55 protein-coding genes and 1 pseudogene (1 of these 56 running past the window's edge) are annotated in these 57,671 nt (G+C 31.8%); 9 read left to right on the forward strand and 47 right to left on the reverse strand.

What is annotated here, in order from left to right:
• Positions 1–148 precede the first annotated feature (148 nt).
• From BUB80_RS04835 to lptB, 4 genes and pseudogenes are all read right to left on the reverse strand, one after another.
• The gene (locus tag BUB80_RS04835) at positions 149–1,099 is read right to left on the reverse strand and encodes a helix-turn-helix transcriptional regulator (RefSeq protein ID WP_073291465.1); all 951 of its coding nucleotides are present in this window, start codon (positions 1,097–1,099) and stop codon (positions 149–151) included.
• Positions 1,100–1,264: 165 nt separating this feature from the next.
• The gene (locus tag BUB80_RS04840; protein WP_073291734.1) at positions 1,265–2,992 is read right to left on the reverse strand and encodes an ABC transporter ATP-binding protein; all 1,728 of its coding nucleotides are present in this window, start codon (positions 2,990–2,992) and stop codon (positions 1,265–1,267) included.
• A gap of 165 nt (positions 2,993–3,157) precedes the next feature.
• A complete protein-coding gene (locus tag BUB80_RS04845) occupies positions 3,158–3,415 on the reverse strand; it encodes a hypothetical protein (protein ID WP_073291467.1) in 258 nt (85 codons plus the stop codon).
• A gap of 336 nt (positions 3,416–3,751) precedes the next feature.
• A pseudogene (lptB, locus tag BUB80_RS04850) lies at positions 3,752–4,477 on the reverse strand (LPS export ABC transporter ATP-binding protein); the annotation flags it as partial.
• 169 nt (positions 4,478–4,646) lie between these two features.
• On the opposite strand from lptB, the gene BUB80_RS04855 reads away from it, so the two are divergent.
• Together BUB80_RS04855 and BUB80_RS04860 are read left to right on the forward strand one after the other, a co-directional pair.
• A complete protein-coding gene (locus BUB80_RS04855) occupies positions 4,647–5,147 on the forward strand; it encodes a hypothetical protein (protein WP_073291471.1) in 501 nt (166 codons plus the stop codon).
• 98 nt (positions 5,148–5,245) lie between these two features.
• Positions 5,246–5,974, forward strand: a complete 729-nt coding sequence (locus BUB80_RS04860; protein ID WP_073291473.1) for a hypothetical protein — start codon at positions 5,246–5,248, stop codon at positions 5,972–5,974.
• Positions 5,975–6,020: 46 nt separating this feature from the next.
• On the opposite strand, the gene hemB is transcribed toward BUB80_RS04860, so the two are convergent.
• Entirely contained in the window at positions 6,021–7,010 is a 990-nt protein-coding gene (hemB, locus tag BUB80_RS04865) for a porphobilinogen synthase (protein ID WP_073291475.1), read from the reverse strand.
• Positions 7,011–7,129: 119 nt separating this feature from the next.
• Here hemB and BUB80_RS04870 point away from each other — a divergent pair, with 119 nt between their 5' ends.
• The 3 genes from BUB80_RS04870 (at position 7,130) to BUB80_RS04880 (ending at position 9,812) form a co-directional block, all read left to right on the forward strand.
• Complete coding sequence (locus BUB80_RS04870; RefSeq protein ID WP_073291477.1) at positions 7,130–7,480, forward strand: T9SS type A sorting domain-containing protein; 351 nt, start codon at positions 7,130–7,132, stop codon at positions 7,478–7,480.
• Between the two features lie 105 nt (positions 7,481–7,585).
• The gene (locus BUB80_RS04875; RefSeq protein WP_073291478.1) at positions 7,586–8,497 is read left to right on the forward strand and encodes an ABC transporter ATP-binding protein; all 912 of its coding nucleotides are present in this window, start codon (positions 7,586–7,588) and stop codon (positions 8,495–8,497) included.
• A 4-nt stretch (positions 8,498–8,501) separates the two neighbouring features.
• Entirely contained in the window at positions 8,502–9,812 is a 1,311-nt protein-coding gene (locus BUB80_RS04880; RefSeq protein WP_054510280.1) for an ABC transporter permease, read from the forward strand.
• A 78-nt stretch (positions 9,813–9,890) separates the two neighbouring features.
• On the opposite strand, the gene BUB80_RS04885 is transcribed toward BUB80_RS04880, so the two are convergent.
• The 8 genes from BUB80_RS04885 to BUB80_RS04920 all read right to left on the reverse strand — a co-directional run bounded on the left by BUB80_RS04885 (position 9,891) and on the right by BUB80_RS04920 (position 17,774).
• A complete protein-coding gene (locus tag BUB80_RS04885; RefSeq protein ID WP_073291480.1) occupies positions 9,891–10,559 on the reverse strand; it encodes a porin family protein in 669 nt (222 codons plus the stop codon).
• Between the two features lie 16 nt (positions 10,560–10,575).
• Positions 10,576–11,448, reverse strand: a complete 873-nt coding sequence (gene sucD / locus BUB80_RS04890) for a succinate--CoA ligase subunit alpha (protein ID WP_034710058.1) — start codon at positions 11,446–11,448, stop codon at positions 10,576–10,578.
• Between the two features lie 92 nt (positions 11,449–11,540).
• On the reverse strand, positions 11,541–12,443 hold the full coding sequence (locus tag BUB80_RS04895; protein WP_073291481.1) for a UDP-3-O-(3-hydroxymyristoyl)glucosamine N-acyltransferase: 903 nt from the start codon (positions 12,441–12,443) through the stop codon (positions 11,541–11,543).
• Positions 12,444–12,664: 221 nt separating this feature from the next.
• Complete coding sequence (gene efp / locus BUB80_RS04900) at positions 12,665–13,231, reverse strand: elongation factor P (protein WP_073291483.1); 567 nt, start codon at positions 13,229–13,231, stop codon at positions 12,665–12,667.
• Positions 13,232–13,258: 27 nt separating this feature from the next.
• Positions 13,259–14,053, reverse strand: a complete 795-nt coding sequence (gene lpxA / locus BUB80_RS04905) for an acyl-ACP--UDP-N-acetylglucosamine O-acyltransferase (RefSeq protein WP_054510285.1) — start codon at positions 14,051–14,053, stop codon at positions 13,259–13,261.
• Positions 14,054–15,451 (reverse strand): bifunctional UDP-3-O-[3-hydroxymyristoyl] N-acetylglucosamine deacetylase/3-hydroxyacyl-ACP dehydratase, encoded by a 1,398-nt coding sequence (locus BUB80_RS04910; RefSeq protein WP_073291484.1) that lies wholly within the window; start codon positions 15,449–15,451, stop codon positions 14,054–14,056.
• Positions 15,444–16,475 carry a UDP-3-O-(3-hydroxymyristoyl)glucosamine N-acyltransferase gene (lpxD, locus tag BUB80_RS04915; protein ID WP_073291486.1) on the reverse strand — a complete coding sequence of 344 codons (1,032 nt, stop codon included), beginning with the start codon at positions 16,473–16,475 and terminating at the stop codon, positions 15,444–15,446. The genes BUB80_RS04910 and lpxD overlap by 8 nt, the downstream gene beginning before the upstream one ends.
• Before the next feature lie 72 nt (positions 16,476–16,547).
• Positions 16,548–17,774 (reverse strand): HD domain-containing protein, encoded by a 1,227-nt coding sequence (locus tag BUB80_RS04920; RefSeq protein ID WP_073291487.1) that lies wholly within the window; start codon positions 17,772–17,774, stop codon positions 16,548–16,550.
• A 215-nt stretch (positions 17,775–17,989) separates the two neighbouring features.
• On the opposite strand from BUB80_RS04920, the gene BUB80_RS04925 reads away from it, so the two are divergent.
• From BUB80_RS04925 to BUB80_RS04940, 4 genes are all read left to right on the forward strand, one after another.
• Complete coding sequence (locus tag BUB80_RS04925; protein WP_073291489.1) at positions 17,990–18,763, forward strand: NYN domain-containing protein; 774 nt, start codon at positions 17,990–17,992, stop codon at positions 18,761–18,763.
• Positions 18,764–18,796: 33 nt separating this feature from the next.
• Positions 18,797–20,452: a S41 family peptidase gene (locus BUB80_RS04930; protein WP_083547055.1), complete on the forward strand. Its 1,656-nt coding sequence runs from the start codon at positions 18,797–18,799 to the stop codon at positions 20,450–20,452.
• A 260-nt stretch (positions 20,453–20,712) separates the two neighbouring features.
• Positions 20,713–22,257, forward strand: a complete 1,545-nt coding sequence (gene porX / locus BUB80_RS04935; RefSeq protein ID WP_073291493.1) for a T9SS response regulator signal transducer PorX — start codon at positions 20,713–20,715, stop codon at positions 22,255–22,257.
• 79 nt (positions 22,258–22,336) lie between these two features.
• Positions 22,337–23,101, forward strand: coding sequence for an exodeoxyribonuclease III (locus BUB80_RS04940; protein ID WP_073291494.1), 765 nt, complete (start codon positions 22,337–22,339; stop codon positions 23,099–23,101).
• Between the two features lie 49 nt (positions 23,102–23,150).
• Here the strand turns inward: BUB80_RS04940 and BUB80_RS04945 are convergent, their stop codons facing one another.
• From BUB80_RS04945 to BUB80_RS05110, 34 genes are all read right to left on the reverse strand, one after another.
• Positions 23,151–23,522, reverse strand: coding sequence for a septal ring lytic transglycosylase RlpA family protein (locus BUB80_RS04945; protein ID WP_073291496.1), 372 nt, complete (start codon positions 23,520–23,522; stop codon positions 23,151–23,153).
• A gap of 563 nt (positions 23,523–24,085) precedes the next feature.
• A complete protein-coding gene (locus BUB80_RS04950) occupies positions 24,086–24,841 on the reverse strand; it encodes a hypothetical protein (protein WP_073291497.1) in 756 nt (251 codons plus the stop codon).
• An 18-nt stretch (positions 24,842–24,859) separates the two neighbouring features.
• Complete coding sequence (locus BUB80_RS04955; protein ID WP_073291499.1) at positions 24,860–25,516, reverse strand: hypothetical protein; 657 nt, start codon at positions 25,514–25,516, stop codon at positions 24,860–24,862.
• 417 nt (positions 25,517–25,933) lie between these two features.
• The gene (rimO, locus tag BUB80_RS04960) at positions 25,934–27,235 is read right to left on the reverse strand and encodes a 30S ribosomal protein S12 methylthiotransferase RimO (protein WP_073291501.1); all 1,302 of its coding nucleotides are present in this window, start codon (positions 27,233–27,235) and stop codon (positions 25,934–25,936) included.
• 95 nt (positions 27,236–27,330) lie between these two features.
• On the reverse strand, positions 27,331–27,876 hold the full coding sequence (gene rfbC / locus BUB80_RS04965; RefSeq protein WP_073291502.1) for a dTDP-4-dehydrorhamnose 3,5-epimerase: 546 nt from the start codon (positions 27,874–27,876) through the stop codon (positions 27,331–27,333).
• Positions 27,877–27,909: 33 nt separating this feature from the next.
• Complete coding sequence (locus BUB80_RS04970) at positions 27,910–28,479, reverse strand: sugar transferase (RefSeq protein ID WP_073291504.1); 570 nt, start codon at positions 28,477–28,479, stop codon at positions 27,910–27,912.
• Positions 28,480–28,493: 14 nt separating this feature from the next.
• A complete protein-coding gene (locus BUB80_RS04975; RefSeq protein ID WP_073291505.1) occupies positions 28,494–29,630 on the reverse strand; it encodes a DegT/DnrJ/EryC1/StrS family aminotransferase in 1,137 nt (378 codons plus the stop codon).
• Positions 29,631–29,668: 38 nt separating this feature from the next.
• On the reverse strand, positions 29,669–30,310 hold the full coding sequence (locus BUB80_RS04980; RefSeq protein ID WP_073291507.1) for an HAD family hydrolase: 642 nt from the start codon (positions 30,308–30,310) through the stop codon (positions 29,669–29,671).
• Positions 30,300–31,286 (reverse strand): ATP-grasp domain-containing protein, encoded by a 987-nt coding sequence (locus BUB80_RS04985; RefSeq protein WP_228433694.1) that lies wholly within the window; start codon positions 31,284–31,286, stop codon positions 30,300–30,302. Before BUB80_RS04985 ends, BUB80_RS04980 begins: the two co-directional genes overlap by 11 nt.
• Entirely contained in the window at positions 31,273–31,878 is a 606-nt protein-coding gene (locus tag BUB80_RS04990; protein ID WP_073291509.1) for a sugar transferase, read from the reverse strand. Before BUB80_RS04990 ends, BUB80_RS04985 begins: the two co-directional genes overlap by 14 nt.
• On the reverse strand, positions 31,878–33,074 hold the full coding sequence (locus BUB80_RS04995; RefSeq protein WP_073291510.1) for a glycosyltransferase family 4 protein: 1,197 nt from the start codon (positions 33,072–33,074) through the stop codon (positions 31,878–31,880). The genes BUB80_RS04990 and BUB80_RS04995 overlap by 1 nt, the downstream gene beginning before the upstream one ends.
• A gap of 5 nt (positions 33,075–33,079) precedes the next feature.
• Positions 33,080–34,219, reverse strand: coding sequence for a non-hydrolyzing UDP-N-acetylglucosamine 2-epimerase (gene wecB, locus BUB80_RS05000; RefSeq protein ID WP_073291512.1), 1,140 nt, complete (start codon positions 34,217–34,219; stop codon positions 33,080–33,082).
• Positions 34,220–34,234: 15 nt separating this feature from the next.
• A complete protein-coding gene (locus BUB80_RS05005) occupies positions 34,235–35,353 on the reverse strand; it encodes a polysaccharide biosynthesis C-terminal domain-containing protein (protein WP_073291514.1) in 1,119 nt (372 codons plus the stop codon).
• A 2-nt stretch (positions 35,354–35,355) separates the two neighbouring features.
• Positions 35,356–35,763 carry a WxcM-like domain-containing protein gene (locus tag BUB80_RS05010; protein ID WP_073291515.1) on the reverse strand — a complete coding sequence of 136 codons (408 nt, stop codon included), beginning with the start codon at positions 35,761–35,763 and terminating at the stop codon, positions 35,356–35,358.
• Positions 35,764–35,787: 24 nt separating this feature from the next.
• Positions 35,788–36,825 (reverse strand): polysaccharide biosynthesis protein, encoded by a 1,038-nt coding sequence (locus BUB80_RS05015; protein WP_073291517.1) that lies wholly within the window; start codon positions 36,823–36,825, stop codon positions 35,788–35,790.
• A 3-nt stretch (positions 36,826–36,828) separates the two neighbouring features.
• Positions 36,829–37,839, reverse strand: a complete 1,011-nt coding sequence (locus BUB80_RS05020) for a glycosyltransferase (RefSeq protein WP_073291519.1) — start codon at positions 37,837–37,839, stop codon at positions 36,829–36,831.
• Positions 37,826–39,097 carry a glycosyl hydrolase family 28-related protein gene (locus BUB80_RS05025; protein ID WP_073291521.1) on the reverse strand — a complete coding sequence of 424 codons (1,272 nt, stop codon included), beginning with the start codon at positions 39,095–39,097 and terminating at the stop codon, positions 37,826–37,828. The genes BUB80_RS05020 and BUB80_RS05025 overlap by 14 nt, the downstream gene beginning before the upstream one ends.
• 29 nt (positions 39,098–39,126) lie before the next feature.
• Positions 39,127–40,224, reverse strand: coding sequence for an EpsG family protein (locus tag BUB80_RS05030; RefSeq protein WP_083547057.1), 1,098 nt, complete (start codon positions 40,222–40,224; stop codon positions 39,127–39,129).
• A 17-nt stretch (positions 40,225–40,241) separates the two neighbouring features.
• Positions 40,242–41,387: a glycosyltransferase gene (locus tag BUB80_RS05035; protein WP_073291526.1), complete on the reverse strand. Its 1,146-nt coding sequence runs from the start codon at positions 41,385–41,387 to the stop codon at positions 40,242–40,244.
• Entirely contained in the window at positions 41,387–42,265 is an 879-nt protein-coding gene (locus BUB80_RS05040) for a glycosyltransferase family 2 protein (RefSeq protein ID WP_073291528.1), read from the reverse strand. The genes BUB80_RS05035 and BUB80_RS05040 overlap by 1 nt, the downstream gene beginning before the upstream one ends.
• 7 nt (positions 42,266–42,272) lie before the next feature.
• Positions 42,273–43,376 (reverse strand): glycosyltransferase, encoded by a 1,104-nt coding sequence (locus BUB80_RS05045; RefSeq protein ID WP_083547059.1) that lies wholly within the window; start codon positions 43,374–43,376, stop codon positions 42,273–42,275.
• Between the two features lie 130 nt (positions 43,377–43,506).
• Complete coding sequence (murJ, locus tag BUB80_RS05050) at positions 43,507–45,012, reverse strand: murein biosynthesis integral membrane protein MurJ (RefSeq protein WP_073291531.1); 1,506 nt, start codon at positions 45,010–45,012, stop codon at positions 43,507–43,509.
• A 33-nt stretch (positions 45,013–45,045) separates the two neighbouring features.
• Positions 45,046–46,035 carry a mannose-1-phosphate guanylyltransferase gene (locus tag BUB80_RS05055; protein ID WP_073291533.1) on the reverse strand — a complete coding sequence of 330 codons (990 nt, stop codon included), beginning with the start codon at positions 46,033–46,035 and terminating at the stop codon, positions 45,046–45,048.
• A gap of 6 nt (positions 46,036–46,041) precedes the next feature.
• On the reverse strand, positions 46,042–48,402 hold the full coding sequence (locus BUB80_RS05060; RefSeq protein ID WP_073291534.1) for a GumC family protein: 2,361 nt from the start codon (positions 48,400–48,402) through the stop codon (positions 46,042–46,044).
• 67 nt (positions 48,403–48,469) lie between these two features.
• Complete coding sequence (locus tag BUB80_RS05065) at positions 48,470–49,771, reverse strand: nucleotide sugar dehydrogenase (protein ID WP_073291536.1); 1,302 nt, start codon at positions 49,769–49,771, stop codon at positions 48,470–48,472.
• Between the two features lie 69 nt (positions 49,772–49,840).
• Positions 49,841–50,659 carry a polysaccharide biosynthesis/export family protein gene (locus BUB80_RS05070; RefSeq protein ID WP_073291538.1) on the reverse strand — a complete coding sequence of 273 codons (819 nt, stop codon included), beginning with the start codon at positions 50,657–50,659 and terminating at the stop codon, positions 49,841–49,843.
• Between the two features lie 36 nt (positions 50,660–50,695).
• Positions 50,696–52,624 carry a polysaccharide biosynthesis protein gene (locus BUB80_RS05075; protein ID WP_073291540.1) on the reverse strand — a complete coding sequence of 643 codons (1,929 nt, stop codon included), beginning with the start codon at positions 52,622–52,624 and terminating at the stop codon, positions 50,696–50,698.
• A 217-nt stretch (positions 52,625–52,841) separates the two neighbouring features.
• Complete coding sequence (locus tag BUB80_RS24055; RefSeq protein WP_394334053.1) at positions 52,842–53,144, reverse strand: DegT/DnrJ/EryC1/StrS family aminotransferase; 303 nt, start codon at positions 53,142–53,144, stop codon at positions 52,842–52,844.
• Positions 53,145–53,249: 105 nt separating this feature from the next.
• Positions 53,250–53,708: a regulatory protein RecX gene (locus BUB80_RS05085; RefSeq protein WP_083547061.1), complete on the reverse strand. Its 459-nt coding sequence runs from the start codon at positions 53,706–53,708 to the stop codon at positions 53,250–53,252.
• A gap of 57 nt (positions 53,709–53,765) precedes the next feature.
• A complete protein-coding gene (glyA, locus tag BUB80_RS05090; protein ID WP_073291545.1) occupies positions 53,766–55,031 on the reverse strand; it encodes a serine hydroxymethyltransferase in 1,266 nt (421 codons plus the stop codon).
• A 133-nt stretch (positions 55,032–55,164) separates the two neighbouring features.
• Positions 55,165–56,199, reverse strand: a complete 1,035-nt coding sequence (gene arsB, locus BUB80_RS05095) for an ACR3 family arsenite efflux transporter (protein ID WP_073291546.1) — start codon at positions 56,197–56,199, stop codon at positions 55,165–55,167.
• Positions 56,189–56,809 carry an arsenate-mycothiol transferase ArsC gene (locus tag BUB80_RS05100; protein WP_073291548.1) on the reverse strand — a complete coding sequence of 207 codons (621 nt, stop codon included), beginning with the start codon at positions 56,807–56,809 and terminating at the stop codon, positions 56,189–56,191. The genes arsB and BUB80_RS05100 overlap by 11 nt, the downstream gene beginning before the upstream one ends.
• 18 nt (positions 56,810–56,827) lie before the next feature.
• Positions 56,828–57,301: a DUF6428 family protein gene (locus tag BUB80_RS05105; protein WP_073291550.1), complete on the reverse strand. Its 474-nt coding sequence runs from the start codon at positions 57,299–57,301 to the stop codon at positions 56,828–56,830.
• Between the two features lie 58 nt (positions 57,302–57,359).
• Positions 57,360–57,671, reverse strand: partial view of an ArsR/SmtB family transcription factor gene (locus tag BUB80_RS05110; protein ID WP_073291552.1) — the 3' portion only. Its footprint extends 15 nt past the window's final position; only the last 312 of its 327 coding nucleotides appear in the window; its start codon lies off the right edge, out of view — the gene reads right to left on this strand; the stop codon is at positions 57,360–57,362.

The raw sequence follows: 57,671 nt of genomic DNA on the forward strand, positions 1-57,671 counted from the left end.
GCACCTGCCTACACAGGATGAATAAATATTCTCCTTAAATAGTTTATACAAATATCTAAAAATATTTGGAAATTAGCACAGTACCTTTTGTGGTTAAAATAAAAAGTTTAGACAGGTTATTAACAACCTCTTAATTTGATAAAACCTTCTATATTTTTTTTGAAATATCTGCCACTATTTTTTTGATACTGTCTTTCAAAGATTCAGGCTCCAGCACTTCTGCATAATCTGCAAAGGTAATCAGCCAGCGTGGAAAGCCGCCTTTGATCCAATCGGTTTCAAAGATTAATTCTATTCCATCTTCTCTTTCAATCTCTTCAATTAAGCCATAATATTTTTTGGAATTTACCAGATGTCCGATAATTTTTTTCTCTACTAAAAGTCTGACCTTTGTTTTATTTCCATTTGAATTCTGTCTGTAATCATTGATTTGTCCATATTCCTGTAAAAAAGGATTTTCAGTTTTAATAATCTGTAAAATTCGGTCAACCCTGAACTGTCTGAAATCATTTCTCAATGTACAAAAAGCCATAATGTACCAATAATTGAATTCAAAGAAAACACCCACGACCTCAACAGTTCGCATAGATACTTTGGAATCTACAGTGGTGTACTCCAACGTTATCTGTTTCTTTTCTGCTATACTTTCCAGAATAATCGGGATGATATTTCGAATGTTCTCTTCTGTTTTTGGATGATAATTATAAACATCAATCTGCTTTTCAATATTCTGAATTAAATTCCTGTCAGAATATTTCAGAACAGAACGAACTTTCTCCATCGCAGTCTGATAATGATTTCCTAAGCTTTGGTGTAAAAATTTCTGCATCAACTTTTCGGCCGTAATGAAACTCAAAACTTCTTCTTTCGTGAACATCACCGGCGGAAGTTTGTAACCATCCATCAAAGAATAACCGCTTCCTGCTTCACCAATAATCGGAATTCCGGCATTTTCGAGCGTTTTTACATCACGGTAAATCGTTCTGACACTTACATCAAATTTAGCAGCTAGATCTTGTGCTCTGACAATCGGTTTTGATTGTAATTGAGTGAGAATAGCAGTAACTCTATCGAGTTTTTTTAGGTAATGATCGTTCATTGAGGTGTTGAGCGTTTTAGCGTTTTAGCGTTTTAGCGTTTTAGCGTTTTAGCGTTTTAGCGTTTTAGCGTTTTAGCGTTTTAGCGTTTTAGCGTTTTAGCGTTTTAGCGTTTTAGCGTTTTAGCGTTTTAGCGTTTTAGCAAAAGTAATTCCTAATTCCTTAAATTAATTATCTTTAAAGGTATTCATCAATTTATCTAGATTCAAACTTCTTGCAGAAGCATCAAAAATCTCACGATAGGTACCGTTCATCTGAACCAATTCATCGTGACTTCCACTTTCTACAACTCGTCCTTTTTTCATTACATAAATCTTATCTGAATCTAATATTTGGGATAAAGAATGTGAAATAATAACGACTGTTCTTCCTTCTTTTATGGCATCTAAAGAATTTTTGATCTGCTCTGTTGCAATCGCATCTAAGCTGGCAGTAGGTTCATCAAGGAAAATAATAGGTGGATTTTTTAAGAATAACCTTGCAATCGCAATTCTCTGCTGCTGACCTCCGGAAAGTTGGGTTGCATCATGCTGGTATTGGTCGGGTAACTCTAAAATCTGATCGTGGAGATACGCTTTTTTAGCTGCTTTCTCAATCTCTTCAAAACTGGCATTCATATCACCATACCGAATATTATCTTCAATACTTCCCTGGAAAATGTGATTTCTTTGAAGCACTAAACCAATATCATTTCTCAAAAATGTGTTATCGAATTCACTTAAATTAACTCCATCTAGCAAAACCTCTCCTGAATTTGGCGGATAGAATTTACATAGTAGATTAATAATGGTCGACTTTCCGGCACCACTTAACCCTACTAAAGCTGTAGTTTTTCCGTTCTCAATTTTCATAGAAATGTCATGTAAGGCATGCGTTCCGTTTGGATAAGAAAAATTGATATTCTTTAATTCAAAATTCCCTTTGATTTCTTTTTCTACAAAAGTTCCGTTTTGTTCTGTTTCCTGATCTGCATTTAAAATATCAAAATAGCCTTCTGCATAAATCATCGCATCATTCATATCATCATAAATACGGTGCAACTGGCGAATCGGCGATGAAACATTATTAAACAGCATGATATGAAGCATGATCGCTCCAATGGTCATCTTCTGATCCAGCACAAGATATACTGTCAAAAGAATGATAAGCACTACACCAAATTGTTCTATGAAAGTTTTTAATCCATCATAAATGAAATTGGTTTTCCTTGTGAACATCTGACTCTCCATCAGCTGCATCTGAAGATCATATTGTTTTTTGCCCTCAAATTTTTCACGGACAAAACTTTTAATCACCATGATCGAGTTGATCAAATTCAACAATCCTGATGTTTTCTGCTCTCTCTGATTTCTCAATTGACGACGAACTCCACCCAATTTTTTCGCCTGAAGTGAACTGATATAAAAATAAATAGGCACAATGATCGTGGAAACCATCCCCACATACACATTCTGCATATACATAATGATCAGTGCAATGAAAGCATTAGAAAAAAGTGGGAGAATATCGATGAAAAAGTTTTGGACCAGTTTTGTTAAGCTTTCAATTCCTCTATCAATTCTTATCTGAAGTTTTCCGGACTCGTGATTTTCATCATTAAAATAAGCAACTCTATACGTCAAAATTTTATCAATGGCCGACTGTGCTAAAACAGAACTCACGTTAATTCTAATTTTTTCTCCATAAAATTTTTGCCCGAAATTGATGAAAATATTCAATAATTCCTTTCCCAATAAGATAATGGAAATAACGACCAATACATGAATTCCTTCAGACATTGGATGTGGTAACCCCGTTAATTTTGTAACCTCATCTACCGTATATTTTAAGACAAGCGGATTGACCTGTGCAGCCAATGCTCCTAAGAAAGTAAGGAATAATGTTCCATAGATCATTACCCTATATGGTCTGATAAACGGAATAAGTTGTTGATAAATTCCAAATAAAGTAACTGTTCTGTTAAAAGGTTTTGCCATAGGAATTATTTTAACTAAAAAACGTACCGTTTCAAAGAGAAAAGGTACGTTTTATTATATTTTTCAGCAAATGATTGCTTGATTTTAAATTTTATCTTTTAAACTTCCATCATCATTAATATACTTAAATTGATGATTTTTATTTATAATTTCCCCTCCCATATCAAAGAAAGTTCCCCACATTGAAAACCAATCTTCAAAATCATTCTCCTTTAGTGTATCCCAACGAATTACTGTTGAAAGTCCATGTTCTTTAAAATCAATTATAACTCCGTATTCATTATGAATAAAGACTTTTGTTCCTACTTTAAATTTTTCATCAAAATTAAAGAAATCAGTCATTTATCCTTCGTAAATATAAGTCGTTAAATAATGAAGTTCAGATTTACTGGCTGCTTTAGATTCTGCCTCTGCCTGTTCTAAAGGATATTGAGAATTAATCTCTTTTTTCTGAAACACAAAAGAATTATTGGCATTTTTATCTACAACATCATTGAAAATATGCTGAATTTCTGAATTCCCCATTGAAGAAAAACCGATATCTTCAATTCCGTACATTAATTTCAGATCATTAATCTTAGCAAAGTTTTCATCCACAAAACTTTGAAATTGAGTTTTAGATTCAAAATTTCCTGCCCAGATATTGTACGCATATCTTTTCTTTTTCGGTTTATCTAAAATACTCTGATAAACGAAATTCTCCCCTAGATAAGCTTCTCTTACCTGTGGATCATTTGCCAAATCTTCAGGAAGACCTTCTTTAAGAATTCTTCCTTCAAACATAATGTATGTTTTATTGGTAATTGCTAAGGTCTGCTGAACATTGTGATCTGTAATTAAGATCCCAATATTTTTATCAACTAAACTTCTCACGATTTTCTGAATATCTTCAACCGCAATCGGGTCAACACCTGCGAAAGGCTCATCCAAAAGAATAAAGTTCGGGCTGGTAGCCAAACAACGGGCAATTTCCGTTCTACGTCGTTCTCCTCCTGAAAGAAGATCTCCTCTGTTTTTACGAACGTGCTGTAATGAGAATTCTTCAACCAATTCATCACATTTCATCTGTTGCTCACGTTTTGAGAGTTTCGTCAACTGCAAAACGCCCATAATGTTTTCTTCAACGGAAAGTTTTCTAAAAACAGACGCTTCCTGAGCCAGATAACCGATTCCCTTTTGCGCTCGGCGATACATGGCATCAGTGGTAATTTCCTGGTTTTCTAAGAAAATTTTTCCTGAAGTGGGCTTAACCAAACCTACAATCATATAAAACGATGTAGTTTTTCCTGCTCCATTCGGACCAAGCAAACCAACAATTTCTCCCTGCTGAACCTGTACAGAAACGCCTTTTACAACTTTTTTAGGACCGTATTCCTTGATTAAGTTTTCTCCTCGTAAAATCATGAAGCAAATATATAAAAATGTAATCTGATTTTATTTATGTTTTACCATACTTATACAATTGAATAATGATAGATGATGTATCAAAGATATTCAAACGCTCTCCATAAAGGCAACTTGTTGAAAAGGTATGCTTTTTGATAAATGGAACGAGACATAATAAATATAAATAATGAAAAAAAAATTAATGAGCTTGATTGCTGCAGCAATTATTTCCACTACAATTATTTCTTGTAGCAATTCAAAGAAAGAATCCAACACTCCTGAACCTGCTCAACAGGAAATCCTTAACTATAGTAAGTTTTCAAAAGGAAACGGGATGATTGATTCTACTTTGGTAAATCTGGTTATTAAAGACAACAATGTAGAAGGAAAAATGCTCTGGCTTCCAGATGGCAAAGATGCTAAAGTTGGAATTTTACATGGAACCAAAAATGAAAATGGAGATTTAAATTTAATTTTTGAACATTTTCAAGAAGGCATTAAATCAAATGATTCTATGGTTATCAAACTCACACCCAATCAAATGATTATTAAAGATGTATGGGAAATTAATCCTGACACTAAAATAAAAACACCAGCCCTTGATGCTAGAGATACCCTTGAAAAAAGTACGACAGACGTAATCCCTAAACAATGGAATCAAAGATTAGAAAGAATTTTTAATAAATAGTTTACAAACATTGAGATTAGATTTTTATCTAATCTTTTTTTATTCCTTACAAATTGAATATTATTAACCTAAATTTATCTCCCAAAAAGAAATATTCCATGGAAAGCAATCAACAATTAACCGATCTATTAGCTTTAGACCTAGGCATTACTCTAATCAACCGAAGACCTTATGCCAAGGAAGTTTTCAAGTGGCAAGATATGGAGCTACTTCCTCACTCATCAGTAGATACTCTGCTTTGTGAGATTTTTGAATGGAACGGGAGAAATTGGAGAACAACAGAAAATAACTTAATCGGCTTTTTATTTTCTGGAGAAGATTTAGCAAAAGTAAAAGATCAGTTGATCAATATTCCGAAACAACCGGCTTTAATTCCAGACTTTGAGTTCACCAAAGACAGCATGATTGAATATGGTCTTTCGCTCCCTTCGTTGTTCAATATTGGAATTAATGGAAATATTAAAAATGCCAAAGATTTTTCAGTTAAAGTAAACGGGGTTACCAAATCAAGAATTACGAATATAGATTCGCCGGGAATTGAAATTTTGAAAAGCTATTCTGAATTTACTCAAGACCAATCTAAAACCTATAGAAAAAACATTAAGTTCAATTATCTGAGTACTTCCCTATTCTATGCAGAAAGCGTGGAAATTTATCTGGAAAAAGAATCTACAGTTGGATTAGATCTCAATTTTCAAACGCAAAATGTAGAAGTTGAAGCAAAATTAGATACCGATACCAAGAAACATTTTGTTTTAAAATATTCAGGAAATCAGGCACCATTTGCAGCAAAGTTTACGAAAGGAAAAGATTTTGATATTTCATAAAAAAACACCTCAAATTGAGGTGTTTTGCTTGTATAATTGTTGTTGATTATTTATTTAAAAGAATCGCTGCTTCTTTCGCAAAATAGGTAAAGATCATATCTGCTCCTGCTCTTTTGAAACACGTTAAGCTTTCAATGATTGTTTTATCGTTATCTAACCAACCGTTTTGAGCTGCAGCTTTTACCATAGCATATTCACCACTCACATTGTAAACCGCAATCGGAAGATCAATAGCTTCACGAACTTTAGCAACAATATCCAAATAAGGAAGTCCCGGTTTGATCATAATGATATCTGCTCCTTCATCGATATCTTTAAAAACTTCGTTCAACGCCTCACGCGAATTGTGAAAATCCATCTGATAGGTCTTTTTATCTTTCGGAATTTCCATATCATCTTTCGGAGCACTGTCTAAAGCGCTTCTGAACGGCCCGTAAAATGAACTTGCATACTTTGCAGAATAACTTAAAATTCCAACATCAGTAAACCCGTTTTCTTCTAAAGCCTCACGAATCGTCAACACTCTTCCGTCCATCATATCACTTGGTGCCACAATGTCTGCTCCGGCTTCAGCAAGTGACACAGACATTCTTGCCAATGCATCATTGGTAGCATCATTCATGATCTTTCCATTTTCGATGATTCCATCGTGACCATAAATTGAATAAGGATCCAGCGCTACATCAGGCATTACAACCATTGCAGGAACCGCATCTTTAATCGCTTTAATGGTATTTTGCATCAAACCGTCTTTATTCCATGCTTCCTTTCCCGTATTGTCTTTCAAATGATCAGACACTTTCATGTACAAATTGACAGCTTTTACGCCCAAAGAAAATAATTCTTTACATTCCTTCACCGTCAGATCTATACTCCTCCTGAAGATACCAGGCATGGATGGAATTGCTTCTTCCTTGTTTTCGCCCTCCATTACGAAGATCGGCATTACAAAATCATCTGTTGTAAGGATACTTTCTCTTACCAAACTTCTCATAGACTCACTAACTCTAAGTCTTCTATTTCTTGAATGTATCATTTTGGAATACTTTTTGAATAAGTTTCTGCAAATTTACTATAAGTTCTATAAAAAACTATTGCAGGAAATTATAGAATTATTTATTTTTGTTAGGAAATACTTTGAGAAATTATAATTTGATGAAAAAACTTTTACTTTTATTTTTATTTATAGGCACTTTTGTTGGGTTTTCCAACAATTTTAAAGCTCAACTAAGAGAGCCTGGTTCCATCTCGCAAAAAGCAGATGATGGTGTGCTTGTTGCCTATCCAAATCCGGCAAAGGATTTCCTTGTCATTAAGGCAAAAGACTCTTCTTTAAGAGTTAAAAGCGTGACTTTTTATTCAATTTTGGGTACCCAAGTTGCTAATTACATTGTAAATATGAATTCGGGAGAAATCAATATTGAAAAATTGAAACCTGGAAAATATTTAATTCGCTACATTTTGAGCGATAATACACAAAAGGTTACTCAAATCGTAAAACAATAAAATTAAATCCTGATAATCATCAGGATTTTTTCTTTTACATTAATTCTGTTTCAATTATTCCGTAACTTTCGGGATATTTTTATACTAATACAGAAAAACAAATTAATGCTAAAAGCTGAACATATTACGAAGACCTACAATGCAGGTAAAAAAGTAGCATTGGACGACTTCAGTATACATGTCCCAACAGGGAGTATTTATGGTCTTTTAGGCCCTAACGGAGCCGGAAAAACTTCATTCATCCGTATTATCAATCAAATTACTCAGGCAGATTCCGGAGATGTATTCATCAACGGAGAAAAGCTTAATCAAAACCACATCAGAGATATCGGTTACATGCCTGAAGAAAGAGGTTTGTATAAAAACATGACCGTTGGTGACCAGATTCTATATTTTGGTGAATTAAAAGGAATGACCAAAAATGATGCGCTGACGGAAGCCAAAAAATGGTTTGAAAAACTGAACATCGATCAATGGTGGAAGAAAAAGCTTTCTGAACTGTCAAAAGGGATGGCTCAGAAAATTCAGTTTGTTGTAACTGTACTTCACAGACCGCATCTTTTAATTTTAGATGAACCTTTCTCCGGTTTTGATCCTGTGAATGCTAATTTGATTAAAGACCAGATTATTGAGCTTAAAAACAATGGAACAACCATTATTCTTTCGACGCACAGAATGGAAAGTGTGGAAGAAATGTGTGATTATGTAGCATTAATCAATAATTCTAAAAAAATCATTGACGGAAAAGTTTTCGACGTAAGAGAAAAATTCAAGAAAAATATTTTCGGAATTACCCTTTCTGAAGTGAATGATCATCAACTTGAAACTTTCAAAAATAAATATGAAATCTTTAATTATACCCATGAGAATAATTTAGTTTCTTTTGATCTTAAAAATGAAACTGAGCAGAATAACATCATTTTAGATCTTGTACATGTTGGAAAAGTGAGATCATTCGACGAAAGAATTCCGAGTATGAATGAAGTATTTATTAACGCTGTAAGTAACCATCCTTAATTTTATGAATAATATTTTTTTAATTACAAAAAGGGAATTCCTTACACAGGTTAAGAAAAAATCCTTTATTATATTGACTTTATTGGCTCCTGTTATGATTATTGCTTTTGGAGCGGTTATCGGATTAATGTTTAAAGCTAATGAATCACACAGCATCATTGAAGTGGTTGATAAAAGTGGATTATTTAAAGATCAACTAAAATCAAACGATAAACTTAATTATGTTTTTGTTTCCACAGCTGATGAAAAGTCGAAAATCAACAATTTAAAAGGAAACGAATCTTTAGATGGTATTTTAGTATTACCGGAATTAAAAGATCAGAACTTTGATGATCTTGAGAAAAATTCAAGATTGGTTGTAAATACTAAAATTGGTTTTGATACCAAGCAAAGAATTGTTTCTGATATCATTAATGTCATCAAGAAAGAAAAGATCAAACATTTAGGCATCGCCGAAACTCAATTAGAAAATCTTGATAAAAGCTTTACATTAAAAACGATTAACGTTTCTGAAAACAACAAGGAAGATTCTGATCTTAGCTTTGGTGTAAAAACCGGATTAAGCATGGTTTTAATGTATGTTACCTTCATGTTTATCCTTATTTATGGGGTAAGAGTAATGAGAAGTGTTTTGGAAGAGAAAAACAACCGTGTTGTAGAAATTATCATTTCTTCTGTGAAACCATTTGAACTGATGATGGGTAAAATTTTGGGCGTAACAATGGTTGCTTTAACCCAATTTATTATTTGGATTACAATGTCCGTTATTGGGGCCTTGGTTTTGAACACAGGTTTTAATTCAATACAGAAAAATATTCCTGGTGGAAATGAGGAGATTATTAGTAAACTAGACATTGCTCAAATTGCAACGCAGGTTTCTCATAGTTTATTAGAACTTAATTTCCCTTTAATTATTGGTGTATTTATTATCTATTTCCTTTTGGGATATATCTTTTATAGCTCCATTTATGCTGCTATTGGTTCGGCTGTTGATAATGAGACTGAGACTCAGCAATTCACCTTATTTGCTATTTTACCATTAACCTTGGGAATGTATGGAAGTTTTTCATTAATGAATAACCCTGACGGGCCCCTAGGCTTTTGGTTATCTATCATTCCTTTTACTTCACCTGTTGCTATGATTGCAAGAATTCCTTTTGGAGTTCCTATTTGGCAGTTGGCCTTGTCGATTGTACTACTATTAGGAACAACCGTTTTCATGATATTCGTAGCAGGAAAAATCTATAGAGTTGGAATTTTAATGTACGGAAATAAAGCGACTGTAAAAGAACTTTGGAAATGGATTAGAGGGTAATTAAAACCTTCTGAATAATATCAAAACAAAATCCCGAGAATTGCTTCTCGGGATTTTTTATATTTCTAAGAAATCTTTTTATTTAAAGATGTAGCTAATTTTAGCACTAAGAACTTGTTCAGATTTACCTTTTGAAGTTCCCTGAGGTTCATTCGCAAGACCTGGATAAGTATTAGAAATACCAAAGTCATAATTCAAAGCAAATTCAACTTGTCTTTTGTAGCTATACCCTACACCAATTCCTAAACCAAAGTTAAAGCTAGCTGCTTTACCATTTACTCCAGGATACTTAGGATCAGTAACGTCCGGATTATAATAAGGTCTTGATACCGGAGCATTTTTCACATTCTGGCTAACTAAGAAGTTAAATCTAGGTCCTGCCATTGCAAAGAATTCTGATGCAGCTTCTGAAAAATAGCCTTTGAAATAAATTGGAACACTGATATAGTTATTTGCATAAACAGCATCGTAACCATCTCTCCCTTTAGCATCTTTATCTTTACCAGTTTCTCCAGCACCATAGTATAAAACTTCCGGCTGAATAAAGAATTGATTTGCTTTTCCCATCGGGATCAGAGCTAGCACACCAGCTTGCATACTAAATCTTTTTCCTGAAGGGTTGTGGGCATTTTTCACTCCCGAGTAATTAGCTCCTGCAGTGACACCAAATCTTGTACTTTTGAAATTAATCTGGGCAAATGATAAAGTAGAGAGGGCTAAAGCGGAGGTTAATAAAAGTTTTTTCATATGTTTGGTTTTATAATTAAGCTAAAATTTTAGCTACAGTTGCACCGATATCAGCTGGAGAATCAACAACGTTGATGCCGTTTTCTCTCATGATCTGCATTTTTGCCTGAGCAGTATCTTCGTCTCCACCTACAATAGCACCAGCGTGCCCCATAGTTCTTCCTTTAGGAGCTGTTTGCCCAGCGATAAACCCTACAACAGGTTTAGTAGATCCGCTAGCTTTATACCATCTTGCAGCTTCAGCTTCAAGACCACCACCGATCTCACCGATCATAACAACAGCTTCAGTTTCTGGATCATTGATAAATAATTCTAAAGCTTCTCTTGTAGTTGTTCCAATAATTGGGTCACCACCAATACCAATAGCAGTAGAAACACCGAAACCAGCTTTTACAACTTGGTCAGCAGCTTCATAAGTAAGAGTTCCTGATTTAGAAACGATACCTACTTTACCTTTCTTGAAAACAAAACCTGGCATAATACCAATTTTAGCTTCCTCAGAAGTAATGATTCCAGGACAGTTTGGCCCAATCAATCTACAATCTCTATCAGCGATATAAGATTTTACTTTTACCATGTCTGCTACAGGAATACCTTCAGTAATACATACGATCACTTTAATTCCAGCTTCAGCAGCTTCCATAATAGCATCTGCAGCAAATGCAGGTGGTACGAAAATAATACTTACGTTAGCTCCAGCTTTTTCAACAGCGTCAGCAACAGTGTTAAATACAGGCTTTCCTAAGTGCTCGCTACCTCCTTTTCCTGGAGTAACACCACCTACAACGTTTGTTCCGTATTCAATCATCTGACCTGCGTGGAAAGTACCTTCGTTACCTGTAAATCCTTGTACAATTACTTTAGAATCTTTGTTTACTAAAATTGACATTTTATTGTTGTTTTAATTTATTTTTATTATTCTATTAATGCTCACAAATTTACTTATTTTTCTTTGATTTTAGATAAAACCTTGACAATTGTTTATTTGAGATTTCTCAGTTTTACCTCTTTTTTCAAATAAGTTTTAAAATCTTCTGCAAACATTCCGATATAAGTCCCTTTTTCAAGATCTCTGTTGACACCTGTTTTTCCAAGTATTACAGATCCATCAGCAATTTTATTACCAGAAGCGATACCAACCTGTCCCCACAATGTTACCTCATTTCCTATCACACAACATCCTGCGATTCCTACTTGTGAAGCAATCAAACATTTTTTTCCGATGACGGTATCATGACCGATTTGGATTTGATTATCCAATACAGAACCTTCACCGATAACCGTAGAATCTGTAACTCCACGGTCGATTGTACATCCATTCCCGATTTCTACATTGTTTTCAATGATAACATTTCCTACAGAAATCAGACGGTCAAAATTTCCATTTAATTTTCTGTAATAAAAAGCATCACCTCCTAAAACAGTATTTGATTGAATAATCACATTGTCACCAATGACAGTTCTGTCGCCAATGACAACATTAGGAAAAATAAGGGTATTCTTCCCAATAGTAACATTATTTCCGATCACAGCTGTACGATGGATTTTTGTACCCTCTCCTATTTCAACATCGTGAAGTTCTTCTGTGAAATTATATATTCTCGTAAAATGAGTATTGATCTTATTGAAATCTCCGAAAGGATCTTCAGAAACTAAAAGTGCTTTACCTTCGGGACATTCAACTTCTTTATCAATTAAAATAATTGTTGCTGCCGAATTTAAAGCTTTATCGTAATATTTTGGATGGTTTACGAAAACAATATCTCCCGGTCTTACCATGTGAATTTCATTAGTTCCTAATACTTCAAAGTCTTCAGAGCCAACAAATTTTGATCCGATAAGATCAGCAATTGTTTTCAGTTTTTGTGGTTGATGAAACGTCATATGTTTAAATGATGTTTAAATTTTATCACCCGTGTCAAGGTTTAAAACCTTGACACGGTTTGTTTTCAAGTTTAGATTGCAGCCCGACTTGAGCGGAAATCCTTTTTTAGCATGGAAAAAGCAATGGCCAAAAAAGATTGGGAGCGGAAGGCGGAAATAGCTGCCATAAAAAATGAAAGCTGAAAGTTATTATACTTCCAGCTTCATGTTATTTTGAATAATTATTCTTTTACTCTTTCTAAGTAAGAACAGTCTTCAGTGCTCACTTTGATTTTGTCTCCCGCTTCAATGAACAGAGGAACCATTACTCTTGCTCCTGTTTCAACGATAGCGTTTTTAAGAGCGTTGGTTGCTGTATTTCCTTTTACTCCCGGATCAGCTTCAATAACCTCTAGGTAAACAGATTGAGGAAGTTCTGCAGACAAAGGTGTCTCATCAGCCTCCTTTAAAATGATAGTTACTTCTTCACCTGCTTTCATCAGATTAGAGTTTTCGATCATCTCTTTGTTCAAATATAATTGAGAGAAGTCTTCATTGTTCATGAAGTGGAATCCATTCTCATCATCATAAAGATACTGAAATTTTCTTGTGATTACTTTTACCTCATCAATTTTGTGACCTGCAGAGAAAGTGTTATCAAGAACTTTTCCGTTGGTTACTGACTTTAGTTTTGTTCTAACGAAAGCTGGCCCTTTTCCTGGCTTTACGTGCATAAATTCAACTACTTTGAAAATATCATTGCTGAATTCTATACAAAGACCTTTTTTTATATCGTTACTTGTTGCCATTAATTTTATATTATCTTTTAATTTGTATTAGTTACTTTCTTTTCCTGTTCCGTATCCTTTCACGATACCTCGAGGAGAGTTTTGAATAAACTGAAGAATTTCATCTCTTTCAGCCGTTGGAAGCATTTCTTTTTCAATGTAAGTTACTGCCTGAGAAACGTTCATTTTCATTTGGAAAATCGTTCTGTAGATCTTTTGAATTTCGAAAATTTTCTCATTCGTAAAACCTCTTCTTCTCAAACCTACTGAATTGATTCCTGCATAAGACATCGGTTCTCTCGCTACTTTTACATAAGGCGGAATATCTTTTCTCACCAATGTTCCACCAGAAATCATTACATGTTTGCCGATTTTACCAAATTGATGCACCGCACTAAGACCTCCCATTACAGTATAGTCTCCGATTTCTACGTGTCCTGCAATTCCACAACCGTTTACAATGATAACGTGATCTCCGATAACGCAGTCGTGTGCAATATGGGAAGTTGCCATGATAAGGCAGTTTTTACCAATTTTGGTAAATCCTAGGGCTTTCGTTCCTCTGTTTACCGTTACACACTCTCTGATTGTAGTTTCGTCTCCGATAATTACCTGAGTATCTTCACCATCAAACTTTAAATCCTGAGGGATTGCAGAAATTACTGTTCCCGGAAAAATTCTACAGTTTTTGCCTATTCTAGCTCCATCCATAATGGTAACATTAGGGCCAATCCAAGTTCCTTCTCCGATCTCTACGTCCCCTGCAATTGTAGTAAATGGTTCTACAATAACATTCTTGCTGATTTTCGCACGTTTATCTACGGCTGCTAATTGATGAATCATTTAATCAACTTTAATTTTTGCAACTTGAGCCATTAATTCTGCTTCTACTGCTACAGTATCTCCTACATATCCGTATCCCTGCATATGAACAATACCTCTTCTGATAGGCTCTATCAATTCAATTTTGAAAATCATAGTATCACCAGGAACTACTTTTCTTTTGAATTTCACTTTATCTATTTTAATAAAATAAGTAGAATAATTTTCCGGATCCGGAACGCTTGCCAATACTAAGATACCTCCTGTTTGTGCCAACGCTTCTACTTGTAAAACTCCTGGCATTACAGGCTCTTTAGGAAAATGTCCAACGAAGAAAGGCTCATTCATTGTAACGTTTTTCAATCCTACTACATGAGAATCAGACAATTCTAAGATTTTATCAATCAATAAGAACGGAGGTCTGTGAGGCATCAACTTCATAATTCCGTTGATATCGAATACAGGTTCTTTTGTTAAATCAAAATCAGGAACATTTTTTTTCTTCTGTAATTTCCACTGACGGTTCAATTTTTTAGCAAATTGAGTATTTACAAAATGTCCTGGCTTATTAGCAATAACTTTCCCTTTTATTTTCACTCCTGCTAATGCTAAATCACCAATTACATCAAGTAATTTGTGTCTTGCAGCCTCGTTAGGATAATTTAAGGTAAGATTATCAAGAATGCCATTTGGTCTGATAGACACATTGTCTTTACCAAACGCTTTCTTTAATTTTTCAGTAGTTTCAGGAGTAAGATCTTTATCTACATATACAATCGCATTAGAAATATCTCCACCTTTGATCAAACCATGATCTAAAAGCATTTCTAATTCGTGTAAAAAGCTGAATGTTCTTGCAGATGAAATCTCTTCTTTAAATTCTGAAATATTCTTTAACGTAGCATTTTGAGTACCTAAAACTTTAGTCCCAAAATCTACCATTGTTGTAATTTCGTAATTATCTGAAGGAATAATTGTAATCTCGGAACCCGTTACCGGATCGCTATAGCTAAGAACTTCTTTTACTACCAAATATTCTCTGGCAACACTTTGTTCTACAACCCCTACACTTTCGATAGCTTCTACAAAGAACTTTGAAGATCCATCTAAAATTGGAGGTTCAGAAGCATCCATTTCCAACATTGCATTATCTATATCACAACCTACTAGAGCTGCCAAAAGATGTTCACAAGTGTTAATTTTAACTCCTAATTTTTCTAATGTTGTTCCTCTTTCTGTTGCTACAACATAGTTCACATCAGCTTCGACCTGAGGATGACCCTCTAAATCTGTTCTCACAAAAACGAAACCTGTATTTTCTTTAGCAGGTTTTATGGTCAATTTTACTTCTTTACCAGTATGAAGGCCAATCCCGGAAAGTGTTACCTGTTCCTGAAGTGTTTTTTGCATATCACTCATTAGTATGATCTTTTGAGGTATTCTCAAGATTATTTATTCTTTTTACAATTTCAGGTAAATTCCTAAAATGTACATAACTTCTAAGATAGTCGTTATAGCTTATCGCAGGCGAACCATAGATGGTTTCTTTGTCATTTACACTAGAATTCACACCACTTTGAGCCTGAATTTTCACCTGATTTCCTATTTTAATATGCCCAACAACTCCTACCTGACCGCCAATTTGGTTCCAGTTTCCGATAGTTGTAGAACCTGCAATTCCTGCTTGCGCCGCAATCACATTATTCTGTCCTATTTTCACATTATGGGCAATCTGGATAAGGTTATCTATTTTAGTTCCTTTTCCAATAACGGTAGATCCAATAGTAGCTCTGTCGATACTACAGTTAGAACCTATTTCAACATCATCTTCAATAATTACATTACCCAACTGAGGTATTTTTTTAAATCCATCAGGAGTAGGTTGAAACCCAAATCCGTCACCTCCAATTACGGTATTAGAATGAACGACACAATTATCACCAATAATACAGTAATCATAAATTCTGGCACCACTGTCTATTTTACAGTTTTTACCAATCTTTACTCCTTTACCAATATAAACTTGAGGATAAATTTGTGATCCTTCACCAATTTTCGCCTTTTCAGAGATGTAGGCAAACGCACCGATATAGACTTTTTCGCCAATAACAGCTGTTTCATGAATAGAGGAACCGTCTTCGATTCCTTCTTTTCTACCTTGCATCTCCTGATACAGATTCATTAAAACCTGAAACGAAAGATAAGCATCTTTTACGGCAATGATGGTTGGATTATAATTATCTTTTGTAATAATGTTTTCCGAAACGATAAGAACAGAGCATTGTGAAGTATCCATATAATGGGAAAACCTTTCTTGTGCTACAAAAGAAAGATGTCCAGATTCTCCATTTTCAATTGGTGAAACTCCAGTAATAAGTGCGTTCTCGTCACCTATTATTTTTCCGTCGATAAAACTTGCAATTTGCGAAGCTGTAAATTCCATATTCTGCAAAGATAAGAAATTCTATAATTCGCAAACATTTTTTAGTTTTATGATTTTGAATTTTAATACTATTTAAGAAATCAAAGAGTTGATGTCTCTTGGAAAAGTAAGAATATATCTTGTTGTTTTATTCACGATCAAACCTGATAAAAGCTGGTCTTCAGACTCGTCAAGCCTTAGTTTAAGTCCACTTTTCTGCAATAAATAGATCGGTTGCTTTTCTGTGTCATAAGGCAATAATTTTCTCTTAATTTCATGTACCAGATCTTGACCGTTATCAATTCCAAAAAATTCATTGGTCTTTTTTATTTTTTCTTCAATAAGCTTAGGATCAAATGGATGAGATGAAATAATGGTTTTGGGAAGGTTTCTTTGTATCACACATTTACACCAATAAGAAAGAATGATATCATCGGAGTTCTGCCAAGATTTCATCGCCTGAATAACATCATTATCGTCCATTTGTGTAAATCTTTCAACATCTTCGTCCGTTGCCGAACTTTTCCCTCGATATAAAAAATATTTCAAATTTTCTGTTGCAGGTAAATCAATTCCTTGAGAAACTAAATATTTTGCTCTTTCTAATATTTTAACCAAAAGAAACTCTGCCAAAGCTGAAGTTTTATGATAATATACCTGCCAATACATAAACATTCTCGCTGTCAAAAAGTTTTCAATAGAATAAATTCCTTTTGCATCGATCACTAATTCACCTTCTTCACAAACGTTCATCATCGAAATAATCCTTTGTGTATTGATATTTCCTTCCGAAACCCCCGTAAAAAAGCTATCTCTTTTTAAATAATCTAACCTATCAACATCTAATTGGGAAGAAATAAGCTGATTGAAAAACTTTCTGTGATATTTCCCTTGAAACATTTCAATAGCAACGTTCAATTCACCATTAAACTCTTCATTTAATCTATTCATCAATAATAATGAAAGATTTTCGTGATGCCAATCATCCATTAACATACTTTCCAATGCGTGAGAAAACGGACCATGACCAATATCATGCATTAAAATCGCTAACATCGCTCCTTTCTCCTCCTCATCAGAAATCTTCACCCCTTTTTGCTTCAAAGTTTCCAAAGCCGTAAACATCAAGTGCATTGCGCCCAACGCATGATGAAATCTTGTGTGAGTAGCTCCCGGAAAAATTAAACTCAAAAGACCAGTCTGAGAAATTCTTCTCAACCTTTGAAAGTATGGATGTTCTATAATGTCGAATAAAATTTCGTGAGGAATTTTGATGAATCCATGAACAGGATCATTGATGATTTTAAGCTTATTCTGCATTGAAACGTCAGTATTTATACACAAAGTTAGGGATTTTAAATTTTAGCATTGTTTAACTTTCGTTCATAATCATCTTACAATTAACTAAAAATCATAATATTTTCAGAATAAGACTATCCATCTCATTAAATTTAGCTATATTAATATTTGTAATTTATTACAATCCTAAATGGATGGAGCAACCTTCAACTATTGCTTAAAACATACATAAAATTATGAGTGACAAAAAATTCAATATTGCCCTTCTTATTGATGGTGACAATGCGCAAGCCAAATTATTAAAGGAAACGATTGAAGAGGTTTCAAAATATGGCAAAGCTACAATCAGACGAATTTATGGAGACTGGACCTCTCAAGGTATGAATTCCTGGAAAGACCTTGTTAATCTTTACTCCATTAACCCCATTCAAAAATTTTCATATACCAGCGGAAAAAATTCTACCGATGGAGCGTTGATTATTGATGCAATGGATATTCTCCACGGAAAAAGCGTAGAAGGCTTCTGCATTGTTTCAAGCGATAGCGACTATACCGGTTTAGCAAAAAGAATCCGTGAGGAAGGCCTTTTTGTAATGGGTATTGGAGAGAAGAAAACGCCTGAAGCTTTTGTAAAATCTTGTGATATATTTACCTACACCGAAAATATTTCTCCTAAAATCAAGAAAGAGCCCAAAGAAGAAACTCAGAAGACAAAGGAAAATAAAATAGAAGATCATTCAAAAAAAGAAGTGCTTCATGCTAAACCCTATCAACATCCAAGCTTTTTAACTCCAAAAGATGAAGAAATAATTTCAAAAGCATTTGAGATTTCTGCTAATGAAAATGATATGGCTTTTATTTCAACACTCGGCACCAACATCCGAAAGATTGATCCCAGCTTTGATCCCAGAACGTATGGCTACTCCACTTTATCAAAATTATTTGATGACTTGACCCATTTTGAAGTGGTAAGAAATGAAACCAACCATCCCTTATTAAAAAGAAAATAATATTTACTTGTTGCTCTCTTTCAAAAAATTATAATGCATTATTCCTTAATGAGAAGTTTTTCTATTTTCATCCTTTTATTGTTAAGTATCACTTTTTCTGCACAAACTTTATCTGAAACTCAAAAGCTAGAATCACTTTGTAAAGTTTGGGGATTTTTAAAATATTATCATCCGAATGTTGCTAAAGGAAATCTGGATTGGGATCATCAACTTTTTCAGAAACTCAATGAAATCGAAAAAATAAACGATAAAAATCAATTAAACGAACTGTACTCTAATTGGATTAGCAGCCTAGGGAAAGTTGAAATTTGCGAGCAGTGTAAAAAGGAAGATAACAAAGTCTATTTTCTTAAAAATTTTGATCTAAATTGGATTAATGATCCAGTTATATTCACTGAAGATGTGACTCAAAAACTTAGCTATATTCAAAATAATAGAAATATTGGTGACAATTATTATTTCGGAAAAGGTGGAAGAAAAGTATTTTTCAGGAATGAAAATTCTTATGGATCTAAGTTTACTTCTAAAGAAATTAGCCTTTTAGAATTATTCAGATATTGGAATTATGTTGACTACTTTTTTCCCTATAAATACAAAACAGACCAAAATTGGAATGATGTTTTAACAGAGATGATTCCTAAGTTTATTAAAATTAATACTACTGAAACTTATCATTTAACATTAGCAGAATTAGTAACTAAAATGGATGATTCTCATGCTTTCTTATTTTCGCCATTCATTAGTTTGAATCAATATGGCAGAAGAAAAATTCCTGTAGAATATGCTTATGCAGAAGGAAAATTAATTGTTACTAAAATCAATTCCAATAAACTGAATGAAGAAAATTCATTACAAGTTGGAGATGTTATTTATGACGTAAACGGCAAAACGATTCCACAAATGGTCAATAGTTTTGGAAAGTACATTCCCGCTTCCAACTCTTGGGGGAAGATTAAGAAAGTGAAAATTCTTTTTCTTTTCACCAATAAAGATTCACTTGATATTAAACTTGAAAGAGAAGGACAAAACCTAGCAATTAAGGTAAAAACATATCTCTTAAAAGATATTATTAATGATAAGCCTACTATTCCTGAAAAGTGGAAATTTATTGATGGTGAAAAAAAAATAGGATTTGTTAATATGGGAATTATTGAAAGAAAAGATCTGGATGAAATGTATAAAAACTTAAAAGAAACAGAATCCATTATTTTTGATTTAAGAAATTACCCGAAGCAAACCATTTTACCATTAAGCAAATTACTCCTTCCGGAAAACAGTATTTATTATCAGTTCACTTTCCCAGAAACTAACTATTTAAGTCAGTTCTACAGCAGAAAAAATAGTATTGGACAGAAAAACACCAATTATTACAAAGGAAATGTAGTGGTTTTAGTTGATGAAAATACCCAGAGCCAAGCTGAAACTACCACCATGATGTTTAAACAACATCCAAGAGCAAAGATTATTGGCAGTAACACTTCCGGAGCCAATGGAGATATCATAAGATTTAATATTGCTGATCTTGAAACCAGTTTTACAGGATTGGGAGCCTATTATCCTGATGGTAAAGAAACTCAACGAATCGGCATTATCCCAGACATTATTATAAAGCCCACCATAGAAGGTATTAAAAAGGGAAAAGACGAAGTACTGGAAAGAGCTTTGGAATATATAAAAACAGGAAAATAAATATTCGCTTTAAGCAACCTCTGCAGTGAATGTTTTTCTCACAAATATCACAATCAAATAATAACAAAAACAACAATTGACTTTTCATTTAAAAACAATTCTTTTTATCGTGTAAATAATCTATCTTCATAGTCAGTTATTTTAATAAAAAAACATCAATATTTTTAACTAAGATTTAACTTTTAAAACTACTGTTTTCGTTGATTTTAAAAGCTTTTGGTCGCAATTTTGATGTACTCACCATGAAAAATTAAATTATTATGTCGGAAAAGATATTATGGATAGATGATGAAATAGATTTACTTAAACCTCATATCGTATTTTTAGAAAAAAAGGGGTACCATGTAACTCCCGTAAATAATGTGAATGAGGCATTAGAATTGATAGATTCAGAAAAATTTGCTCTTACTTTAATAGACGAAAATATGCCCGGGATTTCTGGGCTTGAAGCAATCCCTATGATCAAAGAAAAAGATAACTCTTTGAAAATAGTAATGGTAACAAAAAGTGAAGAAGAACATATTATGGAAGAAGCCATAGGTTCTCAAATTGCAGATTACATTTTAAAACCGGTTAATCCGAATCAAATCTTATTATCATTAAAGAAAAATCTTCAGGAAGACAATCTTGTAGAGCAAAAGACAATTTTGCAATACCAACAGGAATTCAGAAATCTTTCTATGGAACTTTCTTATTTAAGAACCTACCAAGAATGGGCTGAATATTACAAAAAGATCGTTAATTGGGAAATCAAGTTTGATAAAGTTGCAGATAATGAATTTGCAGATCTTTTACAGTCACAAAAAGAAGAAGCGAATATTCAGTTTTCAAAATTCATTGAAAATAATTACGAAGATTGGTTAAATGGAAATGAAAAGCCATTAATGAGCCACACCCTTTTCAAGGAAAAAATAAAACAGGAAGTAGAAAAAGAAAAAGTTCTTTTACTAATGGTTGATAATCTACGTTATGATCAATGGAAAGTAATTGAACCTTTATTCACAAAGTACTACAATAAAGTTTCAGAAGATTATTATTACAGTATTCTTCCAACTGCTACACAGTATGCAAGAAACTCTTTCTTTGCAGGATTAATGCCTTCGGAAATTGAAAAACGTTTTCCCGATAAATGGTTTAATGATAATGAAGAAGGAAATAAAAACGAATTTGAGCGCGACTTCCTAGAAGACCAAATGAAGAGAATTGGTTTAGGATCTAAATCAATGAAATATCTAAAAGTGTTGAATGCAGATTTTGAAAGAAAGATCTACGATGATTTCAATCAGCATAAAAACAATGATCTTTTGGTAATTGTTTATAACTTTATTGATATTCTTTCACACGCAAAAACAGATAATCATATTGTTGATCAATTGATTCGTGATGATAAAACCTTCCGTTCATTAACATCAAACTGGTTTGAAAACTCATCTTTAATTAAGATTATCAAATTGGCAGCTGAAAGTGGTTTCAAATTGGTTATTACAACAGACCACGGAACTGTTTATGTTAAAAAACCGAGTAAAGTAGTTGGAGATAGAGAAACATCTACTAATATCCGTTATAAAACAGGGAAGAGTTTAACATATGACGACAGAGATGTATGGGCAGTTACTAATCCTGAAAAATTATTCTTACCAAAAGGAAACCTAAGCTCAAAATATATTTTTGCTAAAAATAATATTTTCTTAGCTTATCCTAAAAATTATAATCATTTTGTAAACTACTATAAAGAAACCTATCAGCACGGTGGAATTTCATTGGAAGAATGTATTATTCCAATAAGTATTCTAGAACCTAAATAGTTTTATAGTTTATTTAATTTTTAAAAGAAGCGGAAAAAATCACTTGATTTTTTCCGCTTCTTTTTTATAATTTTGAAGTATGAGATTAATTACTTACAACGTAAACGGAATTAGGGCTGCTTTCACCAAAGATTTTCTTGGCTGGTTGAAAACCGCTGATCCCGATGTTATCTGTATTCAGGAGAGTAAAGCAGGAAACGACCAAATAGATATCGAAAGTCTTGAAAAATCAGGATATCATAGTTATTGGCATTCTGCAGTAAGAAAAGGCTATAGTGGCGTCGGAATAGCTTCAAAAATACAACCTAATCATGTAGAGTATGGTTGTGGAATTGAAAGCTATGATAATGAAGGAAGAATTATCCGTGCTGATTTTGATGATTACTCAGTAATCTCGGTGTATGTACCTTCCGCTTCAAATATTGAAAGGCTGGAATTTAAAATGCAGTTTTGTCATGATTTCCTACAGTATATAAAAAACTTAAAAAAAGAAATTCCTAATCTTATTATTTCGGGGGATTTTAATATCTGTCATGAAGCGATTGATATTCACAATCCCGTTGGTTTAAAAAATACTTCCGGATTCTTACCCATGGAAAGAGAATGGATGACCAGCTTTATCGAAGAATGTGAATTAATAGACAGCTTTAGACTTTTTAATAATGAACCTGATAATTATACTTGGTGGAGCTACAGACAGAATTCCAGGGCTAATAATAAAGGGTGGCGCCTAGATTACAACTTCGTTTCCTATTCATTAAAAGAAAAGCTTTCAAGGGCTGTTATTTTAAAAGAAGCTGTGCATTCAGATCATTGTCCAGCTTTAGTGGAGATTAACCTATAAAAATAAAAGCCAGCTGAATAAGCTGGCTTTGCAATTTAAATCATAAATGTTAATCGACAATTTCATATTCCACCGGAATCGTACCATGATCGGCATTTCCGATTTCTTCGAACGCTGCTTTAGACATATCTAAAGCTCTTGATGAATGGAAAGGACCTCTATCATTAATCTTCACTATCACCTCTTTTCCATTGTTCAGATTGGTAACTTTAATTGTTGTACCAAATGGAAGCGTTCTGTTAGCTGCAGTAAGCTTTGAATTATCAAAGATCTCTCCGCTGGCTGTTTTTCTACCGTTAAACTTATCGTGGTAGTACGATGCATAACTTGTTCTTTTCGCATCTGTGGCACTATTCTTGAAAGAATAAATACCAAAGCTTGAAATCATCATTATGATTACGAGAATGAATCTTTTCACCATGTTGAAATTTTTATTGGTTTTGACTCAGCAAAAGTATCATGAATCTAGTAAAGTCCACATTCCAAATGTTAAAAAACGTTAACAAAAACCTAATTCTATCACAACAACCTCTGTAAGTCCTTATTAATAGGCTTTTTAGAAGGGGTTGTTAAAAAGTGTTAAAAAACAAGCTGAAATGTTAACATAATTAACTAATCCAAGCATAATTTTAAAAAACGCATTTTAAAAATTCCTGAAAATCAACATTTTAACATTTTTTAATAAAACTTAAAATATTGAGGAAAAAGATTAATATTTTCTATAGTCTTTAAATAAACACTCAAATGCAAACTTAAAAAGGGTACTCAATAGAAAAAGATTCAATTTCAAAATTTGCCATCTTTACTTTGTAGCATATACTCTTCTAATAAGATATTAAACTCTTTAAACACTATCCTATTCCTATTATTCTCTTAGAACACCCATTTAAATATACAAGCTAATGAAATATTACTTTTATATTAAGTCAACAAAAAGACCAATGAGAAATCTCATTGGTCTTATATTTAAAATGTAGATATACCTTATTTAGTATATTCTACAACATAATCATATGTTCCGGCAGGATAAACTACAGACATACTTGGAGAACCTGTAATAAGGTTACCGTTACTAATATCATAAGAATAAACTCCGTTTGCAAAAACACTACCCGTACCTGCTTTAAAAACAGTTACTCTGTAAATACTAGCAGTCCCACTAGCAGGAACTGTAATAGCAGCTGGCGTATAAGTTGTAGGAGCTGTAGAAGTTCCACTTACAGTAAATGTTCCTTTTTTAGCGTATACCTGACCACCATTTACTAAAGTATTAGTAGATGTTTCAGCAGTTGTTACATTGAATTTTGGACTAGCTCCTAATGGAAGCCATCTCCCTGTTGCCACAGCAGCAGCACCTGTAGCACTACCAGCAGCCATAGGATTAGAGAAATAATAGAAACCAGGAGCAACATTAGATGCAGCACTAGGGTTATTAGCACCTGTCAAAGTATTACCAGTTCCAGTATTGTAAACAATCATACCGTCAAATCCAGTAGGAAAGTTAATACCATCAACATTATCTGTCTTAAAAACCCAAGTAGTAAGATTTGTTCTTGGGTATACTAATCCTTTTCCTATTGTATTAGATGAGTTAGCACTTGGATCAAAATTTGAACTTGCATCTAAAAATGGGTTCTCATCAGTAACTGTAGCAACAGTTTGTTGATTAGTTGCAATTTGTGAATGATACAAATTCGAAGAAAGGAAACATACTATGCTAAATAAAATTATTTTTTTCATTGTATTGGATTTTAAATGTTAATTATAAGAAATTGAAACCCACTTTGTACCATCCGATATAAATTGTTTCCCTCTAAATTGTAAAACTGTAGCAGTACCTGCAACCGGAACAGCATTAGCAGCTACTACAGTAACTGTAGAAGCAGTAGTGTTCTGATTGGAAATAACAACTAATCTACCTGAGTTTGTAGCATCAGCAGCTGGTAATGTAATTGTAATCCCACCCGCAGCATTTGTTACTAAGAAGAAGTCAGTATTTGCAGCTGTATAACTAGCATTAACCGCAGTTGCAGTTCCTCTAATAACTTCATACCTCTGAGGAGTAGCAGCGCCACCACCTCCTACAGCAGTCCAAACATTGTTTGTACCATCATAGTAATAGAATCCTGTTGCAGTAACATTAGCTGTCTTAGCTGTTGCAGTACCATCTATAGCAGTTACAAAAGCAAGAGCACCATTTTGAGCCGCAGTATATGCTGCATCTTTAGCATACAACTGAGTTCGTGCCATACGAGGGACTAAAAGCGCGTCAGGTCTTGTAGCGTCTGTAGTGTTTGCTACAACATCTAAAGTAGCGGCAGGTGTAGTTGTGTTAATCCCCACACGCCCCTGTTGAGCTTTAGTAAGCGCTGTCATGCTAGCAAGAACAAACGCTGTTAATAAAATTTTTTTCATAAGTTTTTAAAGATTTTAAATTACATTTTTCATCAATGATATTTATATTCAAAAGGGATAATTTATCCCAAATTTGCTCTTTAATTAAAAAAAAACTAAAACAAACTATAAGGAGAACAGTCTCAAAAATGTTTTATTTTCGATTTAATTTTTTAAATACCTAACGTTCAATAAATAGCATTATAAAAATCTATTCATATTGCAAAGTTAGTACTTTATTATTTAATTGCAATAATCTTGCATAAAAAGTTTTTCTCAACCAACACCAATAAAACAAAACACACTTAAAATCAAGCACTTATGGATTTATTAAAATTTAATAAAATCTGTTAAATTTCATTAATATGGAAAAACAATATCTATTTCTAATACAATAGGTTAAATATATACAAATAAATCCTTAATAAAGGATTTATTTTAAATTAACTCACCATATAGGTCAAACTCTTCTGCAGAAGTAATTTTCACCTCAGCAAATTCACCAATAGAAATATAAGTATTATCTGCAGAAACCAAAACTGTATTATCCACATCAGGGGAGTCATATTCTGTTCTTCCTATGAAATAATTACCTTCTTTTCTATCAAACACACATTTGAAAATTTTTCCAATTTTTTCTTGATTCTTTTCCCAAGAAATCTGAGACTGTAATTCCATGATCTCTTCTACTCTAGCTTCTTTTACTTCTTGAGGAATATCATCTTCCAAAACATAAGCCGTAGTATTTTCTTCATGAGAATATGTGAAACACCCTAATCTATCAAACTTTTGTTCTCTAACCCATTCTTTCATCTCTTGGAATCTCTCTTCAGTTTCTCCAGGATATCCAACAATTAGAGTGGTTCTAATTGCCATATCCGGAACTTTCAATCTGAATTTAGCAAGAAGTGCATCTGTCTTTTCATGAGTAGTCCCTCTTTTCATGGACTTTAATAAGTCTGAATTGATGTGTTGAAGTGGAATATCTATATAATTACAAACTTTAGGTTCTTCTCTAATGATATCTAAAACATCTTCAGGAAAGCCACTTGGGAAAGCATAATGAAGACGAATCCATTCTACACCTTCAACTTTTACAAGTTCTTTTAATAAATCTCCAAGTGCACGCTTTTTATAGATATCTAAACCATAATAAGTAAGATCCTGAGCAATTAAAATTAATTCTTTGGTTCCTTTTTTTGCTAGTTTTTGAGCTTCAGAAACTAATTTTTCAATAGGAGTAGAAGTATGAGCACCACGCATCAAAGGGATTGCACAAAAAGAGCATGGTCTGTCACAACCTTCAGATATTTTTAAATAAGCATAATGTCTAGGAGTAGTTGTTAATCGTTCTCCTACTAATTCATGTTTATAGTCTGCACCCAAATGCTTTAATAAAATAGGTAAATCTCTTGTTCCGAAATATTGATCAACATCAGGAATTTCCTTAATTAAATCCGGTTTATACCTTTCAGAAAGACATCCTGTTACAAAAACTTTTTCAACCTCTCCTCTATTTTTAGCTTCCACATACTCAAGAATTGTATTGATGGATTCTTCTTTAGCATTATCAATGAATCCACAAGTATTGATTACGACAATATCTCCACGGTCTTCATGTACTACTTCTTTCCCATTCGCTTTCAACTGACTCATCAACACTTCAGAGTCATATACATTCTTTGAGCAGCCAAGAGTGACAATATTAATTTTCTTTTTACCTATGGATTTTGTACGCATCTTTTTGATTTTGAGTCTGCAAAGATACGAAATATTGAAGAGTATGAATTAAAAAAAAGAAAACCACTTTAATAAAGTGGTTTTCAATATGCTAATTAAAAGTTATTCTCTTTAAAGCTTGGCGAATTTTTATCTTTATCCGAAAGAATCATATCAGCTGGATCAACTTTCCAATCAATGTTAAGTTCAGAATCATCAAACTTCACACTTCCTTCGGATTCTTTGTTGTAAAAGTTATCACATTTATATGCAAATACGGCAGTCTCACTTAAAACCGAAAAACCATGACCAAATCCTCTCGGAACATATAATTGAAGTTTATTTTCTTCTGTAAGTTCTATTCCAAACCATTTTCCAAAGCTGGGAGAATCTTCTCTAAGATCAACAGCAACATCCCAAACTTTACCTTCTAAACATGAAACAAGTTTAGCCTGAGCATGTTCTCCTTTCTGTAAATGTAAACCTCGTAGAACTCCATAAGAAGACTTAGATATGTTGTCTTGAACAAAATGTCCATTCATTCCTGTTAATTCTTCAAATTTTTTTTCATTAAATTTCTCAAAGAAATAGCCTCTGTCGTCTTCAAAAATAGTAGGCTCAATTATATAGCAATCTTTAAGCGGTGTTTCTTTTATTTTCATTTTTTCAATGCAGTTTATAAAATATCTACAAATTTACTTTATTATTTTGAAAAACGTTTTCCACAAAATTCTTAAATCTTCTTTGAAAGATATATTTTCTAAATAATCTAAATTCATTTTTACCTTATCTGGAAATATTACTTCGTCATTATAAGACTGAGGATTTTCTTTAGATCTTAACAAAACATCTTCATTACTATATTTAATACTCGCTTCAGAGGTTAATCCTGGCTTTAACTCTAAAATCTTTCTTTCATATCCTTCCAATCTGTCATAATATCCTTCAATATCAGGGCGAGGCCCTACAAAACTCATATCTCCTTTTATAATATTCAATAATTGGGTAAGCTCATCCAATTTAAATTTTCTAAGCGTCTTTCCTATTTTTGAACAACTCCTATTCTTTTCGTGAATAGTTTTAAATTTGAAAATGATAAAATTTTTCCCATATTGCCCAATCCTTTTTTGAAAAAAAAGACCATTGGAGGAAGTATCTAGACTTGCAATGATAAATAAAATAATCAACAATGGTATCAGAAAAACAGTCAAGGTTATCGCAAGGATAAAATCAAAAATAATTTTCCAATATTTATACTGATTCATTTTATTTTAAGAAATTAAGATCCAAAGTATACTTTAATCACGTTTGATATTCTTTCTCTATCTTCGTCAGATAAATTAGAACCTGAAGGCAAGCATAATCCGTTATCAAATAGTTCCTCCGCTACTTTTCCACCATAATAAGGTGCATTGAAAAAAACAGGCTGAAGATGCATTGGCTTCCACAAAGGTCTTGACTCGATATTATCTTCCAAAAAGGCTAAACGAAGATCTTCGCGGGTTTTCCCTGTAACTTCCGGATCTATAACAATAGCAGAAAGCCAGTGGTTAGAGTAATAATCTGCATTTGGTTCAGAGAAAACCATTACTCCATCTATGTTTGCGAATAAATTAACGTAAAACTCATGCATCGCTCTTCGCGCTTCAACACGACTTGACAAGACTTCCATCTGACCTCGTCCAATTCCTGCAACAATATTGCTCATTCTATAATTGAAACCGATATGTGAATGCTGATAGTGTGGAGCGTTATCTCGTGCCTGAGTTGATAAAAATACAGCTTTATCTTTATCTTCTTGAGCATGGCAAACTAATGCCCCTCCTCCAGAAGTAGTAATAATTTTATTTCCATTGAAGGATAATACTCCAAAACGACCGAAAGTTCCGGCAGCTTTTCCTTTGTATGTTGAACCTAATGCTTCAGCTGCATCTTCAATTACAGGAATGTTATATTTTTCGGAAATAGCAGATATTTCGTCTACTTTATAAGGCATTCCATACAAATGAACAGCCAAAATAGCTTTAGGAGTTTTTCCTTTTGCAATTCTGTCTTGTATGGCTTCTTCCAATGCTTTTGGACAAAGGTTCCAAGTTTCAGTTTCGGAATCTACAAAAACGGGAGTTGCACCTTGATATGCAATAGGGTTTGCCGTTGCAGAGAATGTCATGGATTGACAAATAACTTCATCTCCATAACCAACACCCAATTCAATTAAAGCCAAATGAATTGCTGCAGTTCCCGCAGATAAAACAGCTACTTTTACATCTTGATTTAAAAATCTCTCTAAATCTTCTTCAAAACCATTAACATTAGGCCCAAGTGGTGCTACCCAATTTTCGGAAAATGCTTCGTGAATGTATTTTAATTCTGTTCCTCCCATATGTGGAGAGGATAACCATATTTTTTCTGACATTATTTTGTTTTTTCTAGTGCAAAATTACTTATTCGACTTTATATAAGTTTACTTATCTCATTTAAATTTTTAATTCTATATTTTGGCAAATATTCGTCTTCCAATTCAAAATTCTGTGGGTGAATATTTTGACCATTATTTAATAAGCAAATGCTTATCCATCCCAATGTATTAGGGGTCACAAAATCTTTTTTAGGATTATCTGCAATATAATAATAGTCATCTATTCCCTCTTCGATAAAGGCACAATAATTTCTTTGGTCGGGTTTAGTAGATCCAAATTCTTCTGAGACAATTATTTTATCAAATATTGTTTCAACACCCAAAGCATTTAATTTATTTCGTTGAGTTACAGATCTGCCATCAGTGATAAGGCCTATTTTATATCCTTGATTTTTTAAATTTAAAAGCAGTTCTTTAGCATTCTCATTTAAATGAATTTTGGGATAATGATTTCGGTAAATCTCTAATAAATCTTTTACTTCAAATTTTGAATATTGAGTATTTAAAAATTCAAAAACATTTTCACCTTCTTTATATTTTGAAAACATTTCTTCATAGAGTTTTTCTTGAATTTCATTATCTACAATTGATACAATCTCTTTATAAGCAGATTTTAGATAATCAACCTCATACATTAATGTGTCATCCAAGTCAAAAATAATATACTTAGTCTTCATAATTACGAACTAAAACTTCATCATCATATCGAAGCATCAACAAATTATCTTCCCAATCATTAAAATATTCAATAGAATTCCCTAAAATATATTCGTCAATTAAATATTTAGGATAATTAGCTCCTGCCAAATAACTCAATGGGTAACCTCCTCCAAATCTTGGATTAATCTCAATTCCTATTATTCGCTTTGATTCTTGATTAAAGAAAAACTGCATAGTCAAACAACCAACAGCACCTTCAATGTGAGACAATCGTTGGTTAATATAATCTACAATTTCATTTTTGTTTGTAACACCTTTATTAACTTCTCCAGCACGAACAAAAATTCTTTTCCTAGGTACAATACATTTTAAATTTCCATTTTTATCAAAATAAGTATCTACTGTATATTCATCGTATTGTGCATGATTAATATACTCCATAAACATCAATTTTGGATTTTGAAAATGATAATCCGTAAGATCTGATTCATTTTCGATAAGGAAGGTATCTTTACTTAAAGAACCGTCATATGGTTTTATAAATAAAGGAAATGAAAGATTATTTTTGTCTAAATTTTTAGGAATATCAATATTATTTTCAATAAAAAATTGATTGATAATCCTTTTATCTCGACACGCTTTTACAAACTCAAGCCCAGATACAATAGGAATAATTCCTTCTTTTAAAAACAATTCTCTGTTCTCTGCTAATACTAATAATTCAGTATCAATTGTTGGTATAATTAATCTTATGCTTAATTCTTTGCAGAGGTTAATAAGCTCTGAAATATAATTAGGATCCGTTACTCGATTTACAGTTCTGTATCCATCAGAGATATGACAAGCTGGTGCCAATATAGGATTTAAATCTACAGTATAAACCTTATTATTTTGATTAAGTTTTTTTATTTCTTTCTGAAATGCCTTCACTAAAGAAACACGTTGTCCCGCTGAAGTGATTAATATGTTTTGATTCATCTTAATTATTTCCATTAAATACTTCCATTGTTGCTTGTCCTTCTTGTGAGATTCCTTCTCGTACAAATACTTTCTTTAAAGTAAGAAAAAATATTTTAACATCTAGCAAAAAGGAAATATGCTCTACATACCAAACATCAAGTTCAAATTTCCGTTTCCAAGAAATTGCGTTTCGTCCATTCACTTGTGCCCAACCTGTAATACCCGGTCTAACTTTGTGTCTCCTTTTTTGTTCCAAATTATACAAAGGAAGATATTGAGGTAATAAAGGTCTTGGTCCTATTAGTGCCATATCTCCTTTCAAAACATTAATTAATTGCGGAATTTCGTCCAAGGACGTTTTCCGCACAAAAGCACCAATTCCTGTCAAACGGTCAGCATCTGGCAATAAATCACCATTTGCATCCTTTTTATCATTCATTGTTTTGAACTTTATGATTTTAAAAATGCGTTCATTCATTCCTGGACGAAACTGAAAAAAGAAAGGCTTACCATCATTAGCTAAATATAAACCAATAGTAACGATTATAAAAATTGGAGAAAGCAGTATTAATCCAATTAACGCAGCAAAAAAATCGATAAAACGTTTAAAATTATTTTTATACATTATTTTAATTTGCTATATATCAAAAAATAAGACTTATCAACAGTATATTTATCTAGAAGCAGTTTTTTAGCATTACTCCCTAAAACTATCAGATCTTCATTTAATATTTTGTTTACACTATCTTGCATAGATTTCTGATTTCCTGATAATACTTTATATCCACATCTATTCTCCTCTACAATATCACCAATATCTGTATTCGGATCGGTTGCTACTAAAACCGGCATCTTCATTTCTAAATAAGATAATAACCGTGAAGGAAAATTAGGTATTAAAAATCTTTTATCCAAGAATATCAATCCAATATCACATGCGGCTAACATTTTATCATAATCTTCTTTAGAAAGACGCTGCAAAAGTTTAGCATTTTTAGGTTGGTTTATATCAAACCATTCTTTAATTCTTACAAATTCTGTCCCATCTCCAACGATTAAGAAAAAAGCTTCTTCATTTGTTGTAGCTTCAATTGTTTCTAATAAGAAATCTAAACCTTGAGGTTTGCCCAAATTCCCCCCATAAACAAAGACTTTCCTATTTACAGGAATATTGTATTTTTCACGAATAGCTTTTTTTTCATCATTGGAATAATTGAAATTTATCGGCTCAATGGTATTCGGGTTTACTTCTAATTTTTGCAGACTTACTTCTGGATTATGTGTTATTACAAAATTGACATTTGCCGGAGACATACATCCTATTGTATCAGAAATTTGGTAAAGCTTTTTTTCTTTCTTCAAAAATTGTTGATGGATAAAGCCTTCTTTTTTCAACATTCCCATATCTACTGCATTTTGAGGAAAAATATCCTTCAATAATAAATAGCTGTAAGCATTATCTCTTTTTTTTATAAACTCGATTACTTTCGCGAACGTAATAGGTGGTGTTGAATACAATACCAAGTCAAACTTTTTGTGAGCCAAATACTTCTTTATGGCCGACAAAAACTGAAATTCAATTGCCAAAGTTCCAATACCTTTTTCAACAATATTCGTTTTTTGGATATTCAATGTTTTAACCTGAAGTATCGAAACACCTTCTTGTTGCTTAAAATTCGTAGAAACTTTCTGACGTCTTTCCACAGGGGTAACAATGGTAACGTCATGACCTTCATCTCTGAACTTGCGCAACAAATCCTGATAGATACCTCGCTGTTCAACCGAATTTATACTAGCTAACGTGAGAAAAATAACATTCATATATCTTATATTTCTTCAGACCAAACTGTTCTTTTGATATAATCTGTGTAAGAAATAATAATTCTTACTACTTTTTCTGAAACATTTGGCATTGAATAATCTGATACCGGTCTGAAGTTTCTTTCTTCACCTACTTTTTGTTGTAATACCTGAGCTAATCCTTGCATGATTCTTTCAGGAGATAACCCCACCATCATTACTGAAGCTTCTTCCATTGCTTCTGGACGCTCATGCGCCTGACGAATATTTAAAGCTCTAAAATTTAAGATAGATGACTCTTCAGAAATTGTTCCTGAATCTGAAAGGCATGCATAAGCATTCATTTGCAATGCGTTATAATCGTGGAAACCAAGTGGCTTTAAAAACTGAATTTCAGGGCGCATTTCAATTTCCATCTTGTTGATCATATTTTGTGTTCTAGGATGTGTAGAAACAATAATTGGGTACTGATATTTCTCTGCAATAGCGTTGAGAGATGTCATTAATCCACGGAAATTCTTTTCAGAGTTTATATTCTCTTCACGATGCGATGATACTACAAAGAATTTGCCTTTTTCAAGGTTTAGCTTTTCTAAAACGTTAGAAGCTTTAATATCTGATAAGTAATGATTTAAAACTTCAAACATCGGCGAACCGGTCTTAATGATTCTATCTGCAGGAAGGCCTTCTCTTAATAAATATTCACGAGCAATATCAGAATAGGTAAGATTAATATCTGCTGTATGATCCACAATTTTACGATTGGTTTCCTCAGGAACTCTCTGATCAAAACATCTGTTGCCTGCTTCCATATGGAAAATTGGAATATGTCTTTTTTTAGCAGGAATTGCACAAAGACACGAATTGGTATCTCCTAAAATTAAGAAAGCATCAGGTTTTAATTCTTCCAAAAGTGGATCAATCTTAATTAAAATATTTCCTACAGTTTCCGTTGCCGTTTTACCAGCGGCTTCTAAAAAAAAGTCAGGTTTACGCAGCCCTAAATCATCAAAGAAAATTTGGTTAAGCTCGTAATCATAATTTTGTCCCGTATGGACTATAATATGTTCAACAGCTTCGGATGCGTCCAAAGCTGATAATACTCTTGATAATCTAATAATTTCTGGACGTGTCCCAACGACCGTCATTACTTTTAATTTTTTCATTTTTATGTTTAACTATTAAACCGTTTCAAAATAAGTATCTGCGTCTTCTGGATTAAAAGGTTCATCAATCCAGAAAATAGTATATAAGTCTTCGTTCCCGACATTTTTAATATTGTGAGTGTACCAAATTGGCATATCTACATAAGCCGGTTCTACTCCATCTAAATAAAAATCTAAAACTTCATCTGTATTGATTTTTCTTAATTGAATTAAAGCCTTACCTTTAATTACAGCAAATCTTTCAATTTTACGGGTGTGATAATGATTTCCTCTGGTAATCTCCGGAACTGTGGTTGAGAAAGAACATTGTCCACCAATTCCTAAGCGAATTACTTCTACAAACGCACCTCTAGGGTCAGTATGTTGTGTAAATTTAACAGGGAAATGTGTTTTATAGTCCATATAAGAACGATATGTGTTGAACAGATTATGTTCAAATTTATCGTTCAGAACCGGGATCTCTCCATTATCAAAATATTTTGTTTTATAATCATTCAATAAAGCTAAAACTTCTGAAACTTTTTTAGTTGAAGTTGGCTCTATGAATAATTCTGGTTGGCTTTTTTCTGATTGAATTTCATTAATAATTTTCATGACTAATTCCTGGACATAAATCAATTTAACTTCTCCATCGTTCGCAATTGTTGGCATTTCGCCATGCGTTAATTGATAACAAAAAGTAGCAATAAATGAATTATAAAAAGGTTTGCCAAAGGCTCCAAAAACATTTGGAATAATTAATCCTGTTACTTTTCCACTATTTTCATTTGCCCAGTTTACAATAGCTTCACGACCTTCACGTTTTGATTTTCCATACAAGTTATCACGTTCTTCTTGTGTGGAAGAAGAAATTAAAACATGAGCTTTAGAATTAGTTCTTTCTAATGATGTTACTAACTTATTGCACAAAGCTATATTTGTCTCATAAATCATTTGCTCAGAATCATGGCGATTCATTGCTGCTAAATGAACAATAATATCACATTTTTTAATGAACTCATCTAGCTTATCGTTGTCTTCAAAGAATTCTTTTTGAAAATCAACACGTTCAAATTCTTCTGGAAATAATCCCAAAGTGTTATATAAATGGCTTCCAACGAAACCTTTTTGTCCAGTAATCCCTATTTTTTTCATAGTTATTTTTTAAAGTAATCTAATGAGAATCGGTATTCGTCTTGGATTTGGCCCAAAGCATAATCTGCCAAAACAAGTAATTTGCTTCCTTCTTTTTTTGCTTGAATTGAGGTTATATAACCCCCAGGAATATGCAGATAAGTTAGGGATTCGCAATCTAATCGATATTTCGTAATCATTAAATCTTTTGAAGGCTGAGCAAAGTCATCAATTTGAATAACTGAAACTTCAAACTCACCTTTCATGCAAGCAAACCAACGTTGTTCTATTTTATGTCCTTGCCATCCTCTTATAAACTCAGTAGAATGATTCTCTATGGTATAAATACGCTTAATCTCAGAAGCGTCAAACTCATTATTAAAAGTAATAATGCCTCTATCATCTTCGTGTTTCTTACCAGCTAGAATCATAATTTCTGAATTTCAAATCTCCAATTAATATGGATATTGCATAACATCTTCTCCAAAAATTTCTTTTCGGATAAGTGGCAGTTTAGAAATCAACTTTTTAAGACCTTCAACCCCTTGCTGTTCTGTGTTATGAGAATGATAATCTTCTATTTTGGAAATATCTTCTTCACCTTCCGAAAAATACTTATCATAATTTAGATCACGATTATCAGCAGGAATACGGTAAAAGTCTCCCATATCTTCCGCTTTAGTCATTTCTTCACGTGTACAAAGCGTTTCATATAATTTTTCTCCATGACGTGTTCCGATAATCTTAACTGGAATTTCTTTTCCTGTCATTTCGATTAATGCCTGAGCCAAATCTCTAATACTTCCTGCCGGCGCTTTGTTAACAAATAAATCCCCTGGGTTTCCATTTTCAAAAGCAAATAAAACCAAATCAACAGCGTCTTCCAATGACATGAAAAATCGTGACATATTAGGATCCGTAATTGTAATAGGTTCCCCTTTTTGAATTTGATTTAAAAACAAAGGTATAACCGATCCTCTGGATGCCATAACGTTACCATAACGTGTTAAGCAAACTACAGTATCGGTAAGATTTCTAGCTTCTGCAACCGCAACTTTTTCCATCATTGCTTTAGAAATTCCCATTGCATTAATTGGATATGCCGCTTTATCCGTTGAAAGACATATTACTTTCTGAACCTTATTAGCCGCAGCTGCGCGAATTACATTTTGAGTTCCTTCAACATTAGTTTTTACAGCTTGCATTGGAAAAAATTCACATGAAGGTACTTGCTTTAATGCTGCAGCATGAAAAATATAATCTACATCACGTGTCGCAGGTTCTACTGAACTGTAATCGCGAACATCACCGATGTAGTATTTAATTTTATCATCCTTATAAAGATTTCGCATATCATCTTGTTTCTTCTCATCACGAGAAAAGATACGAATTTCTTTAAAATGGTCTGTTTGTAAAAAACGATTCAAAACAGCTGTTCCAAAAGAACCTGTTCCACCTGTAATTAATAGTATTTTATTTTTTATTTGTTGCATGTCTTAATTTAATAATTTAATCAATTGGTTTATTTCATTTTTAATGATTTGTTGTGTTGAATGTACGTTATTTTTTATACTTTCTACCAATGCTAGATAAATGCTTTTCTCTTCAAAAGGATCAAAAGTAATACTTGGTTCGCACACCTGAAAAGTATAAGGTAAATTAGCACCTATAACTTCACAACCACATTCTATTGCCTCAACAATGCCTAGTCCAAAGCTTTCTTCTAAAGACGGAAAAACTAAATATTTGGTTTTATTATATTGTTTTATTAATTGTTCTCTTTTAATAAATCCTAAATTAACTATTGGATATCCTTGTTCTATTTTTTCCTTAATTAATTCTCCAAGAGAAATAAATATGTCAAAATCTACTGTTACATATAATTTTCCTCTTTTTATTTCATCATAAAATTTGCAAAATGCATTTAATAACCTAATATGATTTTTATGTGGAGTGCCTGCACTTACATAAATATAGGAGTCTGCTTCCCTATCTCGTTCTTCATCTTTTAAATCATGGTTTGGATAAAATGGTAGAACTAATACATTATTAGAGTTAAATTTATATTTTTTTAAGAAACCTTCTTTTACCAAGTTACTTTGCACCAACAGAAAATCTGTATTTTTTAAAAGTTTAGAAAAAATAAAAGATTTTGTTTTAAACAATAACCTTTGCAAAATACTAAATTCTTTCGGGACATTAAGATATAAAGTCTGTTGAAGATACGTATAAACTGGTATATCTAGCCGAAGAGTTGGAGGTAAATTTCCAAAACAAAATACTTTAGTAAATTTTTGAAAATTATTTTTATAAAATGTATATCTATTAGATAATGATGCTTTTAAATACAGCCTTCGATCAGCCGGAATGTAATTAAAATCATTTAAGCATCTTTCATCAAAAAGATAAAAAGCTTCTACATTATGATCTACTAACTTTTGGACTAAGTAATCAAGAAGAACTCTTCCACCACCATTGTTAATATACAAAGCATCAATTAGTAACATTATTATTCAAAATTGTATTTACATTAGACTCTATTTCATAATTTCTATTTGTATTGTATTTTAATTTTCTTAAAACACCTAATTCCTTGGTAGCAACTATTTTAAGATTTTTCTGATTACCTTGGCTTGTATAGGCTAGACATCCTTCGGAAATATTGTAGATAGATACTTTTGGAATATAAAAATCAGTATCAAAATTAACAAATCGCATATTACTAAAAGAATAATTACCATTAATTATATCATTGTTAATTTGCTTTACTCCATACTTTCCTGAGCCAAGAAAACAATTATCAATGATAACATTACCAGGACTATTCAAACCAAATCCTATTTCAGTTGTTTCAATATGACAATCTCGTACTTCTGTTGATGCACCGCACATAATGGCAATTCCTCCCTCTGCATATCCTTTATTTCTAAGAGTACCTATTTGCTCAATATCTACTCTTTGTATCATTAATCTTGAGCCCTTTTCTTCTATACCTATTTCCGAACAGCCTGTAATTATACCATCAGTAATTGAAGTAAAATAACTCCCATTTTCAAAAACGATTCCCTTTCTACATGCACCAACAAAAAAATCCCGTATTTTATTATTAACAGCTGTTGTTCCCTTAATTCCAATATCAAAGTTTGAAATTCTTAGTTTTTCAAGAAAATAAAAATTTGAATTATTAAGTATTAAGCCTGTTGTAGACGCTTTATTAGAGCCACGAATACTTAATTCACTTATTTTAGCGCTAGAAACATCTTTATAAGGCGAAAGCCGAATTCCATCGGCCAAACAGTTGATAACAGTTACATTAATTCCTTCCCCAATAATACTAATAAAAGGATCCCTTACTTCAATTGCCTTACTAGTCTTGTAAATTCCTTTTGGAACAAATAAAGTTCCTCCCTCAAAAGCAGCAAGATAATCTACTGCTTTTTGAATACTTGCAACATCATCATTTTTACCGTCTCCTTTGCTTCCAAACCATTTTACGTTAATATTCCCAGAAAAACTTCTTTTATATAGCTGCCCTTTTATATTAATGAAAATAACCTGATCTGCATTATAGTTTTTAGGAAGTTGGCTTTCATACTTTTCAAAAGCAAACACTTCATTTACATTTTGATCAAGAAGAAAGACCTTTTCTGTTAAATTAATATTCTTACTATTTTGTACAGCATCGTTAATTGATACATACTTAACATCTTGAGAAAAACAAAATGTAATATTAAAGAACAAAACGATTAAACATATATTTTTCATAAGCTAACTAATTATGAATTCAATTTATATTATCCAACTTTAACTGGAAACTCTTTATTAAAAATAGATTTATATGGAATGTACAAATCTTTATATGCAAAAATAACTCCATAAAACTTGAACCCTAAATAGACAATCAACAACAGTAATAGTAAATTTTTAATTATTTTATTTTTGGTTTGTAAAATCAATATTGGATACAAGAAAATTTGAAATATTTCATAATATCCTGAAAAACGAATTAAAGCAACAGAAATAGGTACAAATAAAATAAATAACACCACACTCATCAGGTACAGGTTAAATATTCCTCTAAATTGTACTTTTTCATAATTTTTAAATAGAAAAATTATGAAAATTCCAATTAGGAAAAGTCTATATGAGACTCCTCTAATCATCGTTTCCATAGGTGAATAACCAGACCCAAACGATTCATCTGCTCCAGATTCCATATAAGCGCTACTTCTTTCTGATAATGCTCCTAAACTACTATTCCCTATGGTTGTGAGTAATGAGCTAGCAACAGATGTTAAAACAAAACTACTAATTAAAATAACTATTATCTGCTTTTTTGAAAGATTAAGATTATATATCCAATAAGCCGGAAAAAATATTAACGCAGACTTATGAAAAAGCATCGCAATAAAAACAGTTAGTAAAAATAGATATAATTTTCTTTGAATAATAAAATTTAGGGCTAAAACACAAATTGCAACAGCAATTGCCTGTCTTGTAAAAAATATACTAGCAAGCGATACACTAAACCAAACTAAAACCGATAATATAGGAGCCTCTGAATACTTTCTAATGATATAAAAAAAACAAAAAAAGATGATTGAAGCTTCTACAAATAATAAAACCGAAAAATCCCCTGTAGCAGAATAAACAAATGAATTAAGCTTTATAAACAAAAACTCATACATCATTTGTAGGTATTCATTACTTGCCATATTTTCGAAGATGAATTTATATGCAGACCAATCTGTCCCTCTTTCCCATCTTAAAAATGACAGCAAATAGAATACTAAGATTATAGGTATGGCAGCTATTTTCCCAAACTTTCTTCCGAGATTCATCTCGGAAAAAGATAACAAACTAATTAATCCAAAAATTATATATAAATACATAGTATGACATTCATTTTCTAAACATCCTGAATTGGATAATTAATATTTTCCCAACTAAAAGCGTGTTTTAATTCGTTGAATTCTTTTACTGATTCTAAACTGACCTCATGTTTGATCAGCTTTCTGATGATACTTTCCATTTCATTAATATCTTCACATAAGTATCCTATTTTTCCATACGAACAAATATGATTGAAATAATTATTTTCAATAGCAATTACAGGCTTTTCGTGATTGATAGCATCAAAAATTGCTCCACTAGCCGTTAATTGATACTGGTTTTGTTTATAAAAAAACAATATCGCATTCAACTCTTTAATTGCTTCATTATATTCATTTGATGGTATTATAGTATTCGCTTTCGTTATGAAATTTAGCAAAGGATAATTTTCTATTTTATAGCCATGCTTACCTATAACATATAGCTCCAACTTCTTATCCATAATGACATCTTTCAATCTTTCAGAAAGCTCAATAAAGCTAAGCATCCCTTTATTTTCTCCTATAGCACCTACAATTCCCATTTTGACAGGTAATGAAAACTGTTTTTCACCAGGTACATTCTTAAAAAAATAAGGATGCTCCATACTCACAACTGCACCATTATTCTTAGGATATAACTCAATAAGTTTTTCGCGAATGGGTGCTCCTAATGCAATAATCTTTATGTTGTTTGATATCTTATTTTTAAAAAATCTTTGAAGTAGTTTCTTATAAACAAAGATAGGCTTATTTTTGGGTACATCCTGAATGAGATATTCTAACTCACCATGTGCTATTATTGTAAGATTAATTTTAAAAATATTTGAAATAAAGTTAAAATATAAAGTACCAAATTCATTTAAATTTGCTAAAATAACATCTCTATTTTTATACTTTAATAACAAGAAGAATAATAAAATACTTGCGTATATTTTTCTTGAAAAAATATGATGTGATTTTCTTCCCTCTAAAACCTTAATTTCTTTAAATTCAATTTTATTAGAATGAGAATTAACATCATTGTCTACTAAGATGTTCTTTAAATTTTCATAACTAGATTTCGAAGATAAATATAGTATGTTTTCAAATCTCGCTTCTAAAATTTTAAAAAAGGCTGCGTTGAAAACTTCATGAAAATTTCCAATCGAATTTGAATCAATAAAAATAGCGCTCTTCCCCATTAAAAATAAGACTTAAAATTTGCTTTACAAAATGTTACTTTCTCCTTCCAAGTATAGTTTCTAAGCGCCAATCTTCCGATAGTCATAAAAAAATCTAAAAAAATATATTTAAAGAAATTCTTTCCATCGTGTTTTCTAAGAAAACGATTTCTACTTTGATGTATGACAATTCTTTTAAAATTGGACACAGTTGATCCAAAATCACTTCCTCCTTCAAGATGAATAATTCTAGTTGTTGTTATTAAATAATTTATATATCCTAAACTCTGTATTCTTTTTTGTAAATCTGTCTCTTCGTAATATAGAAAGAAATTTTCATCAAAGCCTTCAATTTCCTCATAAATGCGCTTTGAAATCATCAGATCTGCACCTGTAACATAATCAATCTGTTGATAATCATCGTTTTTTGCTATTTTATATTCTTTAACAGGTCTCCTCAAATATGCATTTACATACTTATCCACAGTAGGGAAATTTCCACCGCTGTTAATAATATTTTGATTTTCATCTATTAAAGTAGCACCCAACGTTCCAATTTTCAATTTCCCTTCATTATGCCTATAGAAATCTAATAGTATTTTAATAGAATTATCAATTAGAATAGTATCTGTGTTTAACAGAAATAGATATTTACCTACAGCATTTTTAGCTCCTAAATTATTTGCAGCACCAAAGCCTGCGTTCTTACCAAACTCAATAAATTTAATATACGGTAATTTTGACAGTACTTCTACGGAATTATCTGATGAATCATTGTCTACTACAATAATCTCATATGAGAAACTGGTCGAAAATTCTCTAATACTATCAATGCATGCTAATGTTAGTTGGCACGTATTGTAATTTACTAATATAATAGAACAATCTAAATTTTGCATTTTTTACTTATTTTGATTCTAGTAATTCATATAACCTTCTTACTAAAACACTCCAATTGTAGTTTTCTTCTGCATATTTCATAATGCTTTCTTTAGGGGGTAAGCAAGTATTTCCATCTATAACATTTTGAAGAATGAATGATAGTTCTTGGGAATTTCCTATCGGAAACAGTCTACCAAACTCTTCATTATTGGTGATATCTATTGCACAGACTAAATCACTAGAAACAATAAAGCAACCATTTTTAATTGCTTCTGTAAATACTAAAGGAAAACCTTCATATCTTGAAGTTAAAACAAATACTTTAGACTTTTGATAATATTCCTCCAATTGATCTCTATCACTTACACTTCCTAAAAAGTATACGTTTTGTTTTAAAGATGGATTTGATAAAAAGAATTCATCAACAATTGGAATAAAATCTTCTTCAATAGGTCCTATTATTACTATTTTCCAATCTAAAAGATTGATATTTTTAATAGCATCCAATAAAACTTCAGTATTTTTCTGATAAGATCCTATCCTTCCCACTGTTAATAAAATATTTTCTTTTTCAACAGGTGGGTTAGAAGGTTTAGTATTAATAAAACCATTAGTTAAATACTTCGTATTAAAATATGATCCATTATTTAAAAAATCATTAATTTTTTTTGTCTCAGCTGTAAACAATGCTGTATAATTATACAACTTTTTCTTAAAACTATTAACAAACGTTTTCCTAGTAACATCACTTTGAAAAATGGATTCATCCAAATCCAATTTAAAGTAAAATTTTAGCCTGTTAAAAGATAGTATTTTAAATAAAAAACAAATGAAAATTTTCTTGAAAGAAGGATGGAACATCATTACATAATCCATCTTCCTAAAATTGGAAAACAAAAAAAGAAAAACATTAAAATCATTATTCTTAAAGATTCTTTTTATTGGTTTATAATTTAAACCTTTTACCTCATTTTTTAAATAGGGCAAATTTTCAGCTTTTTCATAGAAAGAGATGTAGGAATCATAGTAGCCTTCTTTTTGTAACACATAGGGAATCATTCCAACATCTTTTATCAGGTGTACATTTTCTCCCATAGGAAATATACAATGAAATCTCTTTCTTCCCATACTATTTTTTTTGAATTAGTGAAGTAATTTTTCTCGTTTTTTTCATTATTGGTTCTTCTATTTTTCTAAGATAAAATAACAAATAGAAATCAAAATTGGATTTAAAGCATCTATGCTCATTTTTAATGATTTAATGTTTATTTTTTATTTTACTCTTGATTGTTTTGAGAGCTATCTTTCGTTCTTCAATTTTTAAAACTATACTTAATCCAAATGCAGAAATACTTAATAAAAGTCCCATACAAGCCATTTTTAGAAGGGAGTTATCAATAATAATATATTTCCCTGCACAAAACATGATTATGCTAAGTACTAATATGAATAAAATATACTTAAATAATTCTAGCTTCAATTCTCTTTTGAAAGGATATTCTCTGCTCATTAGGAAAGCAAAAAAAATATGAGCAACAGCTATTGATATTGGAAAAGTATAAATCCCTAAGAGTGGTCTGCAAAAGAAATTAAGCACCACAACGAGAATTTGTGTCAGCATTCCCATTAATGCATAAATTTTGTGTTTTTCAGATGCCAATAAACTCATTCCAAACAAGATATATGAGAATAAACCAATTAATGCAACAGCATATAAAACTGTCATTTCCGAAATGGCTGTAAGCTGTTCTTGAGAAATACTTCCTTTATCATAAAGAAAATCTACTACTGCAGATGCCCCCCCCATTAGAAAACCAATAATTAACCCTATTAATAAAATACCTAACCGAAAAACCTTTTTAAACTCAATATTAAAATTTTCTTTTTCAGAGCGTATATAGTATTTAGACAATGTTGGAACAACAATAGTGGTTACAACACTTAAAATTATACTATACAATAACATTGGTACACGATTAGAGAAATCTAAAATAGAAACTGATCCCGTGCCTAATTCTGCGGCAAATATTTTTTCTAATAATGTATTTATTTGTCCAAAAAAATAGGGTAAAAAAAATGGAATAGCAAAAAGAAAAAACATCTTAAATCCATCAAATTTAAAATTCCAACGGTACTTAAAAAGTGGAATCTTTTTTCTGTAAAAATAAAATAGAATAAAAAATATTAGTAATAATGTTGAAATATAATAAGATATTGCTAATGCATATATTCCGAATTGATTAACAAATAGCATTAGTAAAACTATATTCAATATATTTGAAAAAAAGCTTGATATTTCTGCAACAAAAAAGATTTCATAAGCATTTAAAATACTTATTCCAATTTGCATTAATTGATTGAATAATAATGCTGGTGCTATATAAACGAGCATCTTTTGGAGAATTCCCAATTGACTTTCATTGTAATCGGGCGCAATAATTTGAGCAAAAAATGCATTAAATAATACAATGATTACTATCCCCAAAACCGAGAAACAAATAAAATAAAATAAAAGAGACTGAGTTTTACGGATAGCATACTCGTCATTTTCTTTTTCTTTAAGGAAAACAAATTTTGTTCGAAATGTTTCATTTATTGGCCCCCAAATAGCAAGATCCAGAGTTGTAATCGTTGCAAAAGCAAGTAACCAAATGTCTTTATCTATACTGACTCCAAAGTAACGTGCCGTAAGAGACAACAGCAGTAAATTAATGGGTATTTTGAGTATTTTTAAAAAAAACAAAATACTAATTTGCTTTCTCATCTTATATATATATACATTAATGAATTAGCAAAACTATTGCATAATAGTGGGTAAATTCTCGTAAATCCGCTTCACATCCTGAGATTTTTCTCTTTTCAAAACTAAAATAGCATCTTCAGTAACCACTAAAATACTTTTTTTAATTCCTAGAAACTCTGTATGTATATTGCTTCCAATAACCATGTTACCAAGTTCATCCGTGGGGTGCCCATTATTCTTTAAATAATAATAAAGAGACTCAAAAGATCCCATATCTGACCATTTAAAATTTGATTTTACTACTTTAAGGCGATCAGTCTTTTCCATTACTGCATAATCCACAGATATAGAAGGGATATCCATACTCTGTTCAATAGGTAATTTATCACCTATTCTTGCATTAAAAGCAATCTCGGACATTGTATAAACCTCAGGTTGATATTTTTTAAGCTCTTCTAAAAAAATCCCAGCCTTAAAACAAAACATCCCTGAATTCCATAAAAAATTACCTTTTAATAAAAACTCTTGGGCAGTTTCCAAATTCGGTTTTTCTCGAAACCCTAATACATTATTACCTTCTATTTGAATATACCCAAAGCCCGTTTCCGGTTTAGTGGGGACTAAACCAAATGTAACAATCGAGTCCTGTTTCGCCAGATTAATTGCTTCCTTAACAGATCTTGCATATTCATCTTCATCTTCTATTAAATGATCAGATGGTGTAATAAGTAAGATATCATCCTTATCAGCTGAAAATGCAGCAAAAGCTATAGCAGCTGCGGTATTTCTCGGTGAGGCTTCTACTATTTGTTGATATTGTTGTATATCAATTTTTTGTAATGCTTCTGAAGACAATTCGAAATTATCAGTATTTCCTATTACAGTTAAACTATCACATAGGCTAGTATTTCTAATTGCTGTTAACTGAAAAAGAGATTTTTCACCAAAAATATTCAGATACTGCTTAGGCTTGCGTTTTCTGGATAGAGGCCAAAGTCTACTACCTACTCCTCCAGAAAGTATTATATTAATAATTTTAGTCATTCCAATCTACAATTTCTCTTTAATTTTTTCAAACCAAGTTTTTTCTTTAGCTGAATAACCGTAGCCATATTTATTTCCATATCCATAATTGTGTTTATCTACATCATTAAGTACAAATCCGACGTTCTTAATTTTGTTGTTATCAATATTACTATTGGCAAACTCAATAAGAGATTTTTCGGTATATTTAGATCTTGTAACGTATAATATAGCATCAGCTAAATCTACAAATAAGAAAGTATCCGTCACTAATAATAAAGGAGCAGTATCTATAACAATATAATCATATTTATCCCTCAAATTATCTAATAACTTTTCATATCTTCCATTACTTAGTAAATCTGTTGGATTTGGCGGAATCATTCCTGAATAAATCACGTCACAGTATGGATTAAATGAAGTAACATGTATTATATCTTCTAATTTAGTTTGATCTGAATATAAATACTCCGTCAAACCAGTTAGACCTCTTCTAGAAGTATTATATCGTTGCAACTGAGGGTTTCTTATATCTGAACCTATAATAATCACTTTCTTATTAGGCGTCGCTAAAGTCAAAGCTAAATTAACAGAAACGAAAGTTTTTCCTTCACCCTTAACTGTAGAAGTAACAAAAACAACTTTTCCCTTTTCTTTTTTAGGTAATAAAAAGTTGACATTCGTAATTAAAATACGAAAGGCTTCTGCCATTGGTGAAAGGTCGTTAACTTGTACAATATCTGGTTCTCCTTTTAAAATACTTGGTAATTCTCCTAGCACAGGAGCATGAGAAAGTTTTTCTAAATCATGCTTACTTTTAACTTTATTATTAAATATTTCTTTAAGGTAAATAAGAATGACAGGTAAAAATAACCCTACTAATAGTGAACCTAATAGGAAAATCATTTTTTTAGGTGCTACAGGCCCAGGTGATGCATAAGCATAATCTATAATTCTAGCTTTATTTGCTGTAACTGCCAATGAAATTGCAATTTCTTCTCTTTTTTGTAATAGAAGTAAATATAAATTCTCTTTTATTTGTTGCTGTCTCTCAATGCTTCTAAACATCTTTTCCTGTGCAGGAATTTTAGTGATTTTAGAACTTATATTATCCTGTTCACCCTGATATTGATTTTTAGCTAATTGTAATCCTGTTCTATTTTTCAATAGACTTTCCATAACAGAACCTCTTAAAGAAGATATCTGCTTATTAAGATCAATTATTATAGGATTCTGAGGAGTAGCATTTTCAAGTAATCTATTTCTCTCTAAAACAAGCTGATTATAAGTTGTTATATTAGCAGAGGCAGTAGTACTATTTAACCCTACATTAGAAGGTAATACCTGGGTATTATTTTGCCTTCCCATAAAATCAATTAAAGCATTAGTAAGCTCAAGTTGCGATTCTAACTCAATTTGTTTTGATCTAGCCTCAGCTGATGTTTGAAGACTTATTTTAGCCTCTGTGGACAAATCGGTAATTTGATTGCTTGATTTGAAATGTTCTTTTTCATTTTCAACTTGTCCCAGTTCCTTTGATATAAGATTTATTCTATCATCAATAAAATCTTTAGTTTTTTGAGACTCTGAATTTTTATCACTAATAGCATCATTATTATATGCCTTTACTAAAGTATTTACAATATCCTTAGCTTTATTTACATTTGGGTAATTTAATGATAAATTTATAACTGTTGCTTCTTTATTAATTAAACCTACATTTAATATATTCTGTAAATAATTAACAGTACCTTCTATAGTAGAATAGGTAAAATACATATTACTTACATCTCCAGCTTTAGATTTATTATACATCGGATTTTTGATGATCAATAAATTTGCATAAGGTAAGTTGATTGTTTTATTAAATTGTGTTTTAATTTCCGAAAAACTATCACTTGTTAAAACAATATTTTGGCCAGAAATTTTAATGGCTACAGGTGTTATTTTATTTGCATAATCCTTTTCGTTAATAACTTGGATAAGTATAGGTGATGTATCTTTATAGAGTTCATCTTGATTTAATTTGGATTTCGCATATATTGAAGTCTGTAAATTATTCTGCTTTACAACCTCATACATTAGTTTTTTAGACTTGAAAATTTCTATTTCATTATCAATACTATTCGTCCCCATTCCTCCCAAACCAGATAAGTCTTGTAGAACGCCAAACTCACCTACCCCTACAGTAGGAGTTTTTTTAGCATCTTTAATAAGAACTGATGACTGAATATTATATATAGGTGTAACAAACTTTAAATAAAAGTAAGTTGCAACTAAGCATATAATAGGTACAATAATAAACCACATCCAATTTCTTAAATAGGGTTTAATTATCTCCTGAATATTAATTTCTTTTTCTGATCCTTCAATAACTGGATTATCCATTATTTAGTTTTAAATTTTACAATTTGTTCTGTTATCAATTCAACAACAAATATCAATTAGTTTTTTATTAGAGTCTTGCATCTACTAAGCTTCTATCAATACAAGCTTTAGTATCAAAAATAACACTATCTTCTTTTTTTAGTTTTTCAAAATCTAATGTGAGAAACTCTTTATGAGATACTGCAATGATAATAGAATCATACTTTTTATCCTTCACAAGTTGATCAAGAATATCAACTCCATATTCCTCTCTCACTTCTAGCTTATTCGCCCATGGATCAAAAATATCTACTTCAATTCCATAGTCTACTAATTCATTATAAATATCAATTACTTTTGTATTTCTAACGTCTGGGCAGTTTTCTTTAAAAGTTACTCCAAGAATTAAAGCTTGTGAATTTTTAATAATATTACTTTTGGCTATTAACAATTTTACAACTTTCGAAGCTATAAATTTCGCAATAGAATCATTTACTCTACGACCAGATAAAATGACATCTGGATGGTATCCCAACTGTTCAGCTTTATGAGCTAAATAATAGGGATCTACGGAGATACAATGCCCTCCTACTAAACCTGGTTTATATTTTAAGAAATTATACTTTGTTCCCGCTGCTTCGAGAACATCATTCGTATCAATTCCCATCCTATCGAATATTAAAGCTAACTCATTAACAAAAGAAATATTTACATCTCTTTGTGCATTTTCTATTGCTTTAGAAGCCTCAGCAACCTTTATGCTAGGAGCTTTATGAGTTCCAGCTGTAATAATTTTTTTATATAGGTTATCTACTTCATTTGCTATTTCATTTGTAGATCCTGACGTCACTTTTTTTACACTTGTTAAAGTGTTTACTTTATCTCCGGGATTAATTCTTTCGGGTGAATATCCTACGTAAAAGTCTTTATTAAATTGTAGTCCAGAATATTTCTCTAAAATAGGAACACATTCTTCTTCAGTACAACCTGGAAACACAGTAGATTCATAGATAACAATATCTCCTTTCTTAATAATTTCTGCCAACATTTTTGAGGCAGAAGTAAGAGGTCCTAAATCTGGTGCATTATACTTATCTATAGGTGTAGGAACTGTTATTATAAAAATATTACATTCAGATATTTCAGCAAGCATTGAAGTGGCCTTATAACCTATACTGCCTTCAGATTCTTTATATCGACTCAGGGATACATTCAGTTTTTCTAGATCAGCTTCTAAAGTGCTATCTTCAGCATTATTCAATTCTTCAACACGATCAGTATTAATATCATATCCTAAAACTGAATAATACTTAGCAAACTCTAAAGATAAAGGCAGACCTACATAACCTTGACCAATAATGGCTATTTTATATAATTTTTTTTCATTCATTTCAATAGTCAATATCGCTTTTATAAATACAATTTCAAAAAGATAATGAGATAATTATTCATTGAACTTTTATTTCTTGATTAAACTAATCACAAGTGCTGCGGCTGTTAAAGCAATTGAAGCGGCTGTTAAATAAAGCCCTGTATTCGGATTTTGCTTAGATGAAACATCTTTTACTTTATTGGCAGCAATGATAATTGCATCTCCTTGCTTTAAATGATAAAAAGGAGAATTTATAAGATTAGCATCCTGCAAATTAATTTTCCCATGAGTTACAATGCCATTTTCAGTTCTTATTATTAAAACATCATCTCTTTTACCAAACATCGTTAAATCTCCTGCCATCCCCAATGCATTCAATATCGTTCCTTGACCATTAGATATTATATAATCTCCTTGTCTGTTGACCTCACCTAATATTGTAATTTTAAAGTTAGCAAGCCTTACATTTATTGTAGGGTTGATAACGTACTGAGATACTTTTGATCTAATTAACTCCTTAAACTCGGGAAGGGTCTTATCTTTTGTATTAAGTTTTCCTAATACAGGGAAATCTATATACCCTTCAGAATCTACTATATAAGTAGGTCCGGAAACACTTAAAGTCCCCTGACCAGGGGTATTCCCTCCTGCATAAGCATTAGCTTGAATTATTTCAGACGAAGAATAATTCTGATTAAATGGCTTTACAACATCCATATCTTTAGCAGTTATAAGAATAACCAACTGATCACCATTCTGAATCGTAGAACTTGAATTTTTTGTAGATGACTCAATTGCAACATTTTCTATATTCTGCATATAATTCAAATCATTTTTTGCATCTTGCTTAACTCTACAAGAAACCAATGCCAACGCACAAAATATAACTAAAATTTTACCCTTCATATCTTAAAATTGTACAAATATACATTTATATTTTTTCTATTTATCTAAAACCTCGTAGACAGAATTATTACTCCTAAATTCAGGAACAATTGTCTTCAAAATTCTTACTACATCTACTTTATCTCTTCTTAAAGATGCCTTGGTGATTAAGTTAACTAATGCTTCTATATCCGAAAATTCCATTGTTGGGTCTTTAGATATCATAATTTTCTCATTGTGAGTAGGAAGTGTTTTTGCATTATCACTTAATAGCTCTTCATATAATTTTTCACCAGGTCTTAATCCCGTATAAATTATTTTAATATCAATTTCAGGTTCGAAACCAGATAATTTTATCATTCTTTTTGCTAAATCCAATATTTTGACAGGTTCTCCCATATCAAATACAAAGATTTCACCTCCTTGCCCCATTGTCCCGGCTTGTAAAACCAATTCACATGCCTCAGGAATAGTCATAAAATACCTTACAATATCAGGATGAGTGATGGTAACTGGACCTCCCGCTTCAATTTGTTTTTTAAAATGAGGAATAACAGATCCGTTAGACCCTAAAACATTTCCAAATCTAGTTGTAATAAATTTGGTAACATTACCTTCAACATTTTGTAAAGATTGTACAAATAACTCTGATGCCCTTTTAGAAGCCCCCATCACATTCGTAGGATTTACGGCTTTATCAGTGGAGACCATTACAAACCTGTTCACTTTGTACTTACTTGATAACGTTGAAATATTTTTCGATCCTAAAATATTGACTAAAATAGCTTCATGAGGATTTTCTTCCACTAAAGGAACGTGCTTATAAGCCGCTGCATGATAAACCATTGAAAAGTTATATAGCTGAAACAAAGGCTCAATCCTATGCCTATTAGAAATATCAGCCAAAACAAACTTAAATCTGATATGAGGAAATTTCTCCTTCATTTCTAATTCTATATCGTACAAGGGGGTTTCAGCCTGATCTAATACAACAATTAAAGATGGATCAAATTGCGCTACTTGTCTAACAATTTCACTGCCAATAGAACCAGCACCACCGGTCACTAATACATTTTTATTATAGTGCCTACTCTTAATCTCTTCATTTTCAATTTTGATAGGTCTTCTATTAAGTAAATCTTCAATTTGAAGATTTCTGATAGAAACTCCTAAATCATTGTCTCTCAGTTTTTGTACAGATGGCGCTTTAAAAATATTTAAATCTTTTTCCAAAAATAAATTCACCCATGAATTCATTTCGTCTTTAGACATCATCTCTTTAACAATAATCACACCATCTATTATAAGATCTTCTTTTGAATTTTCTTCAATTCTTTTCTTTTCATAAATAGGTTTTCCTAGTAATGAAGCTCTTTTAGAATCGGTTCTCTGTGTTAGAAACCCTACTACCTGATATGGCAAACTAGGATTATCTAAAATAGCTCTAGCAATAGCAATAGACTGTTCATCAATTCCCAACACCAAAATTCTTTTCTTTAAAGCACTTCTTCGGTATTCTCTAACGATATGAAAAAATTCTTTCACATATAATCTAAAGAGAAATAATCCCATAAAGGATATAATAAAATATAGGATAAGATAAGGAGTAAGGATAAATTTCTCGCCGGTAGTCCAAAAATAAACAATATTGATTGCCGCTACAACGAACATTGTGCAAAAGCACGAGATCAATAATTTAAATAAATCAATAAATGTTGAATGTCTTATAATTCCTGCATAAGTCTTAAAAAGATACATGAATATAACATTTACCCCAATAATCGAAAGAAAAACAGTCCTTTCATTATCATGATAAATAAATTCTTTTATACTGATTTTTTCAATAATATAAGTAGAAAGGAATAATGATATAACCAGAATAATAATATCTATAACAAGAATTATCCATCTGGGAAGATATCTTACATCCGAGAGATTGACAATATTATCTCCTCCAAATATTTTGTTTCTAAGAGAATTGTACATTGTCGTTATTTGTGTTCATATTTAATAAGATGTAAAACCTGATATTCATTAGTAATAATTTACTAGCATTCTTGCAAAATTAAAGAAAATTTTATCTATGCTTACTATTAAAAAAATAAATTTAGTTTTTTAAGTTTACATAAAACCTCAGTAATCCTATTTTTGCAATTATCAGTAAGGTTAGTTCCTGACGGCAAACACAAACGTTTTGCAAAAATTATACCAGAAAAATCACTTCCAAAAAAATATATTTATTATATAAAGGCTGTAAATGGATAGGATTCCATAAATATCTGGTTTCTATATTATTTTGCGAAAAAAAATCTTTCACATTTTCTTTTGATAAAATACAATCATCTATCAAAACTGTATTCAACCAATAGTTAGAATAAAAATCTTCATTTATGGCCGAAAACAGATTTACACCGTCTATATCTTTAAAAATTTGTTGATAAAAATCATGATTTTTCTGGCTTTTTTTCACCCCATTTCCCAAGACTTTCATCTGTAAACTACCTATTCAAGCGGAAATATTATTCATTCTATAGTTATATCCAACTTCAGTTTCCTCTCATGTGGCAAAGCGAAAGCCAAATTTTTTCTTCTTTCAACCTTTATTTTATGTTTACTCAAAAATATCATTTATTTTCTCATATTCAAAACCTTTGCCCATCAAATATTTAATAGTTTTTGCTTTTTTTTGGTATTCCTTTATACCCAGTTGTTTAGAATAATAATCTTCAAACATTTTTTTCAATGTTTTTTCGTAATCGGGTTCATAAATTTCATCAAAACATATACTAATAAGTTTTTCTGAAATTTGTTTCTGTTTCAGATTCATTTTGATCTTATTTCTTCCCCAATGCTTTATATAAAACTTCCCTCGAATGTAACTTCGGGTAAATCTTTCTTCATTTAAATAGTTTTCTTTCAAAAGATAAAGAATAATCTCATCTTTAGCTTCATCAATCAACATAAACTCACGCATTTTCTGCTCTACTTCTGCATGACAACGATCCTGATAAACACAATAGTTTACCAGTTTCAGCTTGATCTCATCAAAAGTGAAAGATTTCTTTTCCATAGCTATAAAAAAAGAATGAGCATAAGCCCATTCTTTATATTTTAAATTCGGTAAAAATTAGTAGTTAAACAAAGCTTTACCTTCCATTAATTCGTTTACTTTTTTTCTTACAGAAGTAAGAACCTCTTCATTTTTAATATTATCAACAACATCAGAAATTAATTCTGAAATTGTTTCCATATCGTTTTCTTTCAATCCTCTTGTTGTGATCGCAGCAGTTCCCAATCTGATTCCAGAAGTTGTGAATGGTGACTTATCGTCAAAAGGAACCATGTTTTTATTACACGTAATATCAGCTTTTACAAGTGCCTTTTCAGTTTCTTTACCGTTTACGCCTTTATTTCTAAGGTCTACCAACATTAAGTGATTATCCGTTCCTCCACTTACAATATCAAAACCTTTGCTTACCATTGCTTTTGCTAAAGCCTGAGCATTAGATTTTACTTGTTTAGCATACGTTTCAAACTGAACATCCAATGCCTCACCGAAAGCGATTGCTTTACCAGCAATAACGTGCTCTAATGGACCTCCCTGAATTCCTGGGAAAACAGCTCCATCCAATACTTGGCTCATCATTTTAGTTTCTCCTTTTGGAGTTTTGTGACCATATGTATTTTCAAAATCTTTACCCATCATGATCATTCCTCCTCTTGGACCTCTTAACGTCTTGTGAGTTGTTGTTGTTACCACGTGGCAATGTGCAAATGGAGAATTTAATAATCCTTTTGCAACCAATCCTGCAGGATGAGCGATATCAGCCCAAAGTGTAGCTCCAATCTCATCTGCAACCTCTCTGAATTTAGCATAATCTAAATCTCTTGAATACGCAGAGAAACCAGCGATCAACATTTTTGGTCTTTCTCTTAAAGCAACTTCTCTCATTTGATCATAATCAATCAATCCAGTTTCTTGTTGAACTCCGTAAGAAACTACGTTATATTGAATTCCTGAGAAGTTAACTGCAGAACCGTGAGTAAGGTGACCTCCCATTGAAAGATCCATTCCCATGATTTTGTCTCCAGGTTTCAAAACTGCCAAGTAAATTGCTGCATTAGCCTGAGAACCAGAATGCGGCTGAACATTTACATAATCAACTCCGAAAAGCTCTTTTGCTCTATCGATCGCCAATGTTTCAACCTCATCTACTACTTCACACCCTCCGTAATATCTTTTACCCGGGTATCCTTCTGCATATTTATTAGTCAATACGCTTCCCATTGCTTTCATTACATTTTCAGAAACAAAGTTTTCTGATGCAATCAACTCTAATCCATGGGATTGTCTTTGTCTTTCTTTTTCAATAAGGTCGAAAATAATGTCCATTTACTTTTAGATTTTGAAATTTTTCACCCCAAATATACGGATTTTTAGACAAGATTTTACCATCCTGGATTATGATTTTTGGACTAAAATTTTAAATATTATTCATTGATTTACCCAACATTCGTTTCTAATTTCATATTAGTTTATACCTTTCTTTAAGATATAGACTGACTTTTACCAATAAAATTAAGACAGGAACTTCAACTAAAGGACCAATTACCCCGACAAAAGCTTGAGCCGAATGAATTCCAAATACAGCAATACTAACCGCAATAGCCAATTCAAAATTATTTCCTGTTGCAGTAAAAGCTATTGAAACATTTTTATCGTAAGGAACTTTCAAAAATTTATTGATGAAAAAGCTGATGAAAAACATCAATACAAAATAAATCATCAATGGGATAGCAACTTTCACAGCGTCCATTGGTAATTCTATGATTTTATCGCCTTTTAAACTAAACATCAACACAATGGTAAATAATAACGCATATAAGGTAATGGGCGAAATTACAGGAATGAATTTTCGGTTATACCACTCTTTTCCTTTTGACCTTGTGAGAAAATATCGAGTTAAAAAGCCTGCTAAGAAAGGAATTCCTAAGTAAATCAACACACTTTCCGTTACATCCTTAATTGAAACAGAAACATTAAAATTACCCAAACCTAACTTTTGTGGAAGTACATTAATAAATAGCCAAACCAAAAAACTATAGGATATGATTTGAAAAATACTATTCAAAGCAATTAACAAAGCAGCATATTCTCTGTTTCCTTTTGCCAGATCGTTCCAAACAATTACCATCGCAATACATCTTGCTAAGCCAATTAAAATTAATCCTATCATAAAGTCAGGTTCATTTCTAAGGAAAATAACAGCAAGAACAAACATTAAAACAGGACCAACAATCCAGTTTAATATCAGCGAAATAGATATCACTTTTTTATCTTTAAAAACTTGTGGTAATAATGAATAATCTACTTTTGCTAACGGAGGATACATCATTAAAATCAACCCAATCGCTAAAGGTATATTGGTTGTGCCTGCAGAAAGTGAGTTGGTAATGATAGCAATGGAAGGAACAAAATATCCCAATCCTACTCCGATAAGCATTGCCAGAAAAATCCAAAGGGTTAGATATCTATCAAGAAATTTTAATTCAGTTTTCATTTTTACTTATTTTAGAAAAAACATAAAACATTTCAGTCGCTATCTGCAGACTTCTTTCTTCGTATATTTCATTTTGCTCAGACGTGTTATCTGCTATTTTTGGATCTTCAAATGTAATAGGAATACGTTTTTCTGCTCCCGGAATAAAAGGACAACCTCCATCTGCTTGTGAACACGTCATAATCGCGGCAAAATCACTAACCGGATTAAAAACATCATCATACTTTTTAGAAAACCCAATAATAGGTAAAGCGTTTTCAGCATATTTTATGGCATAAACTGGATTTTCATTTTCACTTAATTTCCAACTCTCAAATCCTGCATTTGCCAAGATTTCTATGACTTTAGGAAATAAAGCTGTTGCTTCCGTTCCTCCGGAATAGCAGTTTACATTTAGAATATTAAAATGTGACGATGCCGTTTGTGCCCAAATCTGCGCCAGATGGCTTCTGCGTGAGTTATGAGTGCAAATAAAATTGATGTTAATTGCTTTCTGATACCTTACCTTTTCCTGTATAAAATCGATCAATGATTGTAAGATAATTTTTCTTTCTTCATTGATTTCTTTAGTAAGAATTTCTTCTATATATTTTGATAGCTTAGCATTCATATCCGTTATTTTAAAAGATTAGCAACATCCTGAGTCTGGGGTACAACAAGAATCTTTATCATTTTTCAATTCGCTCAGATTTATTTTTTGTTTTTCCTGAGGAATTCCACAAGCTTCCTGTGCTAGACAGGCTGTTACCTTATTTTTAAGGATAAAATTCTTTCCATTAAAATCAAGATCATACTTTCCAATCGTTGTGTCTTGATATTCTACTTCGATTTCAAAATTTCCTATACTTAATTTTTCTTCTGAAAGCGTAATGATATGCAAAAGCTTTCCCGGTTTCAGACGATGTTCAAAATCATCCGCATCCCAAAGTTGAAAATTCACTCTTTCTTCTTTTCTCATGGTACCGCCACAATCTATAAAGTTTTTAGTCACCATTCCGATTTCTGTGACATGGAAATGTTCAGGGACAAACTTTCCATTCTCTAATTGAAATTCTACGTTTTCTAATGATGGTAGAATATTTTTAATTTGTTCTAAAGTCATTTTTATGTATTTTAAATTGTTAAATTGCAATATTACGATAAACTTGTTCAAATTTTTTTTAACAGCAGTTTTGCTTTTTCACTGTAGAAATAATATTCGAGAAATAGGTATTCAAAACTTCGAAAGCTTTATCATCAATACAATAGCAAATTGTGTTTCCTTCAATATTACCTTTAATTAATCCCGCATTTTTAAGCTCTTTTAAATGTTGAGAAACTGTTGGCTGGGCAAGCGGTAGCTCATTAACAATATCTCCACATATACATTCATTTACTTTTAATAAGTATTCTATGATTGCTATTCTGGCAGGATGCCCCAAAGCTTTTGCAATGGTAGCAATCTGGTTTTGTTGTTCGGTAAAAAAATCTGT

Origin of the sequence: Chryseobacterium polytrichastri (genome assembly GCF_900142445.1) — a bacterium.
Lineage (GTDB): Bacteria > Bacteroidota > Bacteroidia > Flavobacteriales > Weeksellaceae > Chryseobacterium > Chryseobacterium polytrichastri.

Bases quoted from the DNA above. Each gene is read 5' to 3' on its own strand.
- BUB80_RS04835 (WP_073291465.1), bottom strand. From the start codon at position 1,099: ATGAACGATCATTACCTAAAAAAACTCGATAGAGTTACTGCTATTCTC.
- BUB80_RS04840 (WP_073291734.1), bottom strand. From the start codon at position 2,992: ATGATCTATGGAACATTATTCCTTACTTTCTTAGGAGCATTGGCTGCA.
- BUB80_RS04845 (WP_073291467.1), bottom strand. From the start codon at position 3,415: ATGACTGATTTCTTTAATTTTGATGAAAAATTTAAAGTAGGAACAAAA.
- BUB80_RS04855 (WP_073291471.1), top strand. From the start codon at position 4,647: ATGAAAAAAAAATTAATGAGCTTGATTGCTGCAGCAATTATTTCCACT.
- BUB80_RS04860 (WP_073291473.1), top strand. From the start codon at position 5,246: ATGGAAAGCAATCAACAATTAACCGATCTATTAGCTTTAGACCTAGGC.
- hemB (WP_073291475.1), bottom strand. From the start codon at position 7,010: ATGATACATTCAAGAAATAGAAGACTTAGAGTTAGTGAGTCTATGAGA.
- BUB80_RS04870 (WP_073291477.1), top strand. From the start codon at position 7,130: ATGAAAAAACTTTTACTTTTATTTTTATTTATAGGCACTTTTGTTGGG.
- BUB80_RS04875 (WP_073291478.1), top strand. From the start codon at position 7,586: ATGCTAAAAGCTGAACATATTACGAAGACCTACAATGCAGGTAAAAAA.
- BUB80_RS04880 (WP_054510280.1), top strand. From the start codon at position 8,502: ATGAATAATATTTTTTTAATTACAAAAAGGGAATTCCTTACACAGGTT.
- BUB80_RS04885 (WP_073291480.1), bottom strand. From the start codon at position 10,559: ATGAAAAAACTTTTATTAACCTCCGCTTTAGCCCTCTCTACTTTATCA.
- sucD (WP_034710058.1), bottom strand. From the start codon at position 11,448: ATGTCAATTTTAGTAAACAAAGATTCTAAAGTAATTGTACAAGGATTT.
- BUB80_RS04895 (WP_073291481.1), bottom strand. From the start codon at position 12,443: ATGACGTTTCATCAACCACAAAAACTGAAAACAATTGCTGATCTTATC.
- efp (WP_073291483.1), bottom strand. From the start codon at position 13,231: ATGGCAACAAGTAACGATATAAAAAAAGGTCTTTGTATAGAATTCAGC.
- lpxA (WP_054510285.1), bottom strand. From the start codon at position 14,053: ATGATTCATCAATTAGCAGCCGTAGATAAACGTGCGAAAATCAGCAAG.
- BUB80_RS04910 (WP_073291484.1), bottom strand. From the start codon at position 15,451: ATGAGTGATATGCAAAAAACACTTCAGGAACAGGTAACACTTTCCGGG.
- lpxD (WP_073291486.1), bottom strand. From the start codon at position 16,475: ATGGAATTTACAGCTTCGCAAATTGCAAGTTTTATCGACGGAAAAATA.
- BUB80_RS04920 (WP_073291487.1), bottom strand. From the start codon at position 17,774: ATGCAGAATAAGCTTAAAATCATCAATGATCCTGTTCATGGATTCATC.
- BUB80_RS04925 (WP_073291489.1), top strand. From the start codon at position 17,990: ATGAGTGACAAAAAATTCAATATTGCCCTTCTTATTGATGGTGACAAT.
- BUB80_RS04930 (WP_083547055.1), top strand. From the start codon at position 18,797: ATGCATTATTCCTTAATGAGAAGTTTTTCTATTTTCATCCTTTTATTG.
- porX (WP_073291493.1), top strand. From the start codon at position 20,713: ATGTCGGAAAAGATATTATGGATAGATGATGAAATAGATTTACTTAAA.
- BUB80_RS04940 (WP_073291494.1), top strand. From the start codon at position 22,337: ATGAGATTAATTACTTACAACGTAAACGGAATTAGGGCTGCTTTCACC.
- BUB80_RS04945 (WP_073291496.1), bottom strand. From the start codon at position 23,522: ATGGTGAAAAGATTCATTCTCGTAATCATAATGATGATTTCAAGCTTT.
- BUB80_RS04950 (WP_073291497.1), bottom strand. From the start codon at position 24,841: ATGAAAAAAATAATTTTATTTAGCATAGTATGTTTCCTTTCTTCGAAT.
- BUB80_RS04955 (WP_073291499.1), bottom strand. From the start codon at position 25,516: ATGAAAAAAATTTTATTAACAGCGTTTGTTCTTGCTAGCATGACAGCG.
- rimO (WP_073291501.1), bottom strand. From the start codon at position 27,235: ATGCGTACAAAATCCATAGGTAAAAAGAAAATTAATATTGTCACTCTT.
- rfbC (WP_073291502.1), bottom strand. From the start codon at position 27,876: ATGAAAATAAAAGAAACACCGCTTAAAGATTGCTATATAATTGAGCCT.
- BUB80_RS04970 (WP_073291504.1), bottom strand. From the start codon at position 28,479: ATGAATCAGTATAAATATTGGAAAATTATTTTTGATTTTATCCTTGCG.
- BUB80_RS04975 (WP_073291505.1), bottom strand. From the start codon at position 29,630: ATGTCAGAAAAAATATGGTTATCCTCTCCACATATGGGAGGAACAGAA.
- BUB80_RS04980 (WP_073291507.1), bottom strand. From the start codon at position 30,310: ATGAAGACTAAGTATATTATTTTTGACTTGGATGACACATTAATGTAT.
- BUB80_RS04985 (WP_228433694.1), bottom strand. From the start codon at position 31,286: ATGGAAATAATTAAGATGAATCAAAACATATTAATCACTTCAGCGGGA.
- BUB80_RS04990 (WP_073291509.1), bottom strand. From the start codon at position 31,878: ATGTATAAAAATAATTTTAAACGTTTTATCGATTTTTTTGCTGCGTTA.
- BUB80_RS04995 (WP_073291510.1), bottom strand. From the start codon at position 33,074: ATGAATGTTATTTTTCTCACGTTAGCTAGTATAAATTCGGTTGAACAG.
- wecB (WP_073291512.1), bottom strand. From the start codon at position 34,219: ATGAAAAAATTAAAAGTAATGACGGTCGTTGGGACACGTCCAGAAATT.
- BUB80_RS05005 (WP_073291514.1), bottom strand. From the start codon at position 35,353: ATGAAAAAAATAGGGATTACTGGACAAAAAGGTTTCGTTGGAAGCCAT.
- BUB80_RS05010 (WP_073291515.1), bottom strand. From the start codon at position 35,763: ATGATTCTAGCTGGTAAGAAACACGAAGATGATAGAGGCATTATTACT.
- BUB80_RS05015 (WP_073291517.1), bottom strand. From the start codon at position 36,825: ATGCAACAAATAAAAAATAAAATACTATTAATTACAGGTGGAACAGGT.
- BUB80_RS05020 (WP_073291519.1), bottom strand. From the start codon at position 37,839: ATGTTACTAATTGATGCTTTGTATATTAACAATGGTGGTGGAAGAGTT.
- BUB80_RS05025 (WP_073291521.1), bottom strand. From the start codon at position 39,097: ATGAAAAATATATGTTTAATCGTTTTGTTCTTTAATATTACATTTTGT.
- BUB80_RS05030 (WP_083547057.1), bottom strand. From the start codon at position 40,224: ATGTATTTATATATAATTTTTGGATTAATTAGTTTGTTATCTTTTTCC.
- BUB80_RS05035 (WP_073291526.1), bottom strand. From the start codon at position 41,387: ATGGGGAAGAGCGCTATTTTTATTGATTCAAATTCGATTGGAAATTTT.
- BUB80_RS05040 (WP_073291528.1), bottom strand. From the start codon at position 42,265: ATGCAAAATTTAGATTGTTCTATTATATTAGTAAATTACAATACGTGC.
- BUB80_RS05045 (WP_083547059.1), bottom strand. From the start codon at position 43,376: ATGGGAAGAAAGAGATTTCATTGTATATTTCCTATGGGAGAAAATGTA.
- murJ (WP_073291531.1), bottom strand. From the start codon at position 45,012: ATGAGAAAGCAAATTAGTATTTTGTTTTTTTTAAAAATACTCAAAATA.
- BUB80_RS05055 (WP_073291533.1), bottom strand. From the start codon at position 46,035: ATGACTAAAATTATTAATATAATACTTTCTGGAGGAGTAGGTAGTAGA.
- BUB80_RS05060 (WP_073291534.1), bottom strand. From the start codon at position 48,402: ATGGATAATCCAGTTATTGAAGGATCAGAAAAAGAAATTAATATTCAG.
- BUB80_RS05065 (WP_073291536.1), bottom strand. From the start codon at position 49,771: ATGAATGAAAAAAAATTATATAAAATAGCCATTATTGGTCAAGGTTAT.
- BUB80_RS05070 (WP_073291538.1), bottom strand. From the start codon at position 50,659: ATGAAGGGTAAAATTTTAGTTATATTTTGTGCGTTGGCATTGGTTTCT.
- BUB80_RS05075 (WP_073291540.1), bottom strand. From the start codon at position 52,624: ATGTACAATTCTCTTAGAAACAAAATATTTGGAGGAGATAATATTGTC.
- BUB80_RS05085 (WP_083547061.1), bottom strand. From the start codon at position 53,708: ATGGAAAAGAAATCTTTCACTTTTGATGAGATCAAGCTGAAACTGGTA.
- glyA (WP_073291545.1), bottom strand. From the start codon at position 55,031: ATGGACATTATTTTCGACCTTATTGAAAAAGAAAGACAAAGACAATCC.
- arsB (WP_073291546.1), bottom strand. From the start codon at position 56,199: ATGAAAACTGAATTAAAATTTCTTGATAGATATCTAACCCTTTGGATT.
- BUB80_RS05100 (WP_073291548.1), bottom strand. From the start codon at position 56,809: ATGAATGCTAAGCTATCAAAATATATAGAAGAAATTCTTACTAAAGAA.
- BUB80_RS05105 (WP_073291550.1), bottom strand. From the start codon at position 57,301: ATGACTTTAGAACAAATTAAAAATATTCTACCATCATTAGAAAACGTA.